This is a genomic window from Acinetobacter sp. CWB-B33 (genome assembly GCF_039655955.1).
Lineage (GTDB): Bacteria > Pseudomonadota > Gammaproteobacteria > Pseudomonadales > Moraxellaceae > Acinetobacter > Acinetobacter bouvetii.
Genome location: NZ_JAGFEU010000001.1, coordinates 1,177,026 through 1,234,696 on the forward strand (window position 1 = coordinate 1,177,026; position 57,671 = coordinate 1,234,696).

The window sequence follows — 57,671 nt, forward strand, 5'->3', positions numbered from 1 at the left end:
TCAAAGTGGGTAAAAATCGAATTGTTGAAACTATTAAAGAAAAAAATATCAGCAATGAAAAACAAGTCACGGCCTGTTTAAAAGCGGGCGGAAATTGCGGTTCATGTTTACCTGAAATTCGTGGTTTGATCAAAGCATGTCAAGCGGAGGCTATTGAATGAAAAGAACAATATTCAAACCTGTGACTTACCCAGAAACCGAAGTCGTGATTTTGGCGGGCGGCCAGGCGCGCCGTATGAATGGCATCAATAAATTGCTGCAAAAATTTGATGATAAAATTCAACTGATTAAAATTCACCAGCAGTTAAAATCACGCGCAACCAAGGTATGGGTCAACAGCCATCGAGATCATTCTATTTATGAGCGGCTGATTCCGTCGATTGGCTTTTTTGAAGATGAGGCTACAGGCTTTCAAGGGCCGCTGATGGGAATGAAAAGTGCGTGGGCGCATGTGCAATCGGATTATGTGCTGTTCGTACCCTGTGATGTGACCTTTATTCCTAAAAAGGTATTTTCACGGCTGCATCAGGCCATGCAGCAAGACCCCAACTGCGGTGTTGCTATTGTTGAAATCAATGACCGTGCGCTGTATCCATTTTGCTTGTTAAAACGGAGCAGCTTGCCGACATTAATTCAGCACCTTGAGCAAAATCAGCGCAGTTTAAGGCAGTGTTTTGCAGATTTGCACCCGCAAGTGGCACGTTTTAAAAATAATGCACTGTTTTTTCACAGCATTAACTCTTTAGATGAACTGCAGCAGCACAAACAGCTTCAGCTGCTTTGAATTCCACTGGCCTAAAAATGGAATTCACTCGCACAGCGTATCTGAATAGAGTTTATGCATTAAAAAATCACAATAATTTAGAAGATTTAAAAAAATATATAAAAGGCGTGAAAGATGCGCAAAGTTGGAACATTTTTTGCAATTTATTGATCATCGAATCGTACATTTTGTACTTAGGCAGTTTCATAATGCGCAAAGACAGCGCAGAAGCTATGGACCATTGACATGAACAGCATGACAACTTTACAGCGAGCTAATCTGTTCCCGGCTTTTCAAGATCAGTTTGGGCGGGCAAAGCGCAAACTGCGCATTTCCGTGACAGACCGCTGTAACTTTAAATGTGTTTACTGTATGCCTGAGCATCCGGAATGGATGAAAAAACATGATTTATTGAGTTTTGAAGAACTTTTCATTTTTTGTGAATTTATGGTGAAACACGGCATTGAGCAAATCCGCATAACTGGCGGTGAGCCATTAATGCGCCGCGGTGTCGTGCATTTTGTTGCGCAATTGCAGGTTTTGCGCGCTTATGGCTTAAAGCGGATCTCCATGACCACCAACGGGCATTATCTAAAACAATACGCCAGTGCCTTAAAGCAGGCAGGCTTGGATGATGTAAATATCAGCCTAGACAGTTTAGACCCAGTGCAGTTTTTTGAGCTGACCAAGAAACATTTAGAGCCCGTTTTAGAAGGCATTCAAGCGGCTCAGCAGGCCGGTTTAAAAATTAAAATCAATGCCGTTCTCATCAAAGGCTTCAATGAAAAGCAAATTTTGCCCTTAAGTTCTTGGGCAAAAACCTCAAATGTGGAGCTGCGGTTTATTGAGTTTATGCCTTTGGACGGCGATCAAAATTGGACGAAAGACAGCATTGTAAGTGAACAAGAAATATTGGATGAGCTGGCTTCAGTTTTTGAAGTGAATACCCTGCAAGTGCAAGGGGCTCATCCAGCGCGTACATATACGGTTGACGGCATGCCCATAGGCATCATTTCAACCATTACCAATTCATTTTGCGGAACCTGTGACCGCTTGCGCTTAAATGCGCAGGGTGAGTTTTTTAATTGCTTATTTTCAACTCAAGGCATGCCGCTAAAACGGCATATCCAACAGCTGATGAAAGGAGGCATTCACTCAGATACTGAGCTGAAAATAGTATTGAACAGCTATATTTGGTCCAAAGAACGAGGCTTTCATGCCATTCAGGAAAAGCAAAACAGCCATCAAAACCTGAGCCAAAATTCCAGAAAAATCAGCATGCATATGATCGGAGGTTAAGATGGAAGCGCAATTCATTAACCCTATAACAGTCAAAATTGAATCTTATGGCGCCATTGAACGCCAATTGCCGCATGACCTCAGTGTGCAGTGCGAAACAGATAGCTTTGTTTCAGAGGTATTGCATCAAATTATTCAGCAATATCCATCAGCCCAAAGCTTACTGGAACGCTGCGCCTGTGCAGTGGGTGAAGACATTGTTCACCGTAATGCCGTTTTAACCTCAGACAGCACATTGGTCTTGCTGTCACCCGTTGCAGGGGGATGATATGGAACTGAAGCAGTTTTCACGCATGCAGGCGCATGCTTTCGGGCAAGAGATTTTTGATGGCATTGATTGCTATCCAGAATGCGGCGGCATCGGTATTTTTATTGGCACTGTGCGCAATCATCATGAAGGGAAGGCCGTTAAAGCGCTGAAATATACAGCTTATGCGCCTGTAGCGGAAAAAATGATCTGCCAAATAGAACAGGACATCCAGCTTAAACACGCTGTTTCATATGTGCGGGTTGTGCACCGTATTGGCGCTTTAGAAATTGGTGATACCGCCATTATTGCGGTAGCTTATGCACCGCACCGCCGCGAAGCATTTGCCGCCTGCGAAGAAGCCGTAGAACGGGTAAAGCATGAAGTGCCTGTCTGGAAAGAAGAGTTTTATATGGATGGTTCCAGCCAATATGTAGAAGGCTGCTGTATCCGTAAAGATCATGATGAGCACTCATCGCATCAGCATTGCAGCCATGATCATAATGATCTGCTTATACAGCGCACCGAGCAGCTCAATGTCAATATTTACCAGTGGCATCTGTAATTTGTGTGACTTCAATAATCAATCTAAGCAAAATGGCCAAAACAGGGCAGGAAGAGCGCAATGAAAAATGTAGGGATGAAAGCGGAAAGTTACCGCACAGCAGTAGCAACAGGCATATTGCATGCTCCGCCTCATTGCATAGAACTGCTGCGCAACGGCAATACTGAAAAAGGGGATGCGCTGAAAACTGCGCGCATAGCAGGCATATTAGGGGCAAAACGTACCGATGAACTGATTCCTTTATGCCATCCATTGCCGATTTACCGTGCAGATGTCGAATACGAATTGTTTGATGCACATGTGGAAATTATTGCTGTTGTCGAAACCATTGGCCCAACAGGGGTCGAAATGGAAGCTTTGACAGCCGTCAGCCTTGCGGGTTTAACTCTGTACGATATGCTGAAACCGCATTGTGAGCCGGAAGATTTATGCCTAGACCAAGTGAAGCTGCAGAAGAAAAAAGGCGGTAAATCGCACTTCACCCGCATACTGAAAGAAGCCATGCCAGCATCGGTGATTGTACTTTCAGATACTGTCGCGGCAGGTAAAAAACCAGATACGGCGGGACACAATGTTTTAGAAATTTTACAGGACGCAAATTTCACAAATATTGATTATAAAGTGATTCCAGACAGTCCAGAGCAGTTATTGGCGCTGATTGAGCAGCAGAAAAATCATTATCCACTCATATTAACGGTGGGCGGCACGGGCTTGGGCCCTAAAGATTTAACTGTAGAAACGATTCAGCCGCTATTGAAGCGTGAAATCCCAGGATTAATGGAGGCTTCCCGCAGCTTTGGGCAAAAACGCACGCCTTATGCCGCGCTCAGCCGAGGTGTGGCAGGCTATATTGAAAATAGTTTAGTGATTACGTTACCGGGCAGCCGCCAAGGCGCAAAAGAATCGTTAACCGCAATTTTGCCAGCTTTGGTTCATCTTTTTGATGTGCAAAACAATATTCCTCATGCAGGCGGGTATCAATAATGTCAGCGTGTGGCGCAGAACCTGGCTTGATTTCAATTGATCAAGCATTGTCATTGATTCAACAACGTGCCCAAGCTGGGTGCGTTGAAATTATTGATTTAAATTCAGCATTACATCGTTATTTGGCGGAAAATGTTTATTCGAATATTAATCTGCCGATGTTTTCACAAAGCGCAGTCGATGGTTATGCCATATATGCGGATGATGTGATACAAGCTGATGCAACTTTTGCATTGATCGGTGAAATTAGAGCAGGGCAATCTGCTGAGTTTGAATTTAAACATGGTCAAGCCGTTCGAATATTTACAGGCGCTCAGATTCCTAATGGAACGACCACCGTTGCCAGACAGGAAATAGTTAAAACACTTGAAAACCAAACGATTCAAATCTCAGAGACTTTAAAATCACATGCGGATATCCGTGATATTGGTGAAGAAATTTCAGTTGGACAATGCCTTGCGGAAAAAGGGCAACAACTGACTGTTGGCGCAATTGCTGCATTGAGTATGGCAGGCATTCAACAAGTTCAGGTTTTTCAATATCCGAAAGTTGCCGTGGTGATTACTGGAGATGAAGTCGCGGAAACAGTTGAAGATTTTGCTTCGGGTAAGATTTTCGATGCCAATGCGCCTTTGATTCAAGCATGGTTTAAGCAGCGCAATCAAACGGTGGATATTTTCCATGTTGCTGATACAGAACAAGCCGTAAAAACATTGTTAGATGATTTGAGTCAAAATTATCAATTGATTCTTACCACAGGCGGTGTGTCTGTTGGCGACTATGACTTTATTCGCCCTGTGGCTTTAGATTTAGGTTTTGAGCAAATTTTTTGGAAAGTAAAACAAAAACCGGGTAAACCGATGTTTTTTGCCGAGCTTCAAAAAACTGATCAAACCAGCTGTTATTTACTGGGTTTACCAGGGAATCCAGCTGCGGTTTATGTCGGTATGCAAATCTATACCTCAACTTTATTGGACGCATTGCAAGGTCAAGCATCGTCTTTGCAATGGTTTAGCGCCGAACTGAACCATGATTTGAAAGCTGATGCAAGGGAGCGTTTTTTGAGAATGTCAGTGCAATTTGATCAGGCAAAGTTAAAAGTTCAAAGCTTGGCAAAACAGCAGTCGCATATGCTGAGTAATTTAATGCAAGCCAATTGTTTAGTGCGCATTCCAGCAGGAGACAAGATTGAAGCTGGACAAATTGTTCAAGGTATTTTTATTTAACAACCATGTATTCAAGTTATTCAACTGATATTCGGGGTAAACCAATGATTAAAAGAATGATTTTTAGTGTCGCATTATTGACAGCAGTCAGTTTAAGTCATGCAGAAACCGTCAAAGTTTATGCGGCGGCCAGCCTGACCAATGCAATGAATGATATTGTTAAAATTTATGAAAAACAACAACCTAAAACGGATGTGATTGCCGTATATGGCGCATCGTCTGCATTGGCGAAACAGATGGAAGCTGGTGCCAAAAGTGATGTGTTTTTTTCAGCAGATTTGGATTGGATGAATTACCTGATTCAAAAGAAAATCGTCAATGCCAATCAAGCTAAACCAATTCTATACAACCAATTGGTACTGATTAGCCCTAAAAATTTAAATATTCCGTTTAAAGCAGACAGCAATTTTAATTTTGCTAAAGCCTTTAATGGGCATTTGTGTACAGGGCAAATGGAATCTGTCCCTGCTGGCAAATATGCCAAACAAAGTTTGATTAAACTCAACTGGTTAGACAGTCTGAAAGGGCGCATAGTCGGTACAGATGATGTACGTTCTGCCTTGGCTTTTGTTGAACGTGGCGAATGTGAAGTCGGAATTGTGTATAAAACCGATGCTTTGATTAGTCAAAAAGTCAAAATTATCGGGACTTTTCCAGAAAACTCGCACCATCCTATTGTGTATCCGATCGCTTTGACCAAACAGGGGGAACAAAACACTGAAGCTGTGCAATTCAAAAAGTTTGTAGAAAGCAATCCGCAAGCCAAAGCTGTATTTAAAAAATATGGTTTTAGCATTGGTCGATAAATGTTATTGATACCTTAATTGGCAAAGGACAAGAAGAAGAGGACGATGTTGAGCCCTGAAGAGTTAAGTGCCTTATATTTATCCGCTAAGGTTGCGCTATTTGCAACGCTGATCTGCTTGCCTTTTGCAGTCGCATTGGCTTGGTATTTGGCACGTTATGAGTTTCGGCTTAAGTTTTTAGTGGAAGCGATTCTACAATTGCCAATGGTGCTGCCACCCGTAGTTCTTGGCTATTTGCTCTTGGTATTATTTGGCAATAAAGGCTGGATTGGGCAATATCTCAGTCAAATCGGCATTGAGCTGGCATTTAATTGGAAAGGGGCAGTGCTCGCTTCAATGATTGTGGCATTTCCATTGATGGTGCAACCGATCCGATTGTCTTTTCAATTGATTAATCAGCAACTTGAACAAATTGCAGGCTCATTGGGTTCCAGTCCATTTAAAGTATTTTGTAGCATCAGTTTACCTTTGGCTTTACCGGGTATCGTGATTGGAAGCATTCTGTGTTTTAGCCGTAGTTTGGGTGAATTTGGTGCAACCATTACCTTTGTGGGAAATATTCCAGATGAAACTCGAACTATTCCCATCGCGATTTATTCCTTTTTACAGCAGCCGGATGGCGAGCAAATGGCAATTCGTTTAGTTGCCTTATCCTTAATTTTGGCATCTGGGGCTTTAATTGCAAATTATTTTATCCTGCAAAAATATCAACAAAAATTAAAAGGATAAGCCCATGTTATCTTGCGATTTTCAGTATCAAACTTTAGATTTTCAACTCAATATGCAATTGAAAATGCAAGATCAACTCTTGGGCATTGTGGGCGCATCAGGCAGTGGGAAAAGTACATTTTTGAAATGCTTAGTCGGTTTATTACAACCGCAACAAGGCGTTATTGAGTTCCAAAATCAGACGCTATTCGACTCAAAACAGCATATCCATGTTCCTATGCATCAACGAAAAATAGCGCTTATTTTTCAAAATGCCTTGCTGTTTCCACATATGAATGTACAGCAAAATTTACTATATGCTGAGAAGTTAGCAATTGAAAATGAACGTAAATTTAATTTTGAACACATTGTTGATTTATTAGAATTAAGCCCTTTAATTCAACGCAAAGCGCATCAGCTTTCAGGTGGTGAAGCGCAGCGTGTTTCTATAGGCCGGGCGTTATTATCCTCACCGAATTTATTATTGTTAGATGAGCCATTAACAGGTTTAGATAGTCGTTTAAAACAGCAAATTTTACCATTTTTAAAGCGATTAAAAGATGAGATTGATTTACCGATGGTTTATGTGACGCATCATGCAGATGAGCTGGCTTATTTAAAAGCCAAGATCATGCACATTGAAAATGGCAAAATTATTTAAGTTGCAATTAACCTAATTTTAGGCATCAGTCACTCGATAATCCAGTATCTGCATAAAGGTCTTTAAGAAGCTGCTGGTGTTTTTAACTTTACAGAACAGCACTTTTTAATTCACAAGAAATTCTATCTGCTTCAAAAAAATTAGAACACTTGCGCTCATATCATTCTAAAAATTGGCATGAATAATGCTTTATTTCAATGCAGAATTTTATTTTTGAATGAAATTTAGGCATCAATTTGGAACATTTACAATTGATGCCCCTTAAAAATGGATACGCATGAAAATTTATACGCAACGTCTTGAAAATAAGACCTTCGACGATAATGTTGAAAGCATTGAACTGAACTTTGATACCCGCCAAAAGAGCCGTTTTCGTGCAACTTTGAAAGATAGGAGCGATATTGGTGCAGATTTGCCGCGTACAGGCATTTTACGCAGCGGATCATTTATTGCGACAGAAGCTGGCGAAATTCTGCGCGTGGATGCGAAAGCAGAAAAATTAATGCAAGTCTCATCCAATAGCAGTTTTGATTTGCTTAAAGCCGCCTACCATTTGGGCAACCGCCACGTGCCGTTAATGCTGACGCCAGAGGCTTTGTATTTTGAACCCGATCACGTCCTTGCAGAAATGATTATCGGGCTGGGTTTAGCTGTTAGCGAAGTAGAGCATCCCTTTGAACCCGAAAGCGGCGCCTATGCACAGCATCAGCATGATCACCGCTTAAGCCCGATCAAAGCGTTGCATCATGTCGGTCACTAATGCTTCACAGCTCTTAAGCCTGCTGACTTTATCGTCTACAGCTTTGCCAATTGGCGCATACTGTTATTCGCAAGGCGTGGAAAGCGCAATTGATCAAGGGCTGATTCATGATGAAGCCTCCAGCATTGCCTACTTTGAAGAAGTATTAGAAATGCTGCTGGTGCGTTTTGAACTGCCTATTTTAAAAAGACTGATGCAGCACTATGCAGATGAAGACACTTTTTTAAATTGGGCGCATTTCTATAAAGCCAGCCGTGAGTCTAAAGAATTATTGGCAGAATCACAGCAGCTGGCATTTTCTTTGAATGCCTGGATTAGAGATGTGCTGAAACAAAAAGTTGAGGTGAAAAAGCAATTTGGTTTCGTGCCTGTTTATGCGCATCTGTGCGGCACCTTGGCGTTGAATCCAACGGATGTTTTAACGGCTTACACTTTTACAGTTTTGGAAAACCAAGTTTTAGGCGCAGTAAAAACAGTGCCTTTGGGGCAGATGAGCGGTCAGCGGATTTTATGGCATTTGCACAGTTTAATTCCGCAAGCGGTAGAAAGAGCTTTAAAGCTGCAAGATGAAGAGCTGAGCAGCGCATTGCCGAAATATGCAATGTTGAGCATGTCGCATGAAACTTTATATTCCAGATTATTCCGATCTTAGCGGAAAAGCTTTTCAGAAAGAATTTAAACATCAATTTTAAGTATCAATGTTGATTGGCTTTATTCCAATATTAAATTGAAGAATAGAGCTAATGAAGGAAAGAATTATGTCAGAACGCAGTCCTTTACGTGTTGGAATTGGCGGGCCTGTAGGCTCAGGAAAAACAGCATTAACCCTGAATTTATGCCGTGCATTGCGCAATAAATACAACATGGCCGTAGTGACCAACGACATTTATACCAAAGAAGACTCTAACTTCTTAACCCGCAATGAAGCCATGTCGCCAGACCGCATTGTCGGAGTGGAAACAGGCGGCTGTCCGCATACGGCTATCCGCGAAGATGCGTCTATTAACTTGGCGGCGATTGATGATTTATGTGAAAAATTTGATGGCCTTGAGCTGATTATTATTGAAAGCGGCGGGGATAATTTAGCAGCGACTTTCAGTCCTGAATTATCCGATTTAACGCTGTACGTAATTGATGTAGCCGGCGGTGAAAAGATTCCGCGTAAAGGCGGACCAGGTATTACCAAGTCGGATTTGCTGATTATTAACAAAACAGACTTAGCGCCTATGGTTGGTGCAAATTTAGATGTGATGGATCAGGATGCAAAACGCATGCGCGGTGAAAAGCCGTTTTTATTTTCAAATATGAAAACACAAGATGGCCTTAATCAAATTATCGAATTCATTGAAAAACAAGGGCTATTCAAAGCTTAATTTTTATCAATAAAGTTGAAGAAATCTGGAAATTATTATGCGCTTACTATCTCAAGCTTTTATCGCTGCTGCAGCAAGTTTTCCTGTTTTGGCTTTTGCGCATGCAGGACACGATCATCACAGCGGTTTTTGGTCAGGCTTTGTTCATCCCTTTACTGGTCTGGATCATTTAATGATGGCCATCGCTTTTGGTGTTTTGATGTGGACAGCAAATCAACGCTGGAAACTTGCAGGCGCTGCAGGCCTTGCTGCAGCAATGGTTGTCGGTTTTGTGATTGGTACACAGGCGCTGCTTCCTGCTGCTGCGGCTGAATACGGCATCATTGCATCATTAGCTTTATTGGCCATTGCGCTTTGGAGTAAATCGAACCGTGTATTGCCTATAGCGGCTGTGCTTCTTGCAAGCTTCCACGGCATTGCCCATGGCACAGAATTAGGACATTCAGGTTCTGCTACTTTACTTATTGTAGGTATGGTTTCTGCCATGGCATTGATTTATGCCATTGGTCTAGGTTTGGGCGCTTTTGTTCAAAAATATGTGCCTTATGGCAAAAAAATTATTGGCGCTTTGGCCGCTGTAGTAGCTGTGATTGGTCTGGCTTAAAGCTCAATTTTATTTGCTTATTCATGCATATTAATCAAAGACAGCGATGACAAATTTAGCAGTGCCTAAACCTTCAGAATCTCAGATTCTACAGCAGCTTTGGTATGCCAAGCTTGAGCTTGGATTTGCCAAATACGACAGCCGTACAGTGCTGCAGCACCGAAAACACTTTGGACCTGTGCGTGTGCAGAAAATGTTTTGGCCTGAAAAAACAGCTATTTGTCATGCCATTATTGTCCATCCGCCTGCAGGAATTGCAGGTGGGGATCACCTGACATTTGATATGCGTGTTGAAGATAACGCCCATGCATTGGTCACCACGCCTGGTGCTGGAAAATGGTACAGAACCAATGGCAAGCAGGCGTATCAGCACATTCATATTCATGTGAAACGGAATGCTGTTTTTGAATGGCTGCCGCAAGAAACCATGCTGTTTGATGGTGCAAATGCATCTTCAGAAACCCAAATTCATCTAGATCAAAGCGCAAGTTTTATCGGCTGGGACATGCTGGTCATTGGCCGTCAAGCCAGACAGGAAACCTTTAGTAGAGGCGCTTACAAAAACCAATTTAAGCTATGTCGAGATCAGCAGCTTTTGGTTGCAGATACATTGAGTTTTAAAGGCAATGACCGCTGGCTGAGTTCATGTTTAGGCATGCATGGCAGGGCGGTCATGGGCAGTTTTTGGGCTGTGCCGCCAGCGCACTTTCGAGCGAGCAGCTTATTAGAAGAACACATTGATTTAATTCGTGAATTAATGATGCGAATGAATGTACCGGTGACGCTGACACTTTTAGGCGATGTCATCTGCGCACGCTATTTAGGGGATGATGTACGGCATTGCCATGATGCTTTTGCGGCAATTCGAGCCAGATTAAGACGCTATTGGTTTGATTTAGATGAAGAGTTTCCACGAATTTGGCGGACTTGAATGGAATATGCCCTTATTCATTTCTAAATCAACCCTCCCACTAACTCCCTCCCAATGGGAGGGAGAACATTAAATAATGACTCAAGCTTGCACAATTTTTGCATTACAAATAACAGAATTTTAGGACATAGATATGGAACTTAATCCCACAGAAAAAGACAAACTCCTGATTTTCACTGCAGGTTTGGTTGCAGAGCGGCGTAAAGCGCGCGGTTTAAAATTGAATTATCCAGAATCCATTGCATTCATTTCTGCGGCCTTGCTTGAAGGCGCGCGTGATGGCATGACCGTCAGCGAGCTGATGCACTATGGCACCACATTGCTGAGCCGTGCAGATGTGATGGATGGCGTAGCTGAAATGATTGCTGAAGTACAAGTCGAAGCGACTTTTCCAGATGGTTCGAAGCTGGTCACCGTGCATCAGCCTATTATTTAAAACATGAATAAATTGGGGAATACAGATGATACCCGGTGAAATTATTACGCCAGATGGCGATATAGAAATGAATGCAGGCCGTCAGTTTTTAAAAATGACGGTGGCAAATATTGGCGACCGTCCCATTCAAATTGGCTCACACTTTCATTTTTATGAAGCCAATGATGCTTTGCAGTTTGATCGTGAAGCATCAAAAGGTTACAGATTAAATATTGCTGCAGGTACAGCTGTACGCTTTGAACCGGGGCAAAGCCGCGATGTGGAGTTAGTCGCACTCGTGGGCAAGCGTGAAGTATATGGCTTTGCAGGCCGTGTGATGGGCAAGCTGGATTAAAGGATAAATAGCATGAAAATGTCACGACGCGCCTATGCGGAAATGTTTGGCCCGACTACGGGTGACCGTGTCCGTTTAGCGGATACAGAGTTATTTATTCAAGTTGAGCAAGACCTAACGACTTACGGCGAAGAAGTAAAATTTGGCGGCGGAAAAGTCATTCGTGACGGCATGGGCCAATCACAGCTGTTGGCTGCTGAAGTTGCAGATACTGTGATTACCAATGCGCTCATTGTAGATTGGTGGGGCATTGTTAAGGCTGATGTAGGCTTGAAAAATGGCCGTATTTGGAAGATTGGCAAAGCTGGCAACCCAGATATTCAACCTAACATTAGCATTCCTTTAGGTGCAGCTACCGAAGTCATTGCAGGTGAAGGACAGATTTTAACTGCGGGCGGTATTGATACGCATATTCACTGGATTTGCCCGCAGCAAGTAGAAACTGCACTTATGTCTGGTACAACGACGATGGTCGGCGGCGGTACAGGTCCAGCAGCAGGCACATCTGCCACCACAGTGACCCCAGGCCCTTGGCATATTGCGACCATGCTGCAAGCCATAGATGACTTGCCGATGAATATTGGTCTATTGGGCAAAGGCAATTTAAGCCAGCCTGAACCCATTGCCGAGCAAATTAAAGCAGGCGTAGTGGGTTTAAAACTGCATGAGGATTGGGGATCAACACCAGCTGCCATCGACAACTGTCTAACGGTTGCAGATCAGTTTGATATACAAGTTGCTATTCATACAGACACACTAAATGAAAGTGGCTTTCTGGAAGAAACTTTAGGCGCTTTTAAAAACCGTACCATCCATACCTATCATACCGAAGGTGCAGGTGGCGGGCATGCGCCCGATATTCTAAAAGCGATTGGTCAGCCCAATGTACTGCCATCTTCTACAAACCCGACACGCCCTTATACCATCAACACCATTGATGAACATTTGGATATGCTGATGGTCTGTCATCACTTAGACCCAGCAATTTCTGAAGATGTAGCATTTGCAGAAAGCCGCATTCGCCGTGAAACCATTGCCGCAGAAGATATTTTGCAAGATATGGGCGCTATTGCCATGATGTCTTCTGACTCACAAGCTATGGGGCGTGTAGGGGAAGTGATTCTGCGTACATGGCAAACAGCGCATAAAATGAAAGTTCAACGTGGGCCTTTAGAAGGCGATACGCAGCATTATGACAATAACCGTGTAAAACGCTATATTGCCAAATATACGATTAATCCAGCGATTACTCATGGATTGAGTCATGAAATTGGTTCTGTTGAAGAAGGTAAACTGGCAGATTTAGTACTCTGGAAACCTGCATTCTTTGGGGTGAAGCCATCTATGATTATTAAGGGTGGAATGATAGCGGCTGCGCCTATGGGCGACATTAATGCCTCAATCCCAACCCCACAGCCAGTACATTATCGTCCGATGTTTGGCGCGCATCCTAGAGGTGTACATAACACCTGCATTACCTTTTTATCGCAAGCTGCTATTGATGATGGCGTTGCAGAAAAACTGAAATTGAATAAGTTAATTTCACCTTGCAAGAATACGCGTAATATTTCCAAAGCAGATATGAAGTTAAATACTCACTGTCCTGTGATGGAGGTTGATCCTGAGATTTATGAAGTCCGTGCAGATGGTGTTCATTTAACTTGTGAGCCAGCGGAAGTGTTGCCAATGGCGCAGAGGTACTTCTTGTTTTAAAAAAAAGAATCCCTCTTAAAAAAGAGGGATTCTTTTTAAAACCATTAAAATTTAAATTTCGGAAATTATAAGAAATAATTATAATTATAAGATAGTAATATTTTATAAAGTAAATTTCATGACTAAAAATGAAAATGTATTCATAGATGATAATTATATATATTTATATAAGCATGTTGATGCCTCGGATGGATCATTATGTATCTTATCAGAGGGAACACTAAAATTTAATAAACCTGAAAATTTCAATGATCCTTTTGATTGTTTCTTTAGTTTGGATCAAAGTTTTTATCCTAAAGCCTCTGAATTAAAGAAGCTGAATGTTGAATATGCAAATTTACCAGCAGCTAAAAGGATCCTACATGTTCAAAAAGTTAGAAATAGGTTGAGTTCTAATCAAAATATATTACCAATAATTAAAGATATTCAAAATAAAGCTTTCATTTGTTGTCTAAACCAAAATCCTTTAAGTCATCTTATGTGGTCTCATTATGCTCAATTTCACAAAGGTTTCATGATTGAATTTAAAATCCCTCATAATAAATTAGATGTTTTAAAGTCCTTCAATTTTATACCTACTCCTGTTGAGTATACTGAAAATTTTCCAGTATTGGATAGGAATGATTTAAAAAATGATGACACAATGACTAAAGTTTTTTTAAAAAAATCAAAAGAGTGGAGTTATGAAAAAGAATACAGAGTAGTAAGGTATGGGGAATTTGATAGTTTATTTCAGAAATACCCTAGTGGAATAGTTTTGTCTTCTGTAATAAGTGGTTTAAATATTACGGATGTTTTTTATAAAAAACTACAGGATAATATTTCTACAGTTTTTAAAAAAACTGGTAATTTAATTCAATTATATAAAGCAGAAAAAATATTAGGAAAATATGAAATAACAGTTCCTAATCATCCTCGTTTAGATGTTTTGAACGCATCTAAAAAAATGAAAAAATAGCGTTTTTATAAGTAGCAATTTAAAATTTTATTTCAGTATTGGCGCACTAATTGCTTAATCCTTCCTAATTTTACTGTTTGATATAACAAAATTAGGAAGTAGAAGTGACGACAAGCTATTTACGCGGGCAAGACCTCATCAATCAAATACAGCAGCAAGACTATTCTAGAGACTTGATTGGCTACCATGGTCAGCCTCCTAAAGTAGAGTGGCCAAACAAAGCACGTGTTGCCGTTCAATTTGTACTGAACTATGAAGAAGGTGGCGAAAACCACATTGAGCATGGTGATGCAGGCTCGGAACAGTTTCTATCCGATATTGTCGGAGCAGCCAGCTATCCAGACCTGCATATGTCTATGGACTCTATGTATGAATATGGCTCACGTGCAGGGTTTTGGCGTATACATAAAGAGTTCCAAAAGCATAATTTACCCATGACAGTATTTGGTGTGGGCATGGCATTAGCGCGAAATCCCTATATCGTTCAAGCGATTAAAGATGCGAATTACGATGTAGTGTCCCATGGACAGCGCTGGATTCATTATCAAGACATGCCTATAGAACTTGAACGCCAATATATGGATCAGGCAATAAGCGTATTAGAAACATTGTTTGATCAAACACCAATCGGTTGGTACACAGGCCGTGACAGCCCAAATACACGCAAGCTGTTGGCAGAATTTCCGCAAATTAAATATGACTGTGATTACTATGGTGATGACTTGCCATTTTGGAGCACATTGACCAATTCAGAGGGGCAAAAACGCCCTCATTTAATCATTCCCTATACACTTGAAAGCAACGATATGAAATTTTGTGCGCCTGCAGGCTTTAATAGTGGTGAACAATACTTCCAATATTTAAAAGATAGCTTTGATGTTTTATATGCCGAAGGTGAGATTGAACCCAAGATGATGTCTATTGGTATGCATTGCCGTATTTTAGGGCGCCCAGGGCGGTTCAAAGCACTGCAAAGGTTTCTTGATTATGTACAGTCACATGAGCAGGTTTGGATTTGTAAGCGCAATGATATAGCCGAATATTGGTATAAAAATCATCTTCCTGAATAAAATTAGTATCATATAAAAGAGAAGTTTAGCTTCTCTTTTTTTTATTTTGGATTTTATAAATTATATATACATAGTGAGATTGGCATTGTTATTGCAATTTACATTTTGAATGAACGATAAATAAATTTGTGATTTAAAACCATGCAATTGAATGAATTTAACTTATCCAGCAAGGATGATGCTCAAAAATTTCTTAAGAACTGTGTGCAAATTGAGAGTTGGGCAGAGGACCTTTTAGCGCAGCGGCCCTTTGATAGTGCAGAAGCTTTAATGGCTGCGGCAAAAAATCAAGTCGGGACTTGGACATGGCTAGAAGTGGCAGAAGCTTTAGCCAACCATCCGCGCATTGGCGAGAAAAAAGCGCAAGCAGAATTAAACCAAACTGAACTAGCTTTTTCAGACCGTGAGCAGGCAGCAATAACCGTAAGTCAAGAAACACAAGATGCTTTGCTTAAAGGCAATAACGATTATGAAAAAAAATTCGGTCATATTTTCTTAATTAAGGCGGCAGGCCTAAACAGCCAAGATGTGCTGCAAGCACTCAAATACCGCTTATTAAACGATAAAGAAACGGAACAGCGTATTGTTAAACAGCAATTAGGTGAAATTGCGTTATTAAGATTATCTCAGGAGATTCAAGCATGATCAGTACCCATATTCTCGATACGGCTCTTGGAAAACCTGCGCAAGATGTATGTGTAAAATTATTTTCTGAAGATGGAACATTATTGGCAGAAGCAGTGACCAATTCAGATGGTCGCGTTTCAGATTTTAATATTGGCGCATTAGCTGCTGGTTCATATTCAATTGAATTTGCCATTCAGCCTTATTTTGCAAAATTAAATACAGAGACTTTTTTCCCTAAAGCGGTGATTTATTTTTCAGTGAGCAATTCTGAACAACATTATCACATCCCGTTATTAATCAGTCCGTTTGCGTATTCAACGTATCGCGGCAGTTAATAAATTAATTTTAAAAATTCAGGGGAAATCGAAAAATGACTGATCAAAAAAATGCAGTATCACCAGAACATGAATATTTAGGCGCTGGTAAAAGCTTAGCGTATGGTTTGCAGCATGTATTAACCATGTATGGCGGCATCATTGCGCCGCCGCTCATTGTCGGGACTGCGGCGGGTTTATCTCCAGCAGAAATTGGCTTACTGATTGCGGCTGCGTTATTTGTTGGAGGTTTAGCGACAATTTTGCAAACGATAGGCGTTAAATATGTCGGCGCAAAGCTGCCTTTAGTACAAGGCGTATCCTTTGCAGGCGTTGCGACAATGATTGCGATTGTGACGTCGGGCGGCGGATTACAGGCAGTTTATGGCGCGGTGATTGTTGCATCTTTAATTGGTTTTTTCTTGGCGCCATATTTTTCTAAAATTATCCGTTTCTTTCCGCCTATTGTGACGGGCTGTGTTATTACCGTCATTGGTTTGTCGCTGTTGCCTGTAGCTGTCCGCTGGATGATGGGCGGCAACAGTAAAGCGCCTGACTGGGGCAGTGCAGAAAACATCTGTTTAGCGCTGGCGACCTTAGCCATTGTGATTGCCTTGAATCTAAGTAGAAATGCGACAGTCCGCAGACTCTCTATTCTTTTGGCGATCGTGATTGGAACGGTCATGGCTTATTTATTTGGTTTTGGAGATTTCTCTAAAGTAGCCAATGGTCAATGGATCCAATTCCCAAGCTTCTTTGCATTTGGTATGCCAACGTTTGAAGTCAGTGCAATCTTGGCCATGTTGATTGTCACTTTGGTGATTATGACTGAAACGACCGCCGATGTGATTGCGATTGGCGAGATTGTCGGTACTAAAGTCGATTCAGACCGCATCACCGATGGCATGCGCGCAGATATGCTTTCAAGTGCTGTTGCGCCAATTTTTGGATCATTCATGCAAAGCGCATTTGCGCAAAATGTAGGTCTTGTTGCGATTACCGGAGTCAAAAGCCGCTTTGTCGTTGCCGCAGGCGGCATGATTCTTGTTGTACTCGGCTTATTGCCAATTATGGGACGTTTAGTCGCGGCAATTCCAGTGCCTGTATTGGGCGGTGCTGGATTGGTGCTATTTGGTACAGTGGCTGCCAGCGGTATTCGGACTTTGGCTAAAATTGATTACAACGAGCAAAAAAATCTGATCATTGTTGCGACTGCAGTTGCGGCAGGCATGATTCCAATCATTGACCATTCGTTCTATGCAAACTTTCCGAAATGGGTGCAAACCTTGTTCCATTCAGGCATCAGCTCTACATGTGTGATGGCAATTTTATTGAACATCGTATTTAATCACTTAAACTTTGGACGTGTTAAAACGCCTGCTGTGCAAACATTGAAACAGCCGCATTAATTGACTACAAGTAGCATATAAAAAACCAGCCATCACGGCTGGCTTTTTATATGATTTTTCATTTTTTGAATAGCATCTACGATTTCTGTTTGGCCTTTTGGCGTAAGACATACAAATATAAGCTTTCTACTTTTTCACGTGCCCATGGAGTGGTACGCAAGAATCGCAATGATGATTTAACACTTGGATCTATACAAAAACATCTAATTTCAATTTTACGACTTAATCCTTCAAAGCCACCATAGTAATCCAATAATTCATCCAAAATGTCAGCAAGTTTTTTGCCGTGTAAAGGGTCATTGGAGGGGTTCATAATAGATCAATCATATTTTGGGAGGCCATCATTATAACCTGAGTTCGTTCTTATAATTAGGTAGTTGTTGCACATTGCAAACAGCATGTGAGTAGGGAATTTACATAATATTCTATTTAACTTAATTTCACATAACAGCGATTAAATGCAACCTCACGTGTTCGTGTGAGCTGAACACTGCTTTTACACATTATTTTTGAAACGCGCATAAGGCCTGAAATATCAAGCCTTATGCCGTGTCGATAAGTTATGGCTGAACTATCACTTTTTCAGTAAAGCTGTAAACATCACAGTTATTACCAGTGCCAATCCGATCAATCACGGCAAAATCACTTGGCGCTTCTAGCGTAAGTAAGGGATGATGCCAAGTGCCTGCAAGGTAATTGACACCTTGTTGACCATTACTGATAAATACATGAATCCGATCCAGATCAGGCTGCTCGGCATTTAAATTGGGCGCAACCACCACCAAAAAAGACTGTCCCTGCATAGGAATGAACGCTTGAGAACCCAATGGGTGACGTTCAAGCATTTGAATGCTGCAAGGTACGACTGTCTTCTTAATATTGCGGAAAATACTGATTCCTACAGCAGCATCCTGTGCCTCTGCCGTGCTTAGAGCATGGTAACGTTCTGTATGCGCATCATTAATGTGAAAAAAATTGTTGCCTTCACATGCGATAACTTCGCCAAAAGGTGCAAAAGCTTCTGCCGTAAGTGGCTGAATGCGTATCTGCTGAATGTCTTGAGTCATGGCTTATCCAGAAATTTTCCCCCAGAGACGAACACGGCTAATTCCGCCATCTGGAATCATGTTCACGCGAATATGAGAGATTTTTTGATGCTTTAAAATTTCGCTGACATAGTCATGAATGTGATCCATCTGCATATCTTGCGCTTCTAGCAGGAAAGGCCAGAACATACTTTGCGGAATTAGCTGGGGATCAGTTGCATTTTCAATATATGTTGCTTGGATAGAGACTTGCGCAGGATAGTTGCCTTTAAAATGTGCTGTGTCTATTTCAATTTTTTCAATAGAACCGCTTTGCCCAAGCGCCAAAATACACCAGTCAAAACCAGGTGCACGACGACGTTTGGTTTCCCAGCCATCCCCCATATTAATGCCGCGGCCAGGGTTAATTAAGTTGCGAGGATGACCAAAATGAGCATCACTATAAGCAATGACACGACCGCCATTTTCAAGTGCAAGTAAATCTATGGTCTGCCGACTGTCTTGAATCTGAATTTGGACTTCGCCATAGACTTTAAATCGAGCCACGCCGCCATCTGGGAAAATATTAAGGCAGATATGAGTATATACCTCGTCACTTTTAACATTAAAAATGTGATGCTGACTTGGACCTAAAACGGAATTGTCTAGAATGCTTAGCCATAGTGCATTGTCGGTGTCACCATTTGGTGCATAGCATGCTTCTACTGAGGCAGAAGCAGGGTAATTGCCTGTAAAGAATGTGGTATCAATATCAAATGCTTTAATTTTTCCAGCAACGCCTAGCTTTAAAATGGCCCAATCATGTCCAGTATGGCGCTTACGGCGAGTTTCCCAGCCGTCCATCCATTTACCATGATCATCAAATTTATCTTCTACAAAAATTGGCGCATCAAATTGCAGCATACGGCTGGCTTCAGCAAAAAAATCATCTGAACATTCAAGTACTTTTGCACCAATTCGGGTATCTGCCAAATTGGTATATTGCTGTAAATGTGCAGGAATTTCAAAATCTGGTGCAAGTAATGTTGCCATAATTATTTACCATTCATATTTCTGTTTACATCATTGTATGTGCAGATATCTACGCTTATTTTTTAACAGCGTTCGTAAAAACAATATCTTAGCTACCTGTTTATGCACACCGTGTGCCAACTTTTATAAAAAATGTATCGTTCGTTAAATAAATGGCACGTTTTTAGCATTTTAGGAGAAAGCATTAAGTAATATACAACGGAGGAATAGATGGAAATTGCAATTATTGGTGCAGGTATGGGCGGTTTGACCACAGGGATTGCACTCAAAAAATTCGGACATACCGTCACCATCTATGAGCAAACTGAAAAAATATTACCTGTCGGTGCAGCAATTTCTTTATGGTCAAATGGCGTTAAATGCTTAAATTATCTAGGATTAACGGATCAAGTGGCTAAGCTTGGCGGCCAAATGAACAATTTGGCTTATATTGATGGCCTGACTGGCGATAAAATGACGCAGTTCAGTTTAATGCCTTTAATTGAAGAAGTGGGGCAGCGCCCATATCCAGTATCCCGCTCAGACTTGCAAAATATGCTGATGGATGAATTTGGCCGTGAAAATATTCATTTAGGCAAAAAAATGATTGCGCTGGAAGAACATAATGAGCACGTATTTGCAAAATGCGCAGATGGCACGGAAATTAAAGCGGATCTTTTGATTGGCGCGGATGGTACGCACTCACTGACACGCCAATATATTTTGGGTGAGCAAGTCGAGCGGCGCTATGCGGGTTATGTAAATTGGAACGGTTTAGTCGATATTTCGGAAGAGCTTGCACAAGCAGACCAGTGGACCACTTTTGTGGGGGAAGGCAAGCGCGTATCACTTATGCCAGTTGCCGATCACCGTTTTTACTATTTCTTTGATGTGCCATTGCCTGCAGGTTTAGACAACGACCGTACACAGTACAAAGCCTTATTTAAAGAATACTTTAAAGGGTGGTGTAAGCCTGTCCAAAACTTGATTGAAGCTATTGATGAGCAAAAAACAAACCGTGTAGAAATTCATGATATTGAGCCTTTTACCCAGTTCTACAAAGGCCGTGTAGTGATTATGGGCGATGCTGCACATAGCACGACTCCTGATATTGGCCAAGGTGGCTGTCAGGCCATGGAAGATGCGATCTATTTAGCCCGTGCTTTGCAAATTAATACATTAGGCCTAGAAGATTCATTAAAGCGCTATCAAAATAAACGCAATGAACGCGCGAATGAATTGGTACTGCGCGCGCGTAAGCGCTGTGATGTTACCCATATGAAAGATGAGGCAGTGACCAAAGAATGGTATGAAGACCTGCGTAAGGAACAAGGCCCGCACATTATGCGCGGAATTATCAGTAATATTGTTGGCAACCCTTTAGATTAATGAGTTTGAGGCGGTTGCATAAGTATGTAACCGCTTAAAATCTATGGTATTAAACATAAGTAGTAATTCAAAAACAAAATAAAAATCCCGCTGAATATAGAGCGGGATTTTTAGTGCTCAGTTATGTCTGCTTTAGGCCTGCAATAAGTACTTTGCTGCCTGACGGTGGTCTGCCTGCAGCTTTTCCAAATCTAGAGTTTGAATTTCTCCATACTTAACTGTCCATTTGCCGCTAACCATGACGTGTTCAGCTCGGTCTGCACCGCAGAGTAAAAGCGCCGCCAGCGGATCATGGCTGCCAGAAAAACGGATATCGTCCAGCTTATACAGCGCCAAATCCGCTTGATAGTTTTCTGCAATTTGACCAAGACTTGCGCCACGGCCTAAAATTTTGGCGGAACCATGCGTTGCCCAGTTCAGCGCTAATTCTGGGGTGATTTTTTCTGCACCGTATTTGAGGCGCTGCAGGTACATAGCTTGGCGCGCTTCTAAAATTAAATTGGACGCATCGCCAGAAGCGGAACCATCTACCCCCAAACCAATGATTGCACCAGCATCTAGTAAATCCATAGTTGGGCAAATACCCGATGCAAGACGCATATTGGAGTGCGGACAATGGCAAATGCCGACTTGAGCTTGTCCTAAGCGCTGAATTTCTTCAGCATTAAAGTGAATGCCATGCGCCAGCCATGTACGTGAATTTAACCAACCCACACTTTCCAAATAGTCCACAGTGCGCATGCCAAATTTTTCTAGGCAAAAGTCTTCTTCATCTAAGGTTTCAGCCAAATGAGTATGCAAACGGACATTGTATTTTTCCGCCATTTTTGCACTTTCGCGCATAATTTCCTGTGTGACCGAAAATGGTGAACAGGGTGCAAGGGCAATATTGACCATAGCCTCGGAAGAAGCATCATGATATGTCTGAATCAGGCGCTCTGAATCTTGCAAAATACTGTCTATGTCTTGCACAGTATGCTGTGGCGGTAGGCCGCCAGCATCTTCACCTAAGCTCATAGAGCCGCGCGTCAGCATCACGCGCATGCCTAATTGCTTAGAAGCCTGAACTTGAATATCAATTGCATCAGTTAGCTGCTGCGGAAATAAATAATGATGATCTGCGGCAAATGTGCAGCCAGATAGCATCAGTTCAGACAAAGCAACTTGTGTTGCTGCATGCAGCTGTTCAGGTGTCAGCTTTGCCCAAACAGGATATAGGGTTTTTAACCATGGAAATAAGGGCACATTGACTACAGGTGCCCAAGCACGCGTCAATGTCTGATAAAAATGATGATGACTATTAATTAAACCGGGTAAGACAACATAGTTTTTTGCGTCAAAAGTTTCATCGAAGGTTATTTTAGGCTGCTGGCCCAAAGCAACCAGCTCGACAATTTTTCCATCTGATATAACAATACCGCCGCGGGCATCTGAGTCATTTGCTGTATAAATTGATAAAGGATTTTTTAACCAAATGGTCGACATAATAAACCTGATTCATTGATTTTATTGAGTTACCCGCTGGTTTAGCAAGTTGCATACCAAAAGTAGATCAATACTGAATTATTGAACCAGAAAAATTCACAATACTTTTAAAGCAATAATCCAGTTAATCAAAAGGAAATTTAAAGCGACGTAATTGAACTAAGATGGCAGCACTATTAATGCTATGTACATTCAAAGGGAAAAATTTTGGAAGATGCACACTAAAAACTACAAGCATTTATATTTAAGAATAATTTATTGATGAAACTGAGAAATTTCCAATTTTAACTGCTCCATCTGTTCAATCATGTGCTTAATCATGATTTGAGACACCCGTGAAATTTGCCTTTTTGGTGCAACGCATAGGGCCAAAGTGAGCGGATACAGGCCTTTTTCACGTATCGGTTTAAACACCACTTGTTCCTTGGCTAGATAAGGATAGGCGTCAATATAAGACAGTAAGCCGAGACCAAGGTTTTTTTGAATGAGGGACATCATCATTCGAATGTCATTACATCCAAGATGGTACTGCGGTGTAAACTTATGGTGCTTATACAGGGTTTGCGCATAATCATGGATAATTAATGGTGCACCCGGAATGAGGTGTTTATAGCTCAGCGTATCAGACAAATATATTTTATCCATCTGAGCCAAAGGGTGTTCTTTAGGTAAAACAAAACCGACTGGAATTTCTACAAAAGAAAGCACATCCAGCTGATGATGGCCTTTAGGATTAAGCAAAATTCCAAAATCAATTTCAGCATCCATAATTAAATTGGATACAGTTTCACTGTCTTGAACGTGAAAATTAAAGTTAATCCACGGGTAGTTGTCATACATGTACTGTATTGAATTTAAAACAAAACCATCGCTCAAAGCGGAGATCATGCCGCAGTCAATGGTGCCGCGTGAAAGCCCTTGAATCTCATCAAAACGGTTGCGGGTTTGCTGAAATTCTTTTTGCCATTTAATAAGGTCTGCATAGAGCATTTCACCAGCTAAAGTCAGCTTTAAGCCATTGGGCAGGCGTTCAAACAGGTCTATGCCAAATTCTTCTTCAGCCAAAGCAATTTGGCGGTGTACTGCAGAAACTGAAATATACAGCTGATCTGCGGCTTTACGCAGGCTGCCTGTTTTGGCAACAGCAGTAAAATAGTCAGAAAATCTGGAAAATGTAATATTCATAAATTGTTTTTCAGTCCAGTTTCTTGTTTTTCATTGGCTTATTTCTAAGAAATGAAAATCATGAATCAAACATATCATCCGGTGAATTTGTATTAGTTAAGCGATTTTCATGCCAAAGGGATGCAAACAAGAGTAATAGAACTTCATTTGAAACCTAGTGCTGACGCTATGCTGCTGGAAATACTGACTAAATTTCATTATTAGTGTTCTAATTTTTAGAACGATATTTGCAAAACATTCTAATAGACAGAATTTATCGAAATTCGTAATTTAAAAATAAGCCGTGACGCAGCGCCAATACATGGCCGCAACGTACTGCGACCGATTTTAAAATTATTGATAAGTTCTGTGAGCCGAGTATGAATGCAATTCCTGTTCTCAATTTATTTAGTCAGCCGCATTGCAGTGGGTTTGATCCTAAAGATTGGGAGATACTTGCACAGCACTGGTATCCTGTTGCCCGTATTGAAGATGTAAGTATAGAACCGCAGCAAGTACAGCTTTTAGATGTAAAAATGGCGCTGTATAAAACGCAAAGCGGCGCTATTCAGTTGGTACGCGATATTTGCCCGCACCGCGGGGTGCCGTTAACTAAAGGCTGGGTGGAGGGAGAAGAAATTGTTTGCCCATATCATGGCCTGCATTACAACACCGAAGGCAAATGCACCAAAATTCCTGCACAGCCTGAACTGACCAATATTTCTGAACGTTTTAAATTGACTAAATTTCCAGTTGTACAGAAATATGGATTGGTTTGGACTAGTTTATTTAGCCGTGATGAAAGTCAAGGCAATTTCCCAGATTTAGATACCTGGGATCATCCTGAGCATCAAGCGATTTTACCACCTTATGTCGATATTGGCGGTTCAAGCGGCCGCCAGCTGGAAGGGTTTATTGATGTCGCGCATTTTGCTTTTGTGCATAACAGTTCTTTTGCAGACTCAGACAATCAGGCCGTGCCTAAATATTCTACGGTCCGTACAGAGTATGGATTGCATACGGAATATGTCAGCAGTGTGAGCAATTACCCGCATGGGCTGCAGCATTTAGCGCCAGAAGGTTTTTTGTGGAAACGTGTTTTTGACGTTTATCCGCCGTTTTCTGCGATTTTAAAAGTTGAATTTCCAAATGAAGGTGTGCTGAAAATCCTAAATTCCTGCTGTCCTGTATCGCATAACAAAACCCGCTTATTTGTCCCTTTAACTCGAAACTTTGATACCACTGGTGATTTACAGGCGGTCTATGATTTTAATGCGCAAATTTTTGCAGAAGATCAAGACATGGTCGAAAGTCAAAAACCAGAAGAATTGCCTTTAGATGTCACGATGGAGGCACATTTTGAAGCAGACCGTTCATCGACTACATACCGCCGCATACTGGCAGAGTGGGGCTTAAGCAAGCGATATATTGTTTAAATTCATTATTTTAGATTTAGTATGCACCTCTGCTTTGAGGTGCATTTATTTAGAGATATTCCATTTCCATACGTTTAAATTAGCTGGTAAAGAAAATGAAAAGTCCAACTCAGGAACAAATTTTAAAATTTTTAAGGCTTTCTAATACAGTGGCTGAACGTGCTGTTGCCTTAGGCAATCATCCATTTGGCGCTGTGTTAATTGGGCCAAATCATGAAACAGTTTTAATGACTCAATGCAATATAGATACCGTCAATCATGCAGAGTCAACTTTGGCTCGTAACGCAGCCTGTAATTACACTGCAGAATTTCTTTGGCAATGTACTTTATATACAGCGGTAGAGCCTTGCTGCATGTGTGCTGGAACAATTTACTGGGCCAATATTGGCCGTGTAGTTTTCGGCATGACTGAAAACCGTTTGCTGGAATGTACTGGCAATCATAGTGAAAATCCAACCATGAGCGTATCTGCCGCATATGTCTTTGCACACGGGCAGAAGAAAATTGATTTGATTGGCCCAGTTGCAGAAATCGATGCCGAAACCATCGCCATGCAGCTGCATTTTTGGCAAAGCCGTTGAACTATTTCAACGGTCTTTTTTATATAAAAATAATGTGCAATTTATAGTGTGCAGTAACTCTAGAATAATAAATTTTTTAAATAAATCGATAGATAAGTAGTTATTAAAATTTTCTTAGTTCAAGCATAATTAGCACACCTCATTATTATTTTATTACCTAATTTAGCGCTTATTTTTCTCTACACACATAAAATTTAATGATTAAAAATGGTGCAAGATTAAATCTATCTTTGTATTAAAAAGATGCATAAAAATAATACGGAATCAATATGTGAAATAAATATTTTTTTTCTTTCATTACTGTCTAATCATATACAAACCCAAATGTTTATAGGTGAATATTAGAAGCTAAGCACATAAGAAATACTTTATTTATGAAGCTTAATATATTGTTTTTTAAATACATAAAAAACAGGAGAAGGCATTCTAAAAATAAGAATATAAAAATAACTGGATTGTTCAAATTTTTTTGAAGAGTTGGAACAGAATTTGCAAATTATTAGAAAGAGCCTAAGTGCTGCATCGCTAAATTTCCAAATGAAATAAAAAATCAGCGGAAATTTAAAATCAACTTCCTATGGGGAATTAAAATGCTAAAGACCTTTAAATCAAATCCTGCAAAAAAAAGTTTTAATCTCAAAAAGCGCACTTTACAGCTTTTGACTGGTTTAACCCTTGGCAGTTTGGCAATGAGTCAAATTTATGCACAAGATAAAGCAGCATTTGTATATATTGGCCCGACCAGTGACCATGGCTGGACTTATTCACATGATCAAGGCCGTATTAAAGCGGAAAAGGCTTTAGCTGGAAAATACAAAACGACTTTTATTGAAAATGTGCCAGAAACTGCCGATGCAGAACGTGTTATCCGCAATTTGGCGCAGCAGGGCAACAAAGTTATTTTTGCAACGTCTTTTGGCTATATGAACCAAATCGAAAAAGTGTCTAAGCAATTTCCAAACACTGTTTTTATGCATGCTACCGGTTATAAGCAGGGTAAAAATTTAGGTGTTTATGATGTGCGTACCTATGAAGGCGCTTATTTATTAGGTGTGGTGGCAGGTCAGAAAACCAAATCCAATACACTGGGTGTGGTGGCATCGTTCCCAATTCCTGAAGTGGTGCGAAACATTAATGCTTACACCTTAGGTGCGCAAAGTGTAAATCCTAAAATTAAAACCAAAGTGATTTGGGTCAATTCTTGGTTTAACCCGGGTAAAGAACGCGATGCTGCATTAGCCTTGATTGCTCAAGGTGCAGATGTTCTTATGCAAAATACCGATTCTCCAGCAGTGGTACAAGCAGCGGAACAGAAAGGCATTTATGCCTTTGGCTGGGACTCAAACATGGCTAAATTTGGGCCTAAAGCGCATCTTGCTGCTTCAGTTTTACATTGGGAAAAAGTCTATACCCCAGCACTGCAGCAAGCGGCAAATAAAACATGGAAGCCAAGCGCAATTTGGTATGGCGTAAAACAGGGCGCAGTCGCGATTGAAAATTTTGGACCATCCGTTCCTGCACCTGCGAAAGCCAAAGCTTTAGCTGCACAAAGTGCAATTCTTAAAGGCACTTTGCATCCATTTACAGGGCCTATTTACAAACAGGATGGTTCTGTTGCGGCAGCCAAAGGCGTAGTGCTGAATGACGCGACCTTAGGGAAAATGAATTATTACGTAAAAGGGGTTGATGGCGCTTTGCCGAAGTAATTTTCTATCTCAATTTACTGTTTCTGCACAGTAGAGACTGTGCAGGAATGATTTGAAAATGATCAAACTTGCGTACAGAGCCAATGTTATGAATGTACAACATGCGACACCAGAGCTTGATTATGCGGCTTCGCAAAAAGAGGGTCTGCATCTGATTCCGCGGCTTGAATTGCTGAATATCAGTAAGAGCTACAATTCACTTAGAGCCAATGAGAATATCAATCTAAAAGTGCAGGCAGGGCAGATTCACGCCATTTTAGGTGAAAATGGCGCAGGCAAAAGTACTTTGATGAAAATCATTTATGGCGCTGCTAAAGCCGATACAGGGCAAATACTATGGAATGGTAAAGAAGTCGTTATCGATAGTCCTGCAGCGGCGCGTAAATTGGGCATAGGCATGGTGTATCAGCATTTTTCTTTATTTGAAACGCTGACCGTCGCTGAAAATATTTTGCTTGGGCTAGATGAAAAAATAGACATTAAAGCGCTGCATGAAAAAATTATTCAAGTTTCAGAACAATATGGCTTGACCGTCGATCCGCGCCGAGAAGTGCATTCGCTGTCCGTCGGTGAGCGGCAGCGTGTAGAAATTATCCGCTGTTTATTGCAAAACCCAAGTCTGCTGATTTTAGATGAACCGACTTCGGTACTGACGCCGCAAGCGGTTAAGCAATTATTTAAGACCCTGAAACTGCTGGCATCGCAAGGCGTTTCTATTTTATATATCAGTCATAAGCTGCATGAAATTAAAGCTTTGTGTGATGTAGCGACTATTTTACGCAACGGCAAAGTTACAGGTTATGTATTGCCTAGTGAAAATAGCACCAGTGATTTAGCGCGCTTAATGATTGGCCGTGAGCTGCCAATATACCACCATGAAGCTTATGCAGGCGAAGCGCAAAAGAATTTTGAAATTAGCCACATCAGCTACGTGTCTGACGATCCTTTTGGCGTGGACTTAGACAATATCAATCTGAATATATATTCAGGTGAAATTATGGGTATTGCTGGGATCTCAGGGAATGGCCAAGCAGAATTGCTGGCATTGCTGTCTGGGGAAAATCAGACAAAGCAAGGCCATATTATTTTGAATGGGCAGGATATTTCTAAAAATACTGCCGGTGAAAGGCGAGATTTAGGATTGGGCTTTGTACCTGAAGAACGCTTAGGCCGCGGGGCAGTGCCGAATATGACCTTATCTCAGAATGCACTGCTGACTGCTTTCCGTCAGGGCTTAACCAAGTTTGGCTTAATCAATTTTGAAAAAACCAAAGCGTTTGCAGCCCAATGCATTGAAAAATTTGGTGTTAAAGCCGCAGGCCCACATGCAGAAGCGCGCTCACTCTCAGGCGGAAATTTACAAAAGTTTATCGTAGGCCGAGAAATTCTGCAGCAGCCGAAAGTGCTGATTATTTCACAGCCCACTTGGGGAGTAGATGTCGGCGCATCGATGTTTATCCGCCAGACCTTGATTGATTTATCGCGGCAGGGCGTAGCCATTTTAGTCATCTCAGAAGAGCTTGAAGAACTGTTTGAAATTAGTGACAAAATTTGTGTACTGGCTGCAGGAAAGCTGTCTGAACCCATGCTGACCCAAGACACCGATGCTGAACAAATTGGCCTGCTGATGTCTGGCATTCAAGATGTTGCGGCAGCAAACTCAGAAACCCAACACTCCCATGCGCATGCATAGAGAAGCAATGAATTAAGGTGACATGATGCATTTATTAGAACCGAGAGAATATCCTTCTCAGCTCATGAAGTGGCTTTCTCCCGTCATTGCATTGACGGCCATGCTCATTGTGGGAGGTCTGCTCTTTTTAGCTTTAGGTGTGAGCCCTACTCAAGCCTTGTATATTTTCTTTATTGAACCACTGACTACAGCTTATAGCTTGAGTGAACTAGCAATTAAAGCGAGTCCATTAATTCTCATTGCTTTAGGGCTGGCTGTGGGTTTTCGCGCCAAATTATTCAATATTGGCGCGGAAGGCCAGCTCACGATGGGCGCTGTATTTGGCGGCGGTATCGCTATTTTATTTCACAATCAAATCGGCTGGTGGATTTTACCGCTGATGTTGATGATGGGCGCAATTGGCGGCGCATTGTGGGGGCTTATTCCAGCATTGCTGAAGACCCATTTTAATGCGGAAGAAACCCTGACTACGCTGATGATGAATTATGTAGCTGTGTTTCTTTTACTGTACTTGGTCAATGGCCCATGGCGTGATCCAGACGGCATGAATTTTCCGCAGTCTGTGATGTTCGGTGAAAGTTCAACTTTGCCTTTAATTATTGAAGGAACACGGGTCAATGCATCCATTTTTATCACCATCGCTGCAGTTGCGCTACTTTGGTTTTTTATCCGTAAAAGCATGACTGCATTTAAGCTGGAAGTAAGCGGTCAAGCGCCGCTGTCTGCCAAATATGCAGGCTTTTCATCTGCTAAAGCTGTCTGGCTAAGTCTGGGTATTTCAGGTCTGATGGCAGGTATTGCAGGTATTTGTGAAGTGGCTGGGCCTATTGGCCAGCTCAACCCAAACATCTCTCCGGATTATGGCTATGCCGCCATCATTGTGGCGTACTTGGGCCGTTTAAATCCATTGGGTATTGTTCTTTCAGGCTTTTTAATGGCTTTAATTTATCTTGGCGGTGAAATGGCGCAAATGCAAATGCAGCTGCCAGTCGCGATTACAGGGATTTTCCAAGGCTTGCTGCTGTTCTTTTTACTGGCTTCTGATGCCTTGATTGAAAAACGCTACCGTTTTGCCAAAAAGAAAATCAAAGTGATTCCTGCAGCACCCCATGAAAACTTGGCTTAAAGCGGCCAACGATGAGTCAGGAGAAATAACATGAGTATTGAAATTACAGCAATTCTAGCGGGAACAATTGCAGCAGCAACACCTTTAATTTTTGCAGGTCTAGGTGAGCTGGTTGCAGAGCGTACAGGGGTCATCAACCTTGGGGTAGAAGGCATGATGCTGGTGGGCGCCATCGCTGGTTTTGCTTTTGCTGCGACATATGACGCCAGTATCTTCAGTGCTTTGCTGGTTGGCGGTGCAGCGGGTTTATTGATGGCGCTGATTTTTGCATTTTTTACCTTATCCATGAGTACCAATCAGTCTGCTTGCGGTTTGGCATTGACCATTTTCGGTATTGGCATTTCAGCTTTTATTGGGCAGAACTATGTCAGTACAGCGTTGCCCGGACTGCAAAATTTAGATATTCCACTGCTGTCTGATATTCCATTGATTGGGCCTATTTTGTTTCAGCAAAACTATGTGGTGTATCTGTCTATTTTAGCTTTTTTGATTGTTTGGTGGGTGCTTGCTAAAACACGTCTTGGCCTATTGCTGAAAGCAGTGGGGGAGTCGCCGGAAAGCGCGCATGCCATGGGCTACAACGTTTTGGCCATTCGCTATGGCGCGGTGCTTTTTGGCGGGCTGATGGCGGGCATTGGCGGCGCATTTTTATCCACAGTTTATACACCCATGTGGATTGAGAACATGGTGGCAGGACGAGGCTGGATTGCGATTGCTCTTGTGGTCTTTGCTGCATGGAAACCGACCCGTTTAATGCTTGGAGCATATCTGTTTGGCGGTGTCACTATTTTGCAATTCCATGCGCAGGCGCTAGGCATTAATGTGCCGAATGAAGCGCTTTCAGCTTTGCCTTATGTCGCAACCATTGTGGTGCTGGTCATTATTTCACGTGATAAAAAGCTGCTAAAAATGAATCTGCCCGCATCATTAGGCAAAACTTTCACGCCTTAAAAAACCCTTACTAAATATTTAAACCTTCTCCGGTGCTAAGCCTATTTCGGCTTAGTGCATTGGGAATACTTTATTTCAAAGTTACTTTTCATAAGTTTTTCTTGGAAATCATAAGATGAAAATTATTTCAGCAGATTATGTACTGACCATGGATGATATGCAGCGTTGCATTCATAATGGCGCAGTGGTGATAGATGGCGCAAAGATCCTACAGGTGGGAACATGTGAAGAAATTCAAAAGCAGTACCCAGCACATGAGATTCAGCATTATGAGCATAGTTTGATCATGCCAGGATTAATCAATACGCATTGCCATTCAGGCTTGCTGCGCGGTACAGCAGAAGGGCTTCCTGTTTGGGATTGGCTACAGCAATTTATTGATCCTATGCATCGGGTACTGACAGCGCATGATGCCAAAATTGCGTCTTATTTATGTTATGCGGAAGCATTATTATCTGGCACCACAACATTGGTGGATATGTGGCGCTATATGGATGGCAGCGCCGAAGCCGCAGAACAGTTAGGTATACGTGCGGTATTGGTTCCTTATGTCGCAGAACATCCAGATCATGATTATTTTGAAACACTCAATAGTAATGAAGCTTTAATTCAAAAGTGGCATCAACAAGCCAATGGACGAATTAATGTTTGGGTTGGCTTAGAACATCTTTTCTATGCAGAAGAAAAAGCATTAGCTCGCATTCAACAACTGTGCAATCACTATCAAACAGGTTTTCATACGCACAGTAACGAAAGTAAATTTGATGTAGAAGAAAACTTACGACGTTATGGACAAAGACCAATTCAGACCCTTGAACGTTTAGGCATGTTTGATGTGCCTAAAGCGTTGCTTGCGCATTGTGTTTGGGCCAATTCCGCAGAAATTGATATTTTAAAACAGTATCAAGTTGGGGTTGCGCATAACCCAATTTCTAATATGAAGCTGGCTTCGGGTGCAGCACCTATTGCAGAAATGCTGGCAAAAGGGATTGCAGTTGGTTTAGGTACAGATGGTGAAAAAGAAAATAATAATTTAGATATGTTTGAAGAAATGAAAACAGCATCACTATTGGCTAAATTTTCCAGTTTAGATGCAGCAGCGCTGGATTCATGGTCGGTGTGTCAAATGGCAACCAAACTGGGTGCCAAAGCGCTAGGAATGCAAGATCAGATTGGTTCTATTGAAGCTGGAAAGCTGGCAGATTTAATCGTGGTTAATACAGCAACGCCACGAATGACGCCGCTGATTGACCAGGGGGCATTGTTTAATTTACATACAAATCTGGTGCATGCTGTGCAAGGTAGTGATGTGCTGATGACCATGGTCAATGGTGAAGTGGTTGCAGAACATGGCCGTTTGAAAAATGCAGACTTACAGGCGCTAATCGATGGCGTTAATACGGCTGCGCCTTTGTTGTTTGAACGCAGAACTGCATGGCTGTCTCAGCATCAGCTGTCTATTATAAATGAGCTACAGAAATCTTAGTTGTGCAGGATATAAATTAAAAATCTCCCAGCTATTAGAGAGATTTTTAATTTATGATTTCTACTAGAACATATATTCAGTAATGATCCAGCTCATCGTCGAACTATTGATTATCTTAATCATTGCATTTCGTATAATGTATATTATGTTAAATAGATAACATTTGCTATTTGGTTCATTAATACTGATATATGATGAATTTTATTCTATATCACACCTAAATTACTACTCGTCTAATCATATCTATTACACAATTAAATGTTAAAATGCATGGCTAGCTTCATCTAAGATAAAACATATGTTTCCAAATCTACAGCACAGCTTCGAAAACAGCGTCATTCTTGTTGTTGAAGATGATTATGATATTGGTGACATTCTTGAAAAATACATAAAAAATGAAAACATGCAGGTCATCCGTGCATTGGATGGACAGCAAGCTTTAGAATGCCTGAAAACCTACTCCATCGACCTGATTCTCCTTGATATTAAATTACCCAAACTAAATGGCTGGGAAATTCTACAAATCATCCGTCAAACAAGTAATTTACCTGTGATTATGCTGACTGCATTGGATGATCAAGTGAATAAGATTATGGGGCTAAAAATGGGTGCTGATGACTTTATTATTAAACCATTTAACCCTAATGAAGTGATTGCACGAATACAAGCTGTACTTAGACGAAGTGCAATCCAACACACTGAAATTCATCATGTTATTCATTATAAAAATATTAAAATTACCCCTGATCACCATCAAGTTTACATTTCAAATGGTCAAAAAAATCAGCTGATCAACCTTACATTAACTGAGTACAAAATACTGGCTTTAATGGCAAAAACACCGAACAAAGTCTTTACTCGCAATGAATTGATCCAAAACTGTATGCCTGAAAGTGATGCTTTAGATCGCACTGTAGATAGCCATATCAGTAAGTTAAGAAAAAAACTTGAAGAAAATGATGTAAATGGCTTATTGATAAATGTCCGTGGCGTGGGTTATCGCTTAGATCAAAACTATGAAATTTAATTTTTTAAAAAACTCAGTTGGAATTAACTTTCAGTTTATCATCATGATGAGCCTACTCAATTTAGGCGTTACGCTGTTATCTTTCATGATTGGCTATTTTGTTTATAGCTGGGCAATCGAAATCGGCTTTTTAGATTTCCAAAGTGTTAATTCAAATGAATTTTCCATCACATCCGTAGACTTTATATGGCTATTTTTAGTTTTATTAACAGGCTTTTTTCTTTCTACTCTCCTCGCCTTTAAATATGGAAAACGCTATACACAGCCAATCAGTGATTTAGCCGATGTTATTCAGCAAATTCAGCAAGGTAATTTAGCACTCAGAATTAAACAGCCACATCATGATATTCCACATGAAATAAAATCACTCATAGAGAACTTCAATGCCATGGCAAACCAGCTTGAAGTATCAGTTAAGAATTCAACCGTTTGGAATGCTGCGATTGCGCATGAACTAAGAACACCTGTGACAATATTACAAGGCCGTTTGCAAGGTATTGTCGATGGCGTATTTATTGCTGATCAGGCTCTACATCAAAGTTTATTGAACCAAGTCGAAGGCTTATCTTACCTTGTGGAAGATTTACGGACACTGACACTGATTGAAAATAAACAATTACGTTTAGAACTTGAGCAGACGAATTTAAAAGACAGTATTGAAAAATGTCTGCAGATGTTTAATGAGCGGTTTCAAGATAAAAAACTAAATGTTTTCATTCGTTTGACGGATGACACTGTGCATGTCGATATACGGCGCATGGAACAAGTCTTTATTGCATTATTCTCTAATTTTTTAAGATATTCGAATGCCGGACAAATCAATATTACAACCGTGACCACAGCAGAACATTGGGTATTAACGCTTGAAGATGAAGGTCCGGGTATTGATGAATCGCATATCGAACACTTGTTCAAACCTTTCTATCGTCTGGAAGACTCTAGATCCCGTTTAGATGGCGGTACTGGATTAGGCTTGGCAGTGATTGATGCAATTATTGAAGCACACCAAGGTCATATTTATTATTCTAAATCCAAAAGCTTAGGCGGCAGCTGTTTTACAATACAGTTAAAGGCCCAAGCTATTTTGAGTATTTAAGTTAAAAATACTCAAACCAGCATCATAATTCTTTTAAAAATCAAACTTTATTAACACCCCACTCTTTCTTTAGGATTGCATATTGCATGGTATTTTCATATTTTGGTGAACCATCTGGATTTTTAATAAATGAGATAAATTCTATAAAATGTCCCTCTTTACGAAAACCTAAACGCTCGCAAAGTTTTTGTGAAGCGGTATTATAATCTTCGACATAGGCATAGATTCGTCTCGTATCTAATTGATTAAATAAGTAATCTATAAATGTATAAGCACTTTCGTTGGCATAACCTTTGCCATGAAATTTTTCATTAAAATTCCAGCCAATTGAATATGTATCTGGTTCTTCTTTGATAAAGAAAATCTCACCAATGAGTTGATCAGAATCTTTCAGGCATACTGCAATACAGTCATTGTCATTTTGCCTTTTGTGAATTTTAGCCAGTGCATCTTCAATCGTTGTTGTCGTATCGGAGGCAAAACAATTGGTGATTGGCTTTGATAAATATTCTAATAATCCTGACGCATCTCGTTCTTCAAATGTTCTCAAGATTAAACGAGGGGTTTCGATTCGAATTGTCATATTCAATCTCACATGATTCATCATTAAATTTGGGGATGAGCTTAAATATATTATGTTCAGCTCACCGATTTAGTGCGTTAATGCGCAGCTTTGCGTTTCGAGAATTTCTCTACCATGCTCATGACTACAATAAAGAAAATCGGTACAAAAATAACAGCCAAAACTGTTGCGCTGATCATGCCGCCAAACACGCCTGTACCAATCGCTTTTTGAGTTTCAGAGCTGGCGCCACTGGCAATGACTAATGGAATTACACCACAGGTAAATGCCAGAGACGTCATTAAGATTGGACGTAAGCGCAATTTAGCTGCAGCAACTGTTGCCTCAACTAAGCCCATCCCTTCCTCTCTTAATGCTTTTGCAAACTCAACAATCAAAATGGCATTCTTTGCGGATAGGCCAATAATCGTGATCATGCCGACCTTAAAGAAAATATCATTTGGCATGCCGCGCAACATCACTGCCAGAAAGGCGCCAATCAACCCTAGAGGTACAACCAGCATCACGGATAATGGAATTGACCAGCTTTCATAAAGCGCTGCCAAGACAAGGAAGACGACTAACATCGACAACAGTAATAAAAACAAGGTTTGTGATTCAGACTGTTTTTCTTCTAGAGAAATCCCCGTCCACTCATAGCCCACGCCTTTCGGAAGTTGTTTAATCAGATTTTCCATTTCGCTCATGGCTTGTCCTGAAGACATACCAGCTGCTGGACTGCCAGTAATACTCAATGATGGGCGACCATTGTAACGGTTATATTGCTGCGGTGAATGTTGCCAAATTGGGCTAATAATTTCAGACATGGAAACCAATTTACCGCTTTGGCTATTCACCTTAATCTGAAGAATATCTTCAATACTCATACGTGATTTTGCATCTAATTGAACAATGACTTGCTGCATACGGTCTTGATTTGGAAAGTCATTGATATACATTGAACCCATCGAGGTCGAAATAATATCGGTGACATCACTAAAATTAACACCCAGTGCCTGCAATTTGTCTCGATCAATTTTAAGCTCTACAGAACTGCCATCAGGTAATCCTTCAGGATAGACCTCCGCCACGATTTTACTTTGTGCTGCTAATGCTAAAAGCTGATCTTGCGCCTCTCTTAAAGCAGGCATACCAATGTTGCCACGATCTAATAATCGCAATGAAAAACCAGATGAATTCCCCAGTTCATCAATGGCTGGTGGTAACACAGACATGGTCTGACCTTCTGAACTTTCAGCCATCGCCATATTGGCATTATTCACGACTTCTTGTGCCGTAATAGTACGCTCTTCAAATGGCAATAGATTGGTAAAATACATCGCTGTATTTTGACCAGAACCACTAAAGCCAAAGCCCAATACAGCCATGTTGTCTTTAATACCCGTCTCTTGGTCTAAGTGATTTTGAAATTCAGCAACGACTTTACGGGTACGTTCTTGTGTTGCATCCGCAGGCAGCTGAATCGAGGTCATAAACCACCCCTGATCTTCTTCAGGCATAAACGCAGTTGGTACTTGTTTAAAACTGAAAATCAGCACAATAACAATGCCTAAGAAACACAACATTGCGATGGTTTTATGTTTAATCACTTTAAATAAACCGCGTTCATAGCGATTGTTCAGCTTCTCAAAACTACGATCAAACCAAGCAAAAACACCTTTTTTCTGATGATCTTGATCAATCGGCTTTAACATCGTTGCACATAAAGCTGGGGTTAATGTCAGTGCAAGGAATGCTGAGAATAAAATTGAAACCGACATGGTAATGGTGAACTGACGATAGATAATCCCCACCGAGCCTGCTGCCAAAGCCATCGGTAAAAATACAGCGGCTAACACTAAGGTGATACCAATAATCGGATTGGTAATTTCCTTCATGGCTTTAGACGTGGCTTCAACTGGAGATAAACCTTCTGTCGCCATAATACGTTCAACATTTTCAATGACCACAATCGCATCATCGACAATAATCCCGATCGCAAGCACCATGCCGAACATGGTCAGCACATTAATCGAAAAACCAGCAAGCAGCATCACTGAGAATGTGCCAAGCAATGCAATCGGTGCAACAATCGCTGGAATCAAGGTATAACGAACATTGTGTAAGAAGATGAACATGACAATAAAAACTAAAGCCATAGCTTCAAGCAATGTCATGATTACTTTTTCAATCGAGACTTTTACAAAAGGTGCAGTGTCGTAAGGTATAGAGAATTTCATACCATCAGGTAATGCTGAACCTAACTGTTCAATTTTCGCTTTCACTCCCTCTGCAGTCTTAACAGCATTGGCACCAGGGCTCATTTGTATCGCCACAGCTGTAGAGGCTTTACCATTTTCTAAAATCGCAAAGTTATACATCTGCGCACCAATTTCGACACGAGCGACATCCGACAATCGAACATTGGCGCCATTTTGCTGAGCACGTAGACTAATATTCTTGAATTGCTCTACAGTTTCTAATTGACCTTGAGCGGTTAAAGGAATAGTAATTTGTTGCCCCGTCAACGCAGGAACATCACCAATACGGCCTGGTGATATCGGCAAGTTTTGGTTTTGGATGGCTGTATTCACATCTTGAATACTCAAGCCATAAGAGACCAAACGATCTGGATCGACCCAAATCCGCATGGCTTTCTCAGCACCAAAGTTTTGGACTTTACCAACACCTTCAACCCGTTTTAATTCTTCAATCACATAGCGAGTCATGTAGTCACTGACATCAATTTCACTATATTTGCCATTCGGTGAACTTAAGCCCACCATCATTAAAAAACCAGACGATGCAGCGTCGACCATCAGCCCCTGTTGTCGAACTGTTTGGGGTAAGCGCGACTCAATAGCTTTAATTTTGTTTTGTACATCAACTTGTGCAAGTTCTACATCTGTACCCGGCTTAAATGTTGCGGTGATTGTTGCTGTTCCAGAACTATCTGAACTTGAACTGTAATACAGTAAGTTTTTGACACCTGACATTTCCCGCTCAATCAAGGTCACAACACTATCATTCAATGTTTTTGGCGTAGCACCTGGATAAATTGCCGTAATACTTATCTGTGGTGGCGCAACACTTGGGAATCGTGCAATAGGCAGCTTAGGTATGCTGAGCACACCTAACAAGATAATAAATAAGGCAATCACCCATGCAAAAATAGGACGCCTAATGAAAAATTGAGACATTATGGCTGTCCTCCCTTTTCCTGAGCATTTGCAGGTTGCCACTGCTTAATTTTTAGTTTTTGCTCAGGCTGTATACGATCAGCCCCTTCGACAATGACTTTTTCACCTGCTTGCAACCCTTGTGTCACCACATAACTGTTTTGATAATGCTGACCAAGCTGAATAGGCTTGCTTTGCGCTAAACCTTTTTGATTAACAATCGTAACATTGGCTTTGCCGCTAATATCATGTTGAATCGCTTGTTCAGGTACTAGGAGCGCATTTTCAACTTGAGCTCGGCTCATATTGACTCGAACATACATGCCTGGCAAAAGTTTTTGATTTTCATTATTGGCTAAAATCCGAATCGTGACATCACCAGTATCAGGATCAACTTTAGTATCCGAAAATAGGATTTCACCTGTAACATGATAAGGTTTACCCTGACTATTCAGGATTTCAACCGTATGTTTAGTATTTGAGATATCTCCTTGCTGTAAAGCTTCCTGTAGTTTTTCATAATCACTAATTGATTGCTTCACATCGACGTAGACTTTATTAATCTGTTGTATCACCGCCATGGCATTGGTATCGCCTTGACTAACCAATGCACCTTCAGTCACAAGGATTTCACCAATCGTTCCAGAAATGGGTGCTGTAACAGTCGCATATTTAAGATTAAGCTGCTGTCTGCTTAACATGGCTTGCATTTGCGCCACGTCCGCTCTTGCTTTTTGATAATCTGCTTCCGTATTGTTGTATTCCTGCTGACTAACCGCATTTACTTTTACTAATTCAGTGTAGCGTTTTAACAGCACCAGTAAACGTTTCACCTCAGCCTGTGCACGGTTTAATGTCGCTTGATTGCTTTTTACATCTGCCTGAAAAATTTCAGAATTTAATTTAAAAAGCGGTTGACCCGCTTGCACATAAGAGCCTTGTTTGAAAAGCACTTTATCGACAATTCCACCCACTTGCGGACGAATTTCAGCAATACGGTAAGCTATAACACGGCCAGGAAGATTTTCAATTAAATTCATTGATTGAGGTAATACAGTGATTGTACTGACAACAGCCGGCGGCATTTCTACTTTGGACTGTTCAGTATTTTCAGATTCTGAGCAGCCCATTAAAAGCACAGTTGTAATAAGTATTGAACCTATTAGGTGATGACGTGTTTGCATGTTTTTTCAGAGGGAGTTTTTAGATGCTACTACTTTGAAATAGCAGTGTTTATGAATTGCTGATGTTGTGTGGAGATTGTGTGGAGAAATAAAATTTATATTTTTTTGATCCTATTTTAGTTTTTATTCATAGTTCATGAACTTTAAGACTATAAATTTAGATCAATATTTTATTAAATAATTGAAAATAAAATAGATAGTTTATTTGAATAATTATGAAGTGAACTTTAGATAAACATAAGTTAAATTGCATATCCAAAACTGTGGCCTGTGCAACCTCAGTTGTTGCCACAGCTCAGCATCGTGAATCTGCAAAAATGCATCGTATTGCCCCATTAATTAATAAATAAACTAGAGCATTCCTATTTCTAAGCCCTTTTTCGAGTTGAATACTCATATTAGATACATACATCAACATTATTTAATTTTACAACCAGTCACCTTGCTGATTGAGCATTTAGAATAATTGAAGGGATTCACCTCATTTCTATCGAGCTGATGTTATGATTGGTTATAGTTTTTATTTAGCTTATATATGAAGCATCATTTTTCTAACAGCAGTCAAATCAGTACCGTTTCTAACTTTTCTGAACTTATCAACTTGCATTTTCACGGCGAGGTTAATGCGGTTTGCTGGCATCGTAATTTGACTGGAGATTTTAAAGAAATTGTGGCTAAGCTTCATTTAGTTGAAAACATTACAGAAGTTTCTACGGAAGACCTTTTAGCATTACAGCTTACAAAGCAAGGCAATTTAGCAAGGGACACCATCCTAAATGATATGCAGCTATTGGCCGATTTTGGCGCTTCGCCTTCCCTGAATTTGCTCAAGAACTATGAACGTGATGATGAGCTAGATTTCTTTGCGACTGATGTCTATTCATTTCATGTAGATCGTTCACCTATCGAAACTGATACTTTTTTATGTACTTATCATGGTGCGGCAAGTGATCTTGTATTTAATGATCAAGTCGAACAAAAGATTTTGATTCCAGAAATTCGTGAAAAGCTGAAACAGCTGCATGACGGCCCAGAAGCTGAATTTGAACGCTTTTTAGAAGAATATTTTTTTGATTTACATTATCAACTCAAACCCAATGCACAGCCGGTAAATTTAGGCTTAGGACATCTTTGGCGGCTCGCAGTCGATCATCCAACTCAGAAAGTTTTACCCTGTGTGCATAGAGCGCCAGTTGAAACAGATGGCGAATATCGGCTTCTCTTGATTTGTTAAAGATCTCTTCAACCTCTCGTGGAAAAATCGAGCGCACTAAAACGAGTAAACAGCCCTGCAGGTTTCATCCGGCCACAGCTTTTATTGCAGTATGAAGTGCTCATAAATATTATCTAGAACAGGCCTATCACCTTGATTGAGAGATGCTTTTCGTCAAGACAGTCTGTTTCTAAACAGCCACGCGGCTAAAGGCAAGGTCAGCACGGCTAAAACAAACATCGGGACAAAATCCCACTTCACTTGGTCTAATGTCGCACCTTCTAAATACACCCGCTGAATTAAGTCTAAGCCAAATCTTAACGGGTTTGCATAGGTTGCAATTTCCAAGAAATGTGGCATGTTTTGTACAGGTGTCAGCAAACCAGACAGCAGCATCATTGGCATAATCAGAAAAAAGGTATACAGCATCGCTTGCTGCATATTTAAAGACACGGCGGAAATAGACAGGCCAACGCCCACAACCGCAATGTTGAAGCAAGCTAAACCGAAATACAGTAAACCAAAGGAACCATTCATAGGAATTTGGAACCAAAATAAAATGATCAGCAGGATAATGGTCGATTGCATCAAGCCAACAAAGATCGGCGGCAAAGCCTTGCCAATCATAATATGCAATGGCGTATACGGCGTGACTAATAATTGATCAAAAGTGCCCTGTTCCCTTTCTCGGGCCACAGACAACGCAGATAACAGCAAGGTCTGCATCATGCTTAAAGCAGCAATCAATGATGGCATTAAACTCCAGCGCGATTCTGAGTTGGGGTTGTACCAAACGCGGGTTTGAATATTTACATTCGACACTGCGCCTGCCCGCTCTTGATTCACTCTTGCAACTACACTGTTGATATATGCGCCTGCCATGCTGGCTGTTGAAGAGTTCCGGCCATCTAAAATGACTTGAATCGCGGAACTTTGACCTTGGTTCAGCTTGTTTTCAAAGTCGCGGGGAATGGTAATCACCGCTAAAGCCTGACGCTCATCAATGACCTGCTGAATCTGATCATTATTGTATAAAGTCGCTGTACGCTTAAAAATTCCAGAACCATCCAAATGCTGCAATAATTGCGCCGAAGCTTGCCCATGGCTTTGGTCCAGCACGGCATAATCCACCTGATTGACGTCATAACTGGCCGCATAGCCAAACAATAGGGCTTGAATCAGCGCAGGTGCAAATAAAATTGTCCGGTTGGCCGGGTCACTAAAAATAGCCAAAAACTCTTTTCTAACCAACACCATCAGATAATTCAGCCATGCAAAAAAAGAACTCATATTGAATTACCTCAAACGCTTTTTCAGTGAAATACACGATGCTGTGGTCAGCACTACAATATAAATCATTAAAATGCCGCATTCTTTTAGCCACAAGCGCCAATCATCGCCACCTAAAAATAAGGTTTTAATGAGGGTCATGAAATGGGTTGCAGGTAAGATTTGACTAATGACCTGTATCACAACAGGCAAATTACGGGTATCAAATACAAATCCAGATAGCATCATCGCTGGCATAAAACTGGCCAATAACGCCATTTGACTGGCCTGAAACTGACTGGATGAAAATCCTGAAATGGTTAAACCCAATAGCAGCGACACCATTAGATATAAAAATGATGCGCTGACAATAGAAAGCAGAGAACTGCGAATAGGCACATCAAAAATGAGCGATGCGGCTAATAAGCACACCACAATATCAATCATACCAATCACAATATACGGCGTTAATTTTGCCAATACTAACTCTAAAGGCCGAACAGGAGTCACAAATAAGGCTTCCAGCGTACCGCGTTCACGCTCTCGAGCAATCAACAGCCCTGTCAGGAAAGCCCCAACAAGGGTTAAGATTAAAACAATTAAACCTGGGACTAAAAACCAAGTACTGTTTGCCGACTCGTTAAACCACATCCGCTGTTCAACGGTAATGATTCCAGCAGCGCTTTCTGCATTGCTTCGGTCTGCCTGAATAGCCTGTGCTGTGGCAAAAGCGCCAGAAATATAACCCTGCAACGCAGACGCAATACTGGTGGAACGGCCATTGGTAATAATTTGAATACTGGCATTGCCATTTTCACGCTGTTCTGCAAAATCGGAAGGCACATTGACAATCGCGTCAATTTCATCCCGCCCCATTGCTTCTTTAGCCTCATGGAAACTGGTAAACGGCGTAGCGGATAAATAAGTGCTGCCATTTAAGCCTGAAATGAGCTGATCGCTTTGCGGCGTACTGTGCTGTACAACCACGCCAACTCGGCCATTCGTCAAATCAAATGATAAACCATAGCCAAATAATAAAATCAGGATAATTGGCAAAATTAAACCAATTGCCATACTGCTTTTATCGCGCAGCAATTGATTGCTTTCCTTGCCTATTAGAGCCACTAAACGGCGGACAAAAGCATTGAAATGCATATCAGTGCCTCCGTGCCTGTTCAACAATGGCAATAAAAGCGCTGTTCATGTCATGCGCTTGTTCTAGGCCTGCCTGCAGGCGGACATGTTTGGGCGTACCTAATGCTAAAACTTTGCCTGCATCCTGTATCGCGATGCGGTCACAGTATTCTGCTTCTTCCATAAAATGCGTGGTGATAATAATCGTGATGCCTTGATTGGCAAGTTCACCGATGGTGTACCAAAATGCACGCCGCGCCAGCGGGTCAATGCCGCTGGTAGGCTCATCTAAAAACACAATTTCAGGCTGATGCAGTAAAGCCGCGGCCATCGACAATCGCTGTTTAAAGCCATTGGGCAAATCGCCGCTTTTGGCATGAGGATTGAGTTCAAATTGATACAGTGCTTTTTCTATTTGCAAAGAAAGCTTTTTACCGCTGAGTCCATAAGCGCCTCCAAAAAATTTAAGGTTATCCAGTACCGTTAAATTGCTGTACAGCGCAAACTTTTGCGATACATAGCCAATTTTCCGCCGCGCTTCAGCACGCGCGTAACGGAGGTTCACCCCTGCAACTTCTAAAGTGCCAGAACTGGCAGGCAATAAACCGCACAGCATGCGAAAAGTCGTGGTTTTTCCTGCACCATTGGGCCCCAGCAAGCCAAAAATTTCCCCGCGCTGCACGTCAAATGAAGTGCTGGCAACAGCGGTGAAATCACCAAACTTGCGGACTAAATCTTTAACTGCAATGATGGGTTGCGCGTTTGCCGGATCTGCTAAAGAACTGGCTTGAATTAAGCGATCAACATCGCTGTTTGATATCATGGATTCACTGTTTGCTTTACGCTGCGCTTGATGCAAAAACAGCATAAATGCATCTTCAAGTTCGGGCGGACGCGCTTCAACCTGTGTCTGTGCAGGCAAATGTTCTGGCGCCAATTGCGGGTATTGCGCTGTAGTGATAAAACGCACGACATCGCCCTTAGGCACTGCATCTGTAATATATGCCGGCAGGTCTAATAAGTGTGACTGCAAGAGTCGGGCTTTCATGTCCTTTGGCGGCTTCGCTTGCCATGTCAGCCCGCGCACCTGTTCACTTAAGGCTTCCGGGTTGCCTTGTGTCAAAATTTGCCCTTCATACATGACATAGACTTCTGCGCAGCGTTCTGCTTCATCCATATACGTGGTACTGATGATGACGCTAAGATTTTCCTCTGCCACCAGCTGCTGAATAATCTGCCACAAATCCCGCCGTGATAATGGATCAACCCCGACACTGGGTTCATCCAGCAGCAATAATTCAGGGGAACGCACCAACGTGCAGGCTAAGCCTAGTTTTTGTTTCATGCCGCCAGACAGCTTACCCGCTGGACGCGCTGTAAACTGGGTTAAATCGGTAATGGCCAATAGCCGTGCGAACCGCTCTTTCCGCTCTTTTTGCGGCACACCATGTAAATCTGCATATAAATTCAAATTTTCTTGGATACTCAGGTCTTCATATAAACCAAAGCACTGCGGCATATAGCTAATACGGTCTTGTATCTGCTGCGGGTGCTTCGCGACATCTATACCCAGCACTTCAAGTGAACCCGCACTCGGCGGATACAAACCTGCAATTAAACGCAAAAAAGTGGTTTTCCCCGCACCGTCAGGCCCAACCAAGGCCGTCAATTGCCTTGCTTTTATGGCAATATTAAAATCATGAAGCGCACAGATATCGGGACTTTTTTTTACTGCCGCAGGAAAAATTTGGCGTAAATGCTTTGCGACCACAACATAGGTTTCCTGAGCATCTTTCATGCGCGTTTACTCTGAATGCGTTCTGGCAATTTTAACGGTTACAGGCTGCCCCATTTTCAAGGCATCTTGCGGGTCATTCACATGTACACGAACTTCATACACCAGCGTGGTGCGGATATCTTCAGTCTGCACAGTTTTTGGCGTAAATTCCGCAACTGAAGAGATATAGCCAATTTTCCCATCAATCGGCTGATTTGGCTGTGAATCACGGATGACTTGCGCTTCGGCGCCCATTTGAATTGCATTGAGGTCTTTTTCATTGGCATAAACACGCACCCATTTCGGGTTTGTTAATGCCAATGTATAAACCGGTTTTTGCGCTGTAGTCATATCGCCAGCCTCTTGCAGGCGAGCGCGCACCACGGCATTGACTGGCGCAGTTAAAACACTTTGCTGAATTTGATAACGGATCAAATCTAAATTGGCTTTAGAGGCATCAAACTGCGCTTTAGCAGCTTCACGGTCTTCAGAACGCGCCCCATTTTTTAATAAAGCCAGATTGGCCGTTTTCTCTTTGACAGCAGCGGCAGCCGTTGCCTGATTGCTTTGAGCATAATCCAGTTCCTGCTTGCTGATGGCCTGACCCGCAGTGTCATGAAACAAAACCTGTAAACGCTTTAAGTCTTTTTCGGCGTTATCAAATTGCGCTTTCGCAGAAGCCAATTGCGCTTCAGCTTGTGCAATCTGTTCTGGACGCGTCCCGGCATCTTGTTCAATCACCGTTTGTTGCTGCACTTTAAGCTGGGCCTCAGCTTGCTGCAGCTGAATATTCAGGGCATCGGTGTTCAATTTTGCAAGCACATCCCCTTTTTGAATGTGATCGCCTTCCTGCACATTCATTTGCTGAATGCGGCCGCTTTGCTCAAAAGCTAAGGACACTTGCCGGATATCTACATTGCCAAACAAAGTCAGGGCTTGGTCTGATTTTTGATCTTTATTAAAATACCAAACGGCAGCTGTGATAACGACCAGTAAAACTGCAATGATGGTAGCAATCCCTCCCTTTTTCATAAGCCCCCCAAACGATCTGTTGTAATTTTTGGTTTAAATTTAAACTATCACGGAATAATCAAAAAAATACATAATTCTACGTTTATAAAACGAAATTAGCTTGATTGAAATATGCATCGCTTAAAGCGCAGTGACGGTGATGTCACTAAAAAGAAAATTCTGCAAAGCGCAGCTGAATTAATTGCACAGCATGGTTTTGCCATGACCAGCAATAAAGCAATTGCCGAAGCGGCAGATGTGGATTTAGCCTCCATCAACTATTACTTTAAGGGCCGTGACGGCTTATACCAAGCGATCTTAACGGAAGCCCATCGGCAATATTTTGATGAACAGGATTTAATCGATTTAGTGGCTTCAAATCTTTCTCCCGAAGACAAGCTTGGGATGTTCTTTGAAAAATTAGTTGTGAAATTTCGATCCGGCAATACATGGTATAGCCAAAAGGCATTATGCATCAAAAAAGGCCTTAGAATCTATCTAAAGCCTTTTTTGAAAACAGGACCGTGATCAATTCAGAGCGACAGCTTTTGCACGCGCAGCATGCAGTTTTTTATAGCTGTCAATTAAGCATAAATGGCGGTCTAGGCCTTCAAGCTTCATACTGGTCTCTGTCAATCCATAAAACCGGATGCTGCCGTCCATAGAACCAATCACCGCATCCATACGCTCATCGCCAAACATTCGGCGGAAGTTGATTTCATAATCATTTAAATCCAGATCATCATCCAGTTCTACTTCCAGAACGACATTCAAGCATTGATAGAACAATCCGCGTTCAACCGTATTGGTATTGTATTGCAGGAAGGTTTCAACCAATTCTTTTGCTTCTTCAAACTCTTGCAAAGCCAGGTAAATCAGCAGCTTAAGTTCAAGAATTGTCAGCTGTCCCCACACTGTATTATCATCAAATTCGATGCCGATTAATGTGACGATATCCGTATAGTCATCGGCTTCAACGTCTTCTAAACGCTCAACCAGCATTTCCAGCTGCTCTTCATCTAGACGGTGAATATTTAAGATGTCTTCACGGAAAGCCAGCGCTTTATTGGTATTGTCCAAAATTAAATCTTCTACCAAATAAATTTCTGAATAATCAGGCACCAATATACGGCAAGCAGTCGCACCTAAATGCTGGTAAACCGCCATGTAAACTTCTTTACCCATCTCTTCAAGAATGTCAAACATGGCTTGGGCTTCTTCAGCATTGGCATTTTCACCTTGGCTGGTGAAATCCCATTCGACAAAGTCATAATCAGATTTTGCACTGAAAAACTTCCAAGAAACCAAACCGCTAGAATCAATAAAATGCTCTACAAAATTGTTCGGCTCTGTGACCGCATTGCTGCTGAAGGTCGGTTTAGGCAAATCATTTAAGCCTTCAAAACTGCGGCCTTGCAGCAATTCAGTTAAGCTGCGCTCTAAAGCCACTTCCAATTTAGGATGCGCGCCAAATGAGGCAAAAACACCGCCAGTACGCGGGTTCATTAAGGTCACGCACATAACTGGAAATTGACCGCCCAAAGAAGCATCTTTCACCAGCACTGGGAAGCCTTGCTCTTCTAAACCTTTAATCCCCTCGACAATGCCTGGATATTTGGCCAAGACATCTGCTGGAACATCTGGCAGCGCAATTTCACCTTCCAAAATTTCACGTTTTACGGCGCGCTCAAAAATTTCAGATAAGCACTGCACTTGCGCTTCAGCTAAGGTATTGCCTGCGCTCATGCCATTGCTGAGGTACAAGTTTTCAATCAAGTTTGATGGGAAATACACCGTTTCACCATCTGAATGGCGGACAAAAGGCAGTGAGCAGATACCGCGCGCAGTATTGCCTGAATTGGTGTCGTATAAATGTGTGCCTAGAAGTTCATTTTCAGGATCATAAATTTCACGCGTATAGCCATCCAAAATTTCTGCAGGAAGCTCGCCATTGGGGCCTGGCTGAAACCATTTTTCATCTGGGTAATGCACAAATTCTGCATTGGCAATGTCTTCACCCCAAAACTGATCGTTATAGAAAAAGTTGCAGTTTAAGCGTTCAATAAACTCGCCCAGTGCAGACGCTAAGGCGCTTTCTTTCGTTGAACCCTTGCCATTGGTAAAGCACATTGGCGACTGCGCATCGCGGATATGCAGGGACCAAACATTCGGCACGATATTGCGCCATGACGCAATCTCAATTTTCATGCCTAAATTTGCCAAAATACCTGACATATTGGCAATGGTTTCTTCCAAAGGCAGATCTTTTCCGGGAATAAATGTACTGCTTTCTGACGCTGAATTCGGCATCAGCAACGCTTGCGCATCCGCATCAATACTTTCCACTTCTTCAATGATAAATTCAGGGCCAGTTTGAATGACTTTTTTCACTGTGCAGCGGTCAATTGAACGCAGAATGCCCTGACGGTCTTTTTCAGAAATATCTGCTGGCAGTTCCACCTGAATTTTAAAAATCTGCTTATAGCGGTTTTCAGGGTCTACAATGTTGTTTTGTGAAAGCCGGATATTTTCTGTCGGGATGCTGCGCGCTGCGCAATACACTTTCACAAAATATGCGGCGCAAAGCGCTGATGATGCTAAGAAATAGTCAAATGGGCCGGGCGCTGAACCATCACCCTTATAGCGGATCGGCTGATCGGCGATTACCGTGAAGTCATCAAACTTCGCTTCTTGTCGAAGGTTGTCGAGATAATTGACTTTGATTTCCATGCAGGCACCTAAATATTTTTATGCGTTTGCGTATGGCGCATAAAACTTAAAATTTGTATCAATCAGCTGAATCGCGGAGCAAAAATTGACTGAAAAACTAAAAAATGACAAGAATCCGAATGCGTTTGAAAATTTCTCAACTGCCCAAACGCCGATTCTTTAAAGATGGGCCGTATTATAAAGAGATTTAGCGCATTTGATAACTTTTGTCTGGCTTTACTGAATATTTAATAGAAACAGCATACAGAACAGGCGGCCATTCAGCGCCATTGCAGCAATATTTTCTGAAGCCTGCATGAAATAAAAAAGCCAAACCGTTTTCACGGTCTGGCTTTTTTAGAGATCTTGAATAAATCATGATGCTCCTCTGCAGAATTTAGTCTTTTTGCAGATTCAGTTCATATAAGTGCGCAAATGCAGACAGAAACCTTAAAGAATCATCTGCATCATTAATTTGTATGCGCTGCTCTTGGAGGTCAATCAAACGCTCTGACGCAAAATACTCAAGGACATTATTGATTTGCGCCAATAATTCAGCTTCAGTCCATTTTAGGAAAAACTGCTTTTTGAGTTCTGGATAAGCTTGAATGATTTGCCCGCATAAATCATCAACAGTAAGGTTTTGGCCATTTTCTGACTGAGCTTTCAGAATATGCGCCGCCAGAGCAGCCAAAATGAAAGTATGCAAAATGTTGTTGCTGAAATATTTCAGCAGCGCGTCTTGCTTGTCGCATACTTTTACCCAGCGCTCATTATCATGCTCAACAAACTCTATCTGTTTTAATTGCACTGCATACTGAATAATTTCCTGATTCGACAGCTCGGTAATTTGCATCCGCTCATCATAGCGGTTCTGTTTTAAGTAATTGCGGAACTGCTCCAAGCGCAGCAGCACATCGCGTTCAGCCAGAGTATGCATCGGCGCATTCAGCAGCACCAATGAAATTAGACTTACAGGATTAATCACTACAGCTTTATTGATATTTTCTAAAATATCTTCAGCAACTGCATTTACGGCGCTTTTAACAGTATCCGGCAGTTCTTCCTCCAAAGCGACATGTTCAGGCGCATGGTTCTGCTGCAGCAGATCATCTAAATAGACCGGTTCGCCAAAATTCACATGCACTTTGCCAAACACTTTTTCAATTTTCTGAATCGACTTCAGCAAACCAAATAAGGATTCAGCCTGCTTTTTCTGCCCGCCTAATTCTTTAATATAGGTTGAACCTTCCAGCAGTTTTTCATAACCAAAATAGGTCGGAATAAACACAATGGGCTTGCTGTCGCCGCGCAAATGGCTTTGGATAGTCATCGCCAGCATGCCTTTTTTAGCAGGCAATAATAATCCCGTACGTGAACGGCCGCCTTCAATAAAGTACTCCAGCGGCGTATTGCGGCTCAGCAAGCTATGCACATATTCCTTAAATACCGCCGTATACAGCGCATTGCCGCTAAAACTTCTGCGGATGAAATACGCGCCGGCGCCACGCATAATCTGCCCAACAATTGGCATATTCAAGTTAATGCCGGCTGCAATATGCGGCACCATTAGCCCGCGCTTATGAATCACGAAGGACAGCAGCAGATAGTCAATATGGCTGCGGTGGCACGGCGCATACACCAGCTCATAATCTTTGGACAGTTCACGCACCATATCAAAATTGTGCACTTCAATTCCGTCATACAGCTGTGTCCAAAGCTTGGTTAAAGCAATATCAGCAAAGCGGATGGTTGAATATGAATAGTCCGAAACAATTTCATCTAAATATTTTTTCGCTAAGCTTTCTGCTTGGCTGACACTGATTTTCTTATGAATGCTTTCCGTCAAAATGGCTTCTTTGACTGCATCCGTCATCATCAGTTTATTAATAACATTGCGGCGATCCGATAAATCAGGCCCTAGAATCGCTTCTTTATATTGATTGAACAGCGTATTCAGCTCAGTTACAACGTAGTGCGCAGGTGAAAAATTCGGACTCACTTCCAAGGCTTTTTGAATCAGACCGCGCAGCGACACTGGCTGATGAAATTCAATATAGTTCTCACGGCCATACAGCGTGATATTTAAAGCCTGCTTAATGCCTGTTGGCTTTGTCCATGCATCAGCCATTAACGCTTTATACCAGCTGTCCTCGTTTTCAGGCGAACGCCCCCATAAAACAGTGACAGGCACGAGCAGCACATCATTTTCAGGATGTTTCAGCAAATATTCTACTAAGCGGATCAGCTTGTCTGGATAGAAGGACGACGCATTTTTCTTGCTGGCTTCCAAAGTTAAAAAAGAATCATCCTCTTGATACTCGCCTAAGCTCAATGGCGCGAAAGCCGAAGACAATTGACGCTTTTCCGTTTCATTATCAATGAGGACTTTATTTGAGGTTGAGTCGTCCTGAATGACATAGCAGACTGGAAACCGCTCGGGGTTATCAATGTTAATTTTATTTTCTAAAACTTGCGTATCGCCCAGAACTTGCGGACTGACAATTTTATCTAAAACTTTCTTGGTGAATTTTCTATAAAAATTTTGATAAGGATTCGTTGCCATGCGGTACTCAGCAGTTCTTCTATAAAAGTATATTCTGTGCGAAATAATACATCTACTCAGCGCAAAAATGGAGATAAATTATTTATCTCTCTTGTATTTTCATCATTTGAAGCAGTTTTTACTTTTTTGGCCCTGTGTACTCATTGGTGCGCTTCAATAAAATAACGGCTAAATGCACCATTTGCCCTGCTTATGCCCAAATCACCATAATGGCGGCAATGACCACTAAACACAGCCCCCAATGATCGCTGCGGGCCAGCTTTTCTTTAAAGAAATACGCCGAAATTAATAAACTGAACAGAACTTCAATCTGCCCTAATGTTTTGACAATCGCAACCGATTGCATGCTCATGGCGCTAAACCAGCCCAAGGATGCCATAAAGCTGCAGACACTGACTTTAAAGGTTAGGCCAACCCGCTGCCACATGGCTTTAAGTGTTTTCCGGCTGAATATGACCAAATAAAGCAGCAGGCTGATGCATTGAAAACCAATGACACACAGCAGCACCCAAGCCGCCCGGTGTAAAAAGGGCAAGGCGCTTAATTCAAGGCTGGCTTCCCGCACCAAAAGGGATGTAATGGCAAAACTTAAACCGCTGCCAATACCGATCATTAAGGTGGATAAAGACAGCTTTTGCTGCTGATGCCCTTTACTGAGTAAGAAAACCGCGGCGCCGCCAATCACCACCCCGGCCCAGCCAAGCCAGCTTAAATGCTCCTGCAAAAGCATGACGCCGATTAATGCCGCTAAAATGGCTTCACTTTTTGCAAGCCCCACTCCAACGGCATAATTCTTTTGCTTAAAGAGCATCACCAGCAAGATGGTGGCTAAAATTTGACTGCATCCCGCAATCAAAATATACACCCAAAACATGGGTGTAAAACTGGCATGCAGCTGAATAGGATGCGATTGGTACAGCCAGAAGATATACAAAACAGCAAAAGGAAAACCAAACAGAAACCGCGCGAGCGTTACGCCATAGACATCAACCGTTGCGCTTAATTGCTTTTGAAAAGCATTACGCCATGACTGCATAAAAGCAGCCATCAAAGTAAATAGAATCCAGCTGGAAAGCATGAAGTGCCTAAACTGCAGAAAATTGAAGCAAGAATCCTTAATCTACTCCGTTTAAGCAGCAATTACGAGAAATCCGCCACGATTAACCCATTGAACTTTTTTATGTTTCTGTGAAGGATTTTTTATATGCGTGATGGCTCAACCTTCTTTTAAACAAAAGCCCAATCCGTTTAGATGGGGCTTTTGCAGATGCGTCATTTAATTTTCGCCAGATAGATCAACTGTTCAGCAGCACGTTTCCATATTGTTCACGCAAATCTTTTTTCAGCATTTTTCCTGTGCCGCTTAAAGGAATGCTTTCCACAAAAATGACTTTATCTGGAATTTGCCATTTCGCCACTTTATCTGCGTAGTAACCTAAAATTTCTATTTCAGATAAATCAGCATCTGGTTTTTTAATCGCAATCAGCACTGGACGTTCATCCCATTTAGGATGTATTGCAGCAATTACTGCTGCCATGGCAATTTTAGGATGGCCCATCGCCATATTTTCCAGTTCGACTGAAGAAATCCATTCACCGCCGGATTTAATTAGATCTTTGGAACGATCACTGATTTTCAAATAGCCGTCTTCATTTAAAGTAGCAATATCACCGGTATCAAACCAGCCGTCCGCGGTTAAGGCCGATTCGGCTTTGCCGAAGTAATTATGGATAATCCAATGCCCTTTAATTTGAAGATTGCCTGAGGTCTCCCCATCGCGCTCAATCTCATGTGTGCTTTTTTCTTCATCCGTAATACGCAGGTCTACACCAAATGGCGGACGGCCTTGCGATAACCGGATTTGCAGCTTTTCTTCATCGCTTAAATGCTGATGCTTCGCTTTAAATTGGCAAGACGTGCCCAAAGGACTGGTTTCTGTCATGCCCCATGCATGAATAGTTTCACAATCAAATTGCTCTTTAAACACTTTCATCATGGCTGGCGGGCAAGCCGAGCCACCGACAACATTGCGCTTCAGGCTTTCCAGCTTGGTTCCCGACTGCTGGGCGGCATTAATCAGACCTTGCCAAATGGTTGGAACACCTAAAGCCACAGAAACCTTATAGGTATCAATCATGTTTGCCAGGCTCACGCCGTCCAATCCCGGCCCTGGCAATACCATGGTGCATCCCACCATTGCGGCGGCATATGGCGTCCCCCATGCATTGACATGAAACATAGGCACAACAGGCAGCATAATATCGCGCGCAGAGATATTCAGTGAATCCGGCATGCAAATGCCATAGCTGTGCAACACTGTAGAACGGTGGCTGTACAGCACCCCTTTCGGGTTTCCTGTTGTTCCCGAGGTATAGCACAAAGAGCTTGCTGTCAGTTCATCAAATTCAGGCCATGCAAATTGTTCAGAGTTCTGCGCAATCAAATCATCATAAAATTGAACATCAGGCACCTGTTCCTTAACGGCAGCATCAGGCGCATCTAGGCAAATAAAGTGCTCTACGCTTTTCAGCATGGGTTTCACTGCTTTAATCAGCGGTAAAAAGGTCTTATCAAATAAAATGACTTTGTCATTTGCATCATTAATGATAAACACCAGCTGTTCTGGAAATAACCTTGGGTTAATAGTGTGGCAGACCATGCCGCTGCCCGAAATGGCATACCAAGATTCTAAATGGCGATGATTGTTCCATGCAATTGTGGCTATGCGGTCACCCAGCTTTGCACCTAGGCTGTTTAAAACATTCGCAAAGCGTTTAGAATTATTCCGAACTTTACCCCAATTGGTTTCGGTGATGCTTAAATCAGTATTTTTAGAAATAATCAAAGTATCTGAGTGATAGCGCCCCGCATGCTCAATCATGCTGCTGATCAATAAAGGCTGAAACATCATATTGCCAAGCATCCTATACTCCTTATGCTTTTATCCATTTTTATGCCAAAACGGCGTCTCTGCCGTAATTTTTATAAGCTCATTAAACTTATGCGATGTATAAATCCTGCATACATCAAGCCTGTCCAAATGTTTTAACCCAGAAACCCAGCTTTGACTACTGTTTTCTTTAGACTGCAAAATTCGTTTTTATTAGGCAATTCATTGGCGAATGGGAAAACGAAGTGATGCTTAAATTATGATTATTCTAAACAAATAAAAAAGCCATTCAGCAGCAGGCTGGACGGCTTTTAATATGCTTTGATTCATATTTTAAACTGATTTCGATACCGATCATAAATTCAGTACGGCATTTTAACCCATATTAATTTGATCTGCATTGATGGCAACAATGACCCCAATGCAAAATAGACCTGCATAGATTGAAAACCAGATAATCATGTTTTTAAAGGCTTTATCAGAAAGACCGCTATCAGCGTACTGCGGCGCTTTTCTTGCCTGCTCTTCGTTTTTCATCGAATCTTTCATCACAATCACCTATTTGCTGTTTATGCGCTATGTACATTATGAAAAAGAGATAGATGTCTGTGTAGACACAGAAATAGACTGAAAAAATATAACAGATAGGTTCTATGCATAAGAAACTGTTATAAATGTACTGCTGCTTATGGTGTTGATATGCTGGTGCAGCATTTGCGCCAAATGATTGAAAATGGTGTCTGGCAAGCGCATGAGAAACTGCCTTCTTTGCGGGAACAGACACAGTTGTCTGGACTCAGCCTGATTACCGTATTAAATGCCTATCAGTCTTTGGAAGTGCAAGGGCTGGTTTATGCTAAAAATAAATCTGGGTTTTATGTTGCCCCACGGCAGTTCAATGCTGCTGAAACAGCATTAAAAGATAAAAATTCTGAAGTCCGCTTAAAAAAGAATGTTCAGATTAACTCAGCGGTGTTTCATTATTTAAAGTCGATACAAGCTGCAGAAATTGCGCCTTTTGGCTCTGCATTTCCTAATTCAGAACTGCTTTATAATCAGAAATTCATACAGCTGCTGGCACAGCACGCAAAACGCAAAACGCAAAACGCAAAAACAGTTATTTAAACGGCGATAATATGCCGCCCTGTAATTTGTCGCTGCGGAAATTGATGCCAGCCGCTATATTCTGCAAGGCATGTCATGCACTGCAGATGACATTGTCATTACATTAGGGATTTGGATGCTCTGAATTTATCTTTGCAGGCTTTAACACAGGCCGGTAATTTTATTCTTTTGCAGCAAAGTATCTTTTATGGCTCATAACAGGCTATGCAGCAGATCTGCCAAAGCATACGGCATCGACGTGCGCAGTGAATGCAGATATCTTTTTGGAAGATTGAACATCGCCCCATATTATGAAAGTTAAAAGCCTGAGTGCATTATGCAATTCTCAGGCTTTTAATTCACTTAGCTTGAAGCAAGGAAAGTCTTAGAAATTATACATCGCTACAGCATTGATACGGTTGTCTTCACCTTTTGTGCTACCGTTCGGCGCTGCGCCAAAAGCTTCACGCTCACCATAAACATATTCAAGCCCTAGGCTGATGGGTTTGACTGGACTATAAAACACATTGGCCCACGCTTGCCACAGCGCTTTATTGATTTTTGTTTTATCCGCAAATGCATTGATATAGTCATCATTGTTATCTGCCTTCATGTAACCATAGCCCAAAGTGCCGCGCCACTGCGGATTAAACTGCTGCGTAATGCCAAGCGTAATCGAATCAAATTCATTGCTGGCGATAATGTCCTTATTGGCATTGGTTACAAAACCTTGGTTGGTCCATGACACAAAGCTGCTGTCACCTTTCACATGATAATAATCAGCTTTTAAGAAGGTTTGATCTGTTAAGTCTAACTTGGCACCGAGTCCCACGCCCCACGCAGTTTCAGAATCTGCATCGGTTTTCTTTTCTGTACCCATGGCGCGCGCACTCACCATCAGGGTATCACTGAATTTATGATTTAAACGCGCAGTTAAAGCCGGCAAGCGCATATTCGAGCTGTCGTCTTTAGAATCTTCTGCTGCGATAACAAAATTGGTTGCAGGATCAAACTTATAGCTATAGCGCACTTGCGGTGTGCGTTTCACTGCGCCGCCGACATAACCCAGGGCATCAATGGTTTCCGGCATGTAATCTGGCACAGCAAAGTTCGACCATGTCTGACCCACCAGCCAATCACCATAGGTCAAATATGCATGGCGGATGCGCAAGCTGTCATTTGCGCCTAAAAAGTCGACTTCAATTTTTCCGCTGACATCTCCAGCCTGCGTTGCGGTTTTAAAATCTAAGCCCAAACGTGTAGCGGCCAGAGACGCTTTTAAACGGTCTGAACTTTCACCGCTGCCTTCCAGCGGAACCGTATTAATTTGGTTGTATAAACGCGCTGCACTGCCGCCTTCAGCCTGATATAACGCATCTGCACGCACATTGCCATATACGCTGAATTCTGCGCCGCCTTTGGTTTTCAGGCTTAAACCTTGCGCTTTAACTACAGATGCAGGCGATGGCTCTGCAATGGTTTCAGACTTTGCTTTTACTTCTGCCAAATGATTGCTTAATGAATTCTGCTGCTGCGCATATTGCTGCATCATGGCTTTCAGCGCTTTAACTTCTGCACGCAGCTGTTCCACTTCTGCGTCTGTTGCAGGCGCCGCATGCGTTGCAACAGGCAATGCAATCGCACATGCCAATGTTAAAGGTTTAAGCATAAAGTTAAAAAATTGAGTGTTCATCCTGACCTCTTTGGGACAAAGCCCATTCCTTTTTTACAGTGTTTTGACACAGTGCTCCTCAGCCCTTATGCGTATGCATAAGGGCTGAGGATGCTGTTTTAAAAATTAAGAAGATTGATTTATGGATTATTAATTTGCAGCGCTTTTGATCATAGGGCTTTTTACTGGTGCAGCCTGCTGCTCTTTTGATCCTTCTACAGACGCTTTTAAATTAACCAAGAAGACCGCCAAGGCAGCGATAGCGCCTGGAATGGCAATTGCAAGAAAGTTCATTTGATGCGGCAATTCAAGCGTCAGCAAAGCGCCCGTCAACACTGGACCGACAATAGCGCCAATACGGCCTATGCCTGATGCCCAGCCCATGCCTGTAGAACGGACGGCTGCAGGATAAAAT

General features: G+C 41.8%; 53 protein-coding genes and 2 pseudogenes (2 of these 55 cut by a window edge). 36 read left to right on the plus strand and 19 right to left on the minus strand.

The genetic code is table 11. From position 1 onward, the window contains the following. The 23 genes from JZ784_RS05650 to JZ784_RS05760 all read left to right on the plus strand — a co-directional run. Positions 1-161, plus strand: the 3' portion of a protein-coding gene (locus JZ784_RS05650) for a molybdopterin-dependent oxidoreductase (RefSeq protein WP_346314137.1). It extends 2,632 nt beyond the left edge of the window; the window shows 161 of its 2,793 coding nt (coding positions 2,633-2,793); its start codon lies off the left edge, out of view; it ends in the stop codon at positions 159-161. Beyond that, entirely contained in the window at positions 158-784 is a 627-nt protein-coding gene (locus JZ784_RS05655) for a molybdenum cofactor guanylyltransferase (protein WP_346314138.1), read from the plus strand. Before JZ784_RS05650 ends, JZ784_RS05655 begins: the two co-directional genes overlap by 4 nt. A gap of 225 nt (positions 785-1,009) precedes the next feature. Continuing rightward, on the plus strand, positions 1,010-2,062 hold the full coding sequence (gene moaA, locus JZ784_RS05660) for a GTP 3',8-cyclase MoaA (protein WP_346314139.1): 1,053 nt from the start codon (positions 1,010-1,012) through the stop codon (positions 2,060-2,062). Between the two features lies 1 nt (position 2,063). Further along, positions 2,064-2,330, plus strand: coding sequence for a MoaD/ThiS family protein (locus JZ784_RS05665; protein WP_346314140.1), 267 nt, complete (start codon positions 2,064-2,066; stop codon positions 2,328-2,330). A gap of 1 nt (position 2,331) precedes the next feature. After that, complete coding sequence (locus tag JZ784_RS05670; RefSeq protein ID WP_346314141.1) at positions 2,332-2,874, plus strand: molybdenum cofactor biosynthesis protein MoaE; 543 nt, start codon at positions 2,332-2,334, stop codon at positions 2,872-2,874. Between the two features lie 60 nt (positions 2,875-2,934). Beyond that, a complete protein-coding gene (gene moaCB, locus JZ784_RS05675) occupies positions 2,935-3,858 on the plus strand; it encodes a bifunctional molybdenum cofactor biosynthesis protein MoaC/MoaB (RefSeq protein WP_346314142.1) in 924 nt (307 codons plus the stop codon). Then, the gene (locus JZ784_RS05680) at positions 3,858-5,084 is read left to right on the plus strand and encodes a molybdopterin molybdotransferase MoeA (protein WP_346314143.1); all 1,227 of its coding nucleotides are present in this window, start codon (positions 3,858-3,860) and stop codon (positions 5,082-5,084) included. Before moaCB ends, JZ784_RS05680 begins: the two co-directional genes overlap by 1 nt. A gap of 44 nt (positions 5,085-5,128) precedes the next feature. Then, on the plus strand, positions 5,129-5,890 hold the full coding sequence (gene modA / locus JZ784_RS05685) for a molybdate ABC transporter substrate-binding protein (protein ID WP_346314144.1): 762 nt from the start codon (positions 5,129-5,131) through the stop codon (positions 5,888-5,890). Between the two features lie 45 nt (positions 5,891-5,935). Further along, positions 5,936-6,619, plus strand: a complete 684-nt coding sequence (gene modB, locus JZ784_RS05690; protein WP_346314145.1) for a molybdate ABC transporter permease subunit — start codon at positions 5,936-5,938, stop codon at positions 6,617-6,619. A gap of 4 nt (positions 6,620-6,623) precedes the next feature. Next, positions 6,624-7,259, plus strand: coding sequence for an ATP-binding cassette domain-containing protein (locus tag JZ784_RS05695; RefSeq protein WP_346314146.1), 636 nt, complete (start codon positions 6,624-6,626; stop codon positions 7,257-7,259). Positions 7,260-7,536: 277 nt separating this feature from the next. Next, the gene (gene ureE, locus JZ784_RS05700) at positions 7,537-8,019 is read left to right on the plus strand and encodes an urease accessory protein UreE (protein WP_346314147.1); all 483 of its coding nucleotides are present in this window, start codon (positions 7,537-7,539) and stop codon (positions 8,017-8,019) included. After that, entirely contained in the window at positions 8,006-8,671 is a 666-nt protein-coding gene (locus tag JZ784_RS05705) for an urease accessory UreF family protein (RefSeq protein ID WP_346314148.1), read from the plus strand. Before ureE ends, JZ784_RS05705 begins: the two co-directional genes overlap by 14 nt. A gap of 106 nt (positions 8,672-8,777) precedes the next feature. Further along, on the plus strand, positions 8,778-9,392 hold the full coding sequence (gene ureG, locus JZ784_RS05710; protein ID WP_346314149.1) for an urease accessory protein UreG: 615 nt from the start codon (positions 8,778-8,780) through the stop codon (positions 9,390-9,392). 37 nt (positions 9,393-9,429) lie between these two features. Further along, complete coding sequence (locus tag JZ784_RS05715; RefSeq protein WP_346314150.1) at positions 9,430-9,996, plus strand: HupE/UreJ family protein; 567 nt, start codon at positions 9,430-9,432, stop codon at positions 9,994-9,996. A 46-nt stretch (positions 9,997-10,042) separates the two neighbouring features. Further along, a complete protein-coding gene (locus tag JZ784_RS05720) occupies positions 10,043-10,927 on the plus strand; it encodes an urease accessory protein UreD (RefSeq protein ID WP_346314151.1) in 885 nt (294 codons plus the stop codon). A 133-nt stretch (positions 10,928-11,060) separates the two neighbouring features. Then, entirely contained in the window at positions 11,061-11,363 is a 303-nt protein-coding gene (gene ureA / locus JZ784_RS05725; RefSeq protein WP_086211770.1) for an urease subunit gamma, read from the plus strand. 25 nt (positions 11,364-11,388) lie between these two features. Further along, the gene (locus tag JZ784_RS05730; protein ID WP_346314152.1) at positions 11,389-11,697 is read left to right on the plus strand and encodes an urease subunit beta; all 309 of its coding nucleotides are present in this window, start codon (positions 11,389-11,391) and stop codon (positions 11,695-11,697) included. Between the two features lie 12 nt (positions 11,698-11,709). Further along, entirely contained in the window at positions 11,710-13,410 is a 1,701-nt protein-coding gene (gene ureC, locus JZ784_RS05735) for an urease subunit alpha (RefSeq protein WP_346314153.1), read from the plus strand. 118 nt (positions 13,411-13,528) lie between these two features. Further along, positions 13,529-14,368 (plus strand): DUF2971 domain-containing protein, encoded by an 840-nt coding sequence (locus JZ784_RS05740; protein ID WP_346314154.1) that lies wholly within the window; start codon positions 13,529-13,531, stop codon positions 14,366-14,368. 104 nt (positions 14,369-14,472) lie between these two features. Then, on the plus strand, positions 14,473-15,438 hold the full coding sequence (gene puuE, locus JZ784_RS05745; RefSeq protein ID WP_346314155.1) for an allantoinase PuuE: 966 nt from the start codon (positions 14,473-14,475) through the stop codon (positions 15,436-15,438). Positions 15,439-15,579: 141 nt separating this feature from the next. Next, the gene (gene uraD, locus JZ784_RS05750; protein ID WP_346314156.1) at positions 15,580-16,083 is read left to right on the plus strand and encodes a 2-oxo-4-hydroxy-4-carboxy-5-ureidoimidazoline decarboxylase; all 504 of its coding nucleotides are present in this window, start codon (positions 15,580-15,582) and stop codon (positions 16,081-16,083) included. Continuing rightward, positions 16,080-16,400: a hydroxyisourate hydrolase gene (gene uraH / locus JZ784_RS05755; RefSeq protein ID WP_346314157.1), complete on the plus strand. Its 321-nt coding sequence runs from the start codon at positions 16,080-16,082 to the stop codon at positions 16,398-16,400. The genes uraD and uraH overlap by 4 nt, the downstream gene beginning before the upstream one ends. Positions 16,401-16,435: 35 nt before the next feature. Further along, on the plus strand, positions 16,436-17,788 hold the full coding sequence (locus tag JZ784_RS05760; RefSeq protein ID WP_346314158.1) for a nucleobase:cation symporter-2 family protein: 1,353 nt from the start codon (positions 16,436-16,438) through the stop codon (positions 17,786-17,788). 76 nt (positions 17,789-17,864) lie between these two features. On the opposite strand, the gene JZ784_RS05765 is transcribed toward JZ784_RS05760, so the two are convergent. The 3 genes from JZ784_RS05765 to alc form a co-directional block, all read right to left on the minus strand. After that, a complete protein-coding gene (locus JZ784_RS05765; RefSeq protein ID WP_133745998.1) occupies positions 17,865-18,101 on the minus strand; it encodes a VF530 family protein in 237 nt (78 codons plus the stop codon). 247 nt (positions 18,102-18,348) lie between these two features. Then, complete coding sequence (locus tag JZ784_RS05770; RefSeq protein ID WP_346314159.1) at positions 18,349-18,855, minus strand: ureidoglycolate lyase; 507 nt, start codon at positions 18,853-18,855, stop codon at positions 18,349-18,351. A 3-nt stretch (positions 18,856-18,858) separates the two neighbouring features. Continuing rightward, on the minus strand, positions 18,859-19,866 hold the full coding sequence (gene alc, locus JZ784_RS05775) for an allantoicase (protein WP_346314160.1): 1,008 nt from the start codon (positions 19,864-19,866) through the stop codon (positions 18,859-18,861). Between the two features lie 210 nt (positions 19,867-20,076). On the opposite strand from alc, the gene hpxO reads away from it, so the two are divergent. Next, the gene (gene hpxO / locus JZ784_RS05780) at positions 20,077-21,234 is read left to right on the plus strand and encodes an FAD-dependent urate hydroxylase HpxO (protein WP_346314161.1); all 1,158 of its coding nucleotides are present in this window, start codon (positions 20,077-20,079) and stop codon (positions 21,232-21,234) included. 132 nt (positions 21,235-21,366) lie between these two features. On the opposite strand, the gene JZ784_RS05785 is transcribed toward hpxO, so the two are convergent. Both JZ784_RS05785 and JZ784_RS05790 read right to left on the minus strand, forming a co-directional pair. Beyond that, complete coding sequence (locus tag JZ784_RS05785) at positions 21,367-22,719, minus strand: 8-oxoguanine deaminase (RefSeq protein ID WP_346314162.1); 1,353 nt, start codon at positions 22,717-22,719, stop codon at positions 21,367-21,369. A gap of 255 nt (positions 22,720-22,974) precedes the next feature. Beyond that, positions 22,975-23,904 carry a LysR family transcriptional regulator gene (locus tag JZ784_RS05790; RefSeq protein WP_346314163.1) on the minus strand — a complete coding sequence of 310 codons (930 nt, stop codon included), beginning with the start codon at positions 23,902-23,904 and terminating at the stop codon, positions 22,975-22,977. Positions 23,905-24,263: 359 nt separating this feature from the next. On the opposite strand from JZ784_RS05790, the gene JZ784_RS05795 reads away from it, so the two are divergent. The 9 genes from JZ784_RS05795 to adeS all read left to right on the plus strand — a co-directional run bounded on the left by JZ784_RS05795 (position 24,264) and on the right by adeS (position 34,985). After that, entirely contained in the window at positions 24,264-25,319 is a 1,056-nt protein-coding gene (locus JZ784_RS05795; RefSeq protein WP_346314164.1) for an aromatic ring-hydroxylating dioxygenase subunit alpha, read from the plus strand. A gap of 95 nt (positions 25,320-25,414) precedes the next feature. Then, the gene (locus JZ784_RS05800) at positions 25,415-25,900 is read left to right on the plus strand and encodes a nucleoside deaminase (protein WP_346314165.1); all 486 of its coding nucleotides are present in this window, start codon (positions 25,415-25,417) and stop codon (positions 25,898-25,900) included. Between the two features lie 689 nt (positions 25,901-26,589). Further along, on the plus strand, positions 26,590-27,606 hold the full coding sequence (locus tag JZ784_RS05805) for a BMP family ABC transporter substrate-binding protein (RefSeq protein ID WP_346314166.1): 1,017 nt from the start codon (positions 26,590-26,592) through the stop codon (positions 27,604-27,606). A gap of 88 nt (positions 27,607-27,694) precedes the next feature. Then, a complete protein-coding gene (locus JZ784_RS05810; RefSeq protein ID WP_346314167.1) occupies positions 27,695-29,299 on the plus strand; it encodes an ABC transporter ATP-binding protein in 1,605 nt (534 codons plus the stop codon). Between the two features lie 25 nt (positions 29,300-29,324). After that, the gene (locus JZ784_RS05815; protein ID WP_346314168.1) at positions 29,325-30,425 is read left to right on the plus strand and encodes an ABC transporter permease; all 1,101 of its coding nucleotides are present in this window, start codon (positions 29,325-29,327) and stop codon (positions 30,423-30,425) included. A 30-nt stretch (positions 30,426-30,455) separates the two neighbouring features. Continuing rightward, entirely contained in the window at positions 30,456-31,376 is a 921-nt protein-coding gene (locus JZ784_RS05820) for an ABC transporter permease (RefSeq protein WP_346314169.1), read from the plus strand. A 115-nt stretch (positions 31,377-31,491) separates the two neighbouring features. Further along, a complete protein-coding gene (locus tag JZ784_RS05825) occupies positions 31,492-32,862 on the plus strand; it encodes an amidohydrolase (RefSeq protein WP_346314170.1) in 1,371 nt (456 codons plus the stop codon). A 298-nt stretch (positions 32,863-33,160) separates the two neighbouring features. Continuing rightward, on the plus strand, positions 33,161-33,889 hold the full coding sequence (adeR, locus tag JZ784_RS05830; RefSeq protein ID WP_346314171.1) for an efflux system response regulator transcription factor AdeR: 729 nt from the start codon (positions 33,161-33,163) through the stop codon (positions 33,887-33,889). Continuing rightward, a complete protein-coding gene (gene adeS / locus JZ784_RS05835) occupies positions 33,879-34,985 on the plus strand; it encodes a two-component sensor histidine kinase AdeS (RefSeq protein ID WP_346314172.1) in 1,107 nt (368 codons plus the stop codon). The genes adeR and adeS overlap by 11 nt, the downstream gene beginning before the upstream one ends. A gap of 40 nt (positions 34,986-35,025) precedes the next feature. Here the strand turns inward: adeS and JZ784_RS05840 are convergent, their stop codons facing one another. From JZ784_RS05840 to JZ784_RS05850, 3 genes are all read right to left on the minus strand, one after another. Beyond that, the gene (locus JZ784_RS05840; RefSeq protein ID WP_346314173.1) at positions 35,026-35,568 is read right to left on the minus strand and encodes a GNAT family protein; all 543 of its coding nucleotides are present in this window, start codon (positions 35,566-35,568) and stop codon (positions 35,026-35,028) included. 77 nt (positions 35,569-35,645) lie between these two features. Then, positions 35,646-38,750, minus strand: coding sequence for a multidrug efflux RND transporter permease subunit (locus JZ784_RS05845; RefSeq protein WP_346314262.1), 3,105 nt, complete (start codon positions 38,748-38,750; stop codon positions 35,646-35,648). Then, a complete protein-coding gene (locus JZ784_RS05850) occupies positions 38,747-39,910 on the minus strand; it encodes an efflux RND transporter periplasmic adaptor subunit (protein WP_346314174.1) in 1,164 nt (387 codons plus the stop codon). Before JZ784_RS05850 ends, JZ784_RS05845 begins: the two co-directional genes overlap by 4 nt. A 535-nt stretch (positions 39,911-40,445) precedes the next feature. Between JZ784_RS05850 and JZ784_RS05855 the strand changes: the two genes are divergently transcribed. After that, entirely contained in the window at positions 40,446-41,144 is a 699-nt protein-coding gene (locus JZ784_RS05855) for a DUF1826 domain-containing protein (RefSeq protein ID WP_346314175.1), read from the plus strand. Between the two features lie 153 nt (positions 41,145-41,297). Here JZ784_RS05855 and JZ784_RS05860 read toward each other — a convergent pair whose 3' ends face one another. Genes JZ784_RS05860 through JZ784_RS05875 form a run of 4 tightly spaced genes read right to left on the minus strand, consistent with a single transcriptional unit; the run spans position 41,298 to position 46,335 of the window. Further along, the gene (locus JZ784_RS05860; protein ID WP_346314176.1) at positions 41,298-42,413 is read right to left on the minus strand and encodes an ABC transporter permease; all 1,116 of its coding nucleotides are present in this window, start codon (positions 42,411-42,413) and stop codon (positions 41,298-41,300) included. 6 nt (positions 42,414-42,419) lie between these two features. After that, positions 42,420-43,547, minus strand: coding sequence for an ABC transporter permease (locus tag JZ784_RS05865; protein ID WP_346314177.1), 1,128 nt, complete (start codon positions 43,545-43,547; stop codon positions 42,420-42,422). 1 nt (position 43,548) lies between these two features. Beyond that, positions 43,549-45,324, minus strand: coding sequence for an ATP-binding cassette domain-containing protein (locus JZ784_RS05870; RefSeq protein ID WP_346314178.1), 1,776 nt, complete (start codon positions 45,322-45,324; stop codon positions 43,549-43,551). Between the two features lie 6 nt (positions 45,325-45,330). Continuing rightward, positions 45,331-46,335 (minus strand): HlyD family efflux transporter periplasmic adaptor subunit, encoded by a 1,005-nt coding sequence (locus JZ784_RS05875; protein ID WP_346314179.1) that lies wholly within the window; start codon positions 46,333-46,335, stop codon positions 45,331-45,333. A gap of 111 nt (positions 46,336-46,446) precedes the next feature. Between JZ784_RS05875 and JZ784_RS05880 the strand changes: the two are divergent. Then, positions 46,447-46,746: pseudogene (locus JZ784_RS05880) on the plus strand (TetR/AcrR family transcriptional regulator); the annotation flags it as partial. A gap of 96 nt (positions 46,747-46,842) precedes the next feature. Here the strand turns inward: JZ784_RS05880 and JZ784_RS05885 are convergent. From JZ784_RS05885 to JZ784_RS05905, 5 genes are all read right to left on the minus strand, one after another. Beyond that, complete coding sequence (locus tag JZ784_RS05885) at positions 46,843-49,044, minus strand: OsmC domain/YcaO domain-containing protein (protein ID WP_346314180.1); 2,202 nt, start codon at positions 49,042-49,044, stop codon at positions 46,843-46,845. A gap of 376 nt (positions 49,045-49,420) precedes the next feature. After that, positions 49,421-51,589: a glycerol-3-phosphate 1-O-acyltransferase PlsB gene (plsB, locus tag JZ784_RS05890; RefSeq protein ID WP_346314181.1), complete on the minus strand. Its 2,169-nt coding sequence runs from the start codon at positions 51,587-51,589 to the stop codon at positions 49,421-49,423. Between the two features lie 190 nt (positions 51,590-51,779). Further along, positions 51,780-52,667 carry a DMT family transporter gene (locus JZ784_RS05895; protein WP_346314182.1) on the minus strand — a complete coding sequence of 296 codons (888 nt, stop codon included), beginning with the start codon at positions 52,665-52,667 and terminating at the stop codon, positions 51,780-51,782. A 217-nt stretch (positions 52,668-52,884) separates the two neighbouring features. After that, positions 52,885-54,513, minus strand: a complete 1,629-nt coding sequence (locus JZ784_RS05900; RefSeq protein WP_346314183.1) for a long-chain-fatty-acid--CoA ligase — start codon at positions 54,511-54,513, stop codon at positions 52,885-52,887. A gap of 342 nt (positions 54,514-54,855) precedes the next feature. Further along, positions 54,856-55,017, minus strand: a complete 162-nt coding sequence (locus JZ784_RS05905) for a hypothetical protein (protein WP_167571628.1) — start codon at positions 55,015-55,017, stop codon at positions 54,856-54,858. Between the two features lie 162 nt (positions 55,018-55,179). Here JZ784_RS05905 and JZ784_RS05910 point away from each other — a divergent pair. Then, a pseudogene (locus tag JZ784_RS05910) lies at positions 55,180-55,800 on the plus strand (GntR family transcriptional regulator); the annotation flags it as partial. Between the two features lie 169 nt (positions 55,801-55,969). On the opposite strand, the gene JZ784_RS05915 reads toward JZ784_RS05910, so the two are convergent. Further along, positions 55,970-57,277 (minus strand): DcaP family trimeric outer membrane transporter, encoded by a 1,308-nt coding sequence (locus tag JZ784_RS05915; RefSeq protein WP_346314184.1) that lies wholly within the window; start codon positions 57,275-57,277, stop codon positions 55,970-55,972. A gap of 129 nt (positions 57,278-57,406) precedes the next feature. Then, positions 57,407-57,671, minus strand: the 3' portion of a protein-coding gene (locus JZ784_RS05920; RefSeq protein ID WP_346314185.1) for an MFS transporter. The gene runs 1,109 nt beyond the window's last position; only the last 265 of its 1,374 coding nucleotides appear in the window; its start codon lies off the right edge, out of view; it ends in the stop codon at positions 57,407-57,409.

What these genes read in the sequence shown, in the direction of transcription:
- JZ784_RS05885 (WP_346314180.1), bottom strand. Translation starts at nt 49,044, where the DNA reads ATGGAAATCAAAGTCAATTATCTCGACAACCTTCGACAAGAAGCGAAG.
- JZ784_RS05840 (WP_346314173.1), bottom strand. Translation starts at nt 35,568, where the DNA reads ATGACAATTCGAATCGAAACCCCTCGTTTAATCTTGAGAACATTTGAA.
- modA (WP_346314144.1), top strand. Translation starts at nt 5,129, where the DNA reads ATGATTAAAAGAATGATTTTTAGTGTCGCATTATTGACAGCAGTCAGT.
- JZ784_RS05860 (WP_346314176.1), bottom strand. Translation starts at nt 42,413, where the DNA reads ATGAGTTCTTTTTTTGCATGGCTGAATTATCTGATGGTGTTGGTTAGA.
- JZ784_RS05680 (WP_346314143.1), top strand. Translation starts at nt 3,858, where the DNA reads ATGTCAGCGTGTGGCGCAGAACCTGGCTTGATTTCAATTGATCAAGCA.
- hpxO (WP_346314161.1), top strand. Translation starts at nt 20,077, where the DNA reads ATGGAAATTGCAATTATTGGTGCAGGTATGGGCGGTTTGACCACAGGG.
- JZ784_RS05810 (WP_346314167.1), top strand. Translation starts at nt 27,695, where the DNA reads ATGAATGTACAACATGCGACACCAGAGCTTGATTATGCGGCTTCGCAA.
- JZ784_RS05695 (WP_346314146.1), top strand. Translation starts at nt 6,624, where the DNA reads ATGTTATCTTGCGATTTTCAGTATCAAACTTTAGATTTTCAACTCAAT.
- JZ784_RS05720 (WP_346314151.1), top strand. Translation starts at nt 10,043, where the DNA reads ATGACAAATTTAGCAGTGCCTAAACCTTCAGAATCTCAGATTCTACAG.
- JZ784_RS05740 (WP_346314154.1), top strand. Translation starts at nt 13,529, where the DNA reads ATGACTAAAAATGAAAATGTATTCATAGATGATAATTATATATATTTA.
- JZ784_RS05705 (WP_346314148.1), top strand. Translation starts at nt 8,006, where the DNA reads ATGTCGGTCACTAATGCTTCACAGCTCTTAAGCCTGCTGACTTTATCG.
- JZ784_RS05855 (WP_346314175.1), top strand. Translation starts at nt 40,446, where the DNA reads ATGAAGCATCATTTTTCTAACAGCAGTCAAATCAGTACCGTTTCTAAC.
- JZ784_RS05825 (WP_346314170.1), top strand. Translation starts at nt 31,492, where the DNA reads ATGAAAATTATTTCAGCAGATTATGTACTGACCATGGATGATATGCAG.
- JZ784_RS05785 (WP_346314162.1), bottom strand. Translation starts at nt 22,719, where the DNA reads ATGTCGACCATTTGGTTAAAAAATCCTTTATCAATTTATACAGCAAAT.
- alc (WP_346314160.1), bottom strand. Translation starts at nt 19,866, where the DNA reads ATGGCAACATTACTTGCACCAGATTTTGAAATTCCTGCACATTTACAG.
- JZ784_RS05765 (WP_133745998.1), bottom strand. Translation starts at nt 18,101, where the DNA reads ATGAACCCCTCCAATGACCCTTTACACGGCAAAAAACTTGCTGACATT.
- ureG (WP_346314149.1), top strand. Translation starts at nt 8,778, where the DNA reads ATGTCAGAACGCAGTCCTTTACGTGTTGGAATTGGCGGGCCTGTAGGC.
- JZ784_RS05850 (WP_346314174.1), bottom strand. Translation starts at nt 39,910, where the DNA reads ATGCAAACACGTCATCACCTAATAGGTTCAATACTTATTACAACTGTG.
- JZ784_RS05865 (WP_346314177.1), bottom strand. Translation starts at nt 43,547, where the DNA reads ATGCATTTCAATGCTTTTGTCCGCCGTTTAGTGGCTCTAATAGGCAAG.
- ureC (WP_346314153.1), top strand. Translation starts at nt 11,710, where the DNA reads ATGAAAATGTCACGACGCGCCTATGCGGAAATGTTTGGCCCGACTACG.
- JZ784_RS05875 (WP_346314179.1), bottom strand. Translation starts at nt 46,335, where the DNA reads ATGAAAAAGGGAGGGATTGCTACCATCATTGCAGTTTTACTGGTCGTT.
- JZ784_RS05760 (WP_346314158.1), top strand. Translation starts at nt 16,436, where the DNA reads ATGACTGATCAAAAAAATGCAGTATCACCAGAACATGAATATTTAGGC.
- JZ784_RS05715 (WP_346314150.1), top strand. Translation starts at nt 9,430, where the DNA reads ATGCGCTTACTATCTCAAGCTTTTATCGCTGCTGCAGCAAGTTTTCCT.
- JZ784_RS05815 (WP_346314168.1), top strand. Translation starts at nt 29,325, where the DNA reads ATGCATTTATTAGAACCGAGAGAATATCCTTCTCAGCTCATGAAGTGG.
- uraH (WP_346314157.1), top strand. Translation starts at nt 16,080, where the DNA reads ATGATCAGTACCCATATTCTCGATACGGCTCTTGGAAAACCTGCGCAA.
- adeR (WP_346314171.1), top strand. Translation starts at nt 33,161, where the DNA reads ATGTTTCCAAATCTACAGCACAGCTTCGAAAACAGCGTCATTCTTGTT.
- JZ784_RS05730 (WP_346314152.1), top strand. Translation starts at nt 11,389, where the DNA reads ATGATACCCGGTGAAATTATTACGCCAGATGGCGATATAGAAATGAAT.
- ureE (WP_346314147.1), top strand. Translation starts at nt 7,537, where the DNA reads ATGAAAATTTATACGCAACGTCTTGAAAATAAGACCTTCGACGATAAT.
- plsB (WP_346314181.1), bottom strand. Translation starts at nt 51,589, where the DNA reads ATGGCAACGAATCCTTATCAAAATTTTTATAGAAAATTCACCAAGAAA.
- JZ784_RS05665 (WP_346314140.1), top strand. Translation starts at nt 2,064, where the DNA reads ATGGAAGCGCAATTCATTAACCCTATAACAGTCAAAATTGAATCTTAT.
- JZ784_RS05905 (WP_167571628.1), bottom strand. Translation starts at nt 55,017, where the DNA reads ATGAAAAACGAAGAGCAGGCAAGAAAAGCGCCGCAGTACGCTGATAGC.
- JZ784_RS05795 (WP_346314164.1), top strand. Translation starts at nt 24,264, where the DNA reads ATGAATGCAATTCCTGTTCTCAATTTATTTAGTCAGCCGCATTGCAGT.
- moaCB (WP_346314142.1), top strand. Translation starts at nt 2,935, where the DNA reads ATGAAAAATGTAGGGATGAAAGCGGAAAGTTACCGCACAGCAGTAGCA.
- JZ784_RS05800 (WP_346314165.1), top strand. Translation starts at nt 25,415, where the DNA reads ATGAAAAGTCCAACTCAGGAACAAATTTTAAAATTTTTAAGGCTTTCT.
- JZ784_RS05770 (WP_346314159.1), bottom strand. Translation starts at nt 18,855, where the DNA reads ATGACTCAAGACATTCAGCAGATACGCATTCAGCCACTTACGGCAGAA.
- JZ784_RS05805 (WP_346314166.1), top strand. Translation starts at nt 26,590, where the DNA reads ATGAGTCAAATTTATGCACAAGATAAAGCAGCATTTGTATATATTGGC.
- uraD (WP_346314156.1), top strand. Translation starts at nt 15,580, where the DNA reads ATGCAATTGAATGAATTTAACTTATCCAGCAAGGATGATGCTCAAAAA.
- modB (WP_346314145.1), top strand. Translation starts at nt 5,936, where the DNA reads ATGTTGAGCCCTGAAGAGTTAAGTGCCTTATATTTATCCGCTAAGGTT.
- JZ784_RS05895 (WP_346314182.1), bottom strand. Translation starts at nt 52,667, where the DNA reads ATGCTTTCCAGCTGGATTCTATTTACTTTGATGGCTGCTTTTATGCAG.
- JZ784_RS05870 (WP_346314178.1), bottom strand. Translation starts at nt 45,324, where the DNA reads ATGAAAGATGCTCAGGAAACCTATGTTGTGGTCGCAAAGCATTTACGC.
- JZ784_RS05655 (WP_346314138.1), top strand. Translation starts at nt 158, where the DNA reads ATGAAAAGAACAATATTCAAACCTGTGACTTACCCAGAAACCGAAGTC.
- JZ784_RS05900 (WP_346314183.1), bottom strand. Translation starts at nt 54,513, where the DNA reads ATGCTTGGCAATATGATGTTTCAGCCTTTATTGATCAGCAGCATGATT.
- JZ784_RS05790 (WP_346314163.1), bottom strand. Translation starts at nt 23,904, where the DNA reads ATGAATATTACATTTTCCAGATTTTCTGACTATTTTACTGCTGTTGCC.
- adeS (WP_346314172.1), top strand. Translation starts at nt 33,879, where the DNA reads ATGAAATTTAATTTTTTAAAAAACTCAGTTGGAATTAACTTTCAGTTT.
- JZ784_RS05915 (WP_346314184.1), bottom strand. Translation starts at nt 57,277, where the DNA reads ATGAACACTCAATTTTTTAACTTTATGCTTAAACCTTTAACATTGGCA.
- JZ784_RS05820 (WP_346314169.1), top strand. Translation starts at nt 30,456, where the DNA reads ATGAGTATTGAAATTACAGCAATTCTAGCGGGAACAATTGCAGCAGCA.
- ureA (WP_086211770.1), top strand. Translation starts at nt 11,061, where the DNA reads ATGGAACTTAATCCCACAGAAAAAGACAAACTCCTGATTTTCACTGCA.
- moaA (WP_346314139.1), top strand. Translation starts at nt 1,010, where the DNA reads ATGAACAGCATGACAACTTTACAGCGAGCTAATCTGTTCCCGGCTTTT.
- JZ784_RS05670 (WP_346314141.1), top strand. Translation starts at nt 2,332, where the DNA reads ATGGAACTGAAGCAGTTTTCACGCATGCAGGCGCATGCTTTCGGGCAA.